Origin of the sequence: Arthrobacter sp. UYEF36, from assembly GCF_040547025.1 — a bacterium.
GTDB lineage: Bacteria > Actinomycetota > Actinomycetes > Actinomycetales > Micrococcaceae > Arthrobacter.
The window spans coordinates 570599-626493 of the sequence record NZ_JBEPOX010000001.1; the positions used below are offsets into that span (position 1 = coordinate 570599).

Annotated in this window: 55 protein-coding genes, 1 tRNA gene, 1 other RNA gene, 3 pseudogenes and 1 riboswitch (2 of these 61 running past the window's edge); of the genes and pseudogenes, 33 read left to right on the forward strand and 27 right to left on the reverse strand. The window is 67.1% G+C overall.

From position 1 onward, the window contains the following. From ABIB29_RS02690 to ABIB29_RS02755, 14 genes and pseudogenes are all read left to right on the forward strand, one after another. Positions 1–168 (forward strand): annotated as a pseudogene (locus ABIB29_RS02690) (CpaF family protein); its annotated part reaches 87 nt to the left of the window's first position; the annotation flags it as partial. Beyond that, complete coding sequence (locus ABIB29_RS02695; RefSeq protein WP_354169801.1) at positions 168–1022, forward strand: type II secretion system F family protein; 855 nt, start codon at positions 168–170, stop codon at positions 1020–1022. The pseudogene ABIB29_RS02690 and the gene ABIB29_RS02695, both read left to right, overlap by 1 nt. Next, on the forward strand, positions 1019–1960 hold the full coding sequence (locus tag ABIB29_RS02700; protein ID WP_354169803.1) for a type II secretion system F family protein: 942 nt from the start codon (positions 1019–1021) through the stop codon (positions 1958–1960). Before ABIB29_RS02695 ends, ABIB29_RS02700 begins: the two co-directional genes overlap by 4 nt. 67 nt (positions 1961–2027) lie before the next feature. Beyond that, positions 2028–2279, forward strand: coding sequence for a hypothetical protein (locus ABIB29_RS02705; protein WP_502915536.1), 252 nt, complete (start codon positions 2028–2030; stop codon positions 2277–2279). Between the two features lie 3 nt (positions 2280–2282). Next, entirely contained in the window at positions 2283–2681 is a 399-nt protein-coding gene (locus ABIB29_RS02710) for a TadE family protein (RefSeq protein WP_354169805.1), read from the forward strand. Continuing rightward, positions 2662–3207, forward strand: a complete 546-nt coding sequence (locus ABIB29_RS02715; RefSeq protein ID WP_354169807.1) for a hypothetical protein — start codon at positions 2662–2664, stop codon at positions 3205–3207. The genes ABIB29_RS02710 and ABIB29_RS02715 overlap by 20 nt, the downstream gene beginning before the upstream one ends. After that, positions 3204–3710 carry a pilus assembly protein TadG-related protein gene (locus ABIB29_RS02720; protein ID WP_354169809.1) on the forward strand — a complete coding sequence of 169 codons (507 nt, stop codon included), beginning with the start codon at positions 3204–3206 and terminating at the stop codon, positions 3708–3710. The genes ABIB29_RS02715 and ABIB29_RS02720 overlap by 4 nt, the downstream gene beginning before the upstream one ends. An 88-nt stretch (positions 3711–3798) precedes the next feature. Then, positions 3799–4914, forward strand: a complete 1116-nt coding sequence (prfB, locus tag ABIB29_RS02725; RefSeq protein WP_282381705.1) for a peptide chain release factor 2 — start codon at positions 3799–3801, stop codon at positions 4912–4914. Positions 4915–5173: 259 nt separating this feature from the next. Continuing rightward, complete coding sequence (gene ftsE / locus ABIB29_RS02730) at positions 5174–5968, forward strand: cell division ATP-binding protein FtsE (RefSeq protein WP_354169811.1); 795 nt, start codon at positions 5174–5176, stop codon at positions 5966–5968. Continuing rightward, positions 5965–6879 carry a permease-like cell division protein FtsX gene (ftsX, locus tag ABIB29_RS02735; RefSeq protein WP_354169813.1) on the forward strand — a complete coding sequence of 305 codons (915 nt, stop codon included), beginning with the start codon at positions 5965–5967 and terminating at the stop codon, positions 6877–6879. Before ftsE ends, ftsX begins: the two co-directional genes overlap by 4 nt. Positions 6880–6913: 34 nt before the next feature. Continuing rightward, positions 6914–8326 carry a peptidoglycan DD-metalloendopeptidase family protein gene (locus ABIB29_RS02740; protein WP_354170289.1) on the forward strand — a complete coding sequence of 471 codons (1413 nt, stop codon included), beginning with the start codon at positions 6914–6916 and terminating at the stop codon, positions 8324–8326. A gap of 108 nt (positions 8327–8434) precedes the next feature. Beyond that, a complete protein-coding gene (gene smpB, locus ABIB29_RS02745; protein WP_226759107.1) occupies positions 8435–8905 on the forward strand; it encodes an SsrA-binding protein SmpB in 471 nt (156 codons plus the stop codon). Between the two features lie 130 nt (positions 8906–9035). Then, positions 9036–9404, forward strand: a transfer-messenger RNA (tmRNA) gene (ssrA, locus tag ABIB29_RS02750). A 170-nt stretch (positions 9405–9574) separates the two neighbouring features. Beyond that, positions 9575–10363 carry a CatB-related O-acetyltransferase gene (locus tag ABIB29_RS02755; protein WP_354169815.1) on the forward strand — a complete coding sequence of 263 codons (789 nt, stop codon included), beginning with the start codon at positions 9575–9577 and terminating at the stop codon, positions 10361–10363. Positions 10364–10483: 120 nt separating this feature from the next. Here the strand turns inward: ABIB29_RS02755 and ABIB29_RS02760 are convergent, their stop codons facing one another. From ABIB29_RS02760 to ABIB29_RS02810, 11 genes are all read right to left on the reverse strand, one after another. Further along, positions 10484–10618, reverse strand: coding sequence for a hypothetical protein (locus ABIB29_RS02760; RefSeq protein WP_354169816.1), 135 nt, complete (start codon positions 10616–10618; stop codon positions 10484–10486). 48 nt (positions 10619–10666) lie between these two features. Beyond that, positions 10667–11038 carry a hypothetical protein gene (locus tag ABIB29_RS02765; protein ID WP_354169818.1) on the reverse strand — a complete coding sequence of 124 codons (372 nt, stop codon included), beginning with the start codon at positions 11036–11038 and terminating at the stop codon, positions 10667–10669. A gap of 77 nt (positions 11039–11115) precedes the next feature. Continuing rightward, positions 11116–11490: a fluoride efflux transporter FluC gene (locus ABIB29_RS02770; RefSeq protein ID WP_354169819.1), complete on the reverse strand. Its 375-nt coding sequence runs from the start codon at positions 11488–11490 to the stop codon at positions 11116–11118. Continuing rightward, complete coding sequence (locus tag ABIB29_RS02775) at positions 11487–11945, reverse strand: fluoride efflux transporter FluC (protein ID WP_354169821.1); 459 nt, start codon at positions 11943–11945, stop codon at positions 11487–11489. The genes ABIB29_RS02770 and ABIB29_RS02775 overlap by 4 nt, the downstream gene beginning before the upstream one ends. Positions 11946–11974: 29 nt before the next feature. Then, positions 11975–12688, reverse strand: a complete 714-nt coding sequence (locus ABIB29_RS02780) for a metal-dependent transcriptional regulator (protein ID WP_354169822.1) — start codon at positions 12686–12688, stop codon at positions 11975–11977. Between the two features lie 36 nt (positions 12689–12724). Further along, on the reverse strand, positions 12725–13483 hold the full coding sequence (locus ABIB29_RS02785; protein ID WP_354169824.1) for a class I SAM-dependent methyltransferase: 759 nt from the start codon (positions 13481–13483) through the stop codon (positions 12725–12727). Between the two features lie 105 nt (positions 13484–13588). Further along, positions 13589–15061: an aminotransferase class V-fold PLP-dependent enzyme gene (locus ABIB29_RS02790; RefSeq protein ID WP_354169826.1), complete on the reverse strand. Its 1473-nt coding sequence runs from the start codon at positions 15059–15061 to the stop codon at positions 13589–13591. 34 nt (positions 15062–15095) lie between these two features. Beyond that, positions 15096–15209, reverse strand: a riboswitch (SAM riboswitch). Between the two features lie 107 nt (positions 15210–15316). Next, positions 15317–16129: a histidinol-phosphatase gene (hisN, locus tag ABIB29_RS02795; protein ID WP_354169827.1), complete on the reverse strand. Its 813-nt coding sequence runs from the start codon at positions 16127–16129 to the stop codon at positions 15317–15319. Positions 16130–16225: 96 nt separating this feature from the next. Further along, positions 16226–17341 (reverse strand): ribosome small subunit-dependent GTPase A, encoded by a 1116-nt coding sequence (rsgA, locus tag ABIB29_RS02800; RefSeq protein WP_354169829.1) that lies wholly within the window; start codon positions 17339–17341, stop codon positions 16226–16228. Further along, complete coding sequence (gene aroA / locus ABIB29_RS02805; RefSeq protein ID WP_354169831.1) at positions 17325–18743, reverse strand: 3-phosphoshikimate 1-carboxyvinyltransferase; 1419 nt, start codon at positions 18741–18743, stop codon at positions 17325–17327. The genes rsgA and aroA overlap by 17 nt, the downstream gene beginning before the upstream one ends. A 7-nt stretch (positions 18744–18750) precedes the next feature. After that, positions 18751–19332 (reverse strand): DoxX family protein, encoded by a 582-nt coding sequence (locus ABIB29_RS02810; RefSeq protein WP_354169832.1) that lies wholly within the window; start codon positions 19330–19332, stop codon positions 18751–18753. A gap of 219 nt (positions 19333–19551) precedes the next feature. Here ABIB29_RS02810 and ABIB29_RS02815 point away from each other — a divergent pair, with 219 nt between their 5' ends. Continuing rightward, a complete protein-coding gene (locus ABIB29_RS02815) occupies positions 19552–20496 on the forward strand; it encodes a sigma-70 family RNA polymerase sigma factor (RefSeq protein WP_502915542.1) in 945 nt (314 codons plus the stop codon). Further along, the gene (gene rsrA / locus ABIB29_RS02820) at positions 20493–20750 is read left to right on the forward strand and encodes a mycothiol system anti-sigma-R factor (protein ID WP_354169834.1); all 258 of its coding nucleotides are present in this window, start codon (positions 20493–20495) and stop codon (positions 20748–20750) included. The genes ABIB29_RS02815 and rsrA overlap by 4 nt, the downstream gene beginning before the upstream one ends. 100 nt (positions 20751–20850) lie before the next feature. Here rsrA and ABIB29_RS19960 read toward each other — a convergent pair whose 3' ends face one another. The 5 genes from ABIB29_RS19960 to ABIB29_RS02840 form a co-directional block, all read right to left on the reverse strand. After that, the gene (locus ABIB29_RS19960; RefSeq protein ID WP_369299106.1) at positions 20851–20925 is read right to left on the reverse strand and encodes a 50S ribosomal protein bL37; all 75 of its coding nucleotides are present in this window, start codon (positions 20923–20925) and stop codon (positions 20851–20853) included. A gap of 117 nt (positions 20926–21042) precedes the next feature. Next, positions 21043–21663 (reverse strand): PadR family transcriptional regulator, encoded by a 621-nt coding sequence (locus tag ABIB29_RS02825; RefSeq protein ID WP_354169836.1) that lies wholly within the window; start codon positions 21661–21663, stop codon positions 21043–21045. Next, positions 21663–22490, reverse strand: coding sequence for a DUF4097 family beta strand repeat-containing protein (locus ABIB29_RS02830; protein ID WP_354169838.1), 828 nt, complete (start codon positions 22488–22490; stop codon positions 21663–21665). Before ABIB29_RS02830 ends, ABIB29_RS02825 begins: the two co-directional genes overlap by 1 nt. A 130-nt stretch (positions 22491–22620) precedes the next feature. After that, positions 22621–23220 (reverse strand): GDSL-type esterase/lipase family protein, encoded by a 600-nt coding sequence (locus ABIB29_RS02835; protein WP_354169840.1) that lies wholly within the window; start codon positions 23218–23220, stop codon positions 22621–22623. 130 nt (positions 23221–23350) lie between these two features. After that, a complete protein-coding gene (locus ABIB29_RS02840) occupies positions 23351–27151 on the reverse strand; it encodes a multifunctional oxoglutarate decarboxylase/oxoglutarate dehydrogenase thiamine pyrophosphate-binding subunit/dihydrolipoyllysine-residue succinyltransferase subunit (RefSeq protein WP_354169842.1) in 3801 nt (1266 codons plus the stop codon). Between the two features lie 339 nt (positions 27152–27490). Here ABIB29_RS02840 and ABIB29_RS02845 point away from each other — a divergent pair, with 339 nt between their 5' ends. The 8 genes from ABIB29_RS02845 to ABIB29_RS02880 all read left to right on the forward strand — a co-directional run bounded on the left by ABIB29_RS02845 (position 27491) and on the right by ABIB29_RS02880 (position 36994). Then, positions 27491–28981, forward strand: coding sequence for a GuaB1 family IMP dehydrogenase-related protein (locus ABIB29_RS02845; protein ID WP_354169844.1), 1491 nt, complete (start codon positions 27491–27493; stop codon positions 28979–28981). A 387-nt stretch (positions 28982–29368) separates the two neighbouring features. After that, a complete protein-coding gene (locus ABIB29_RS02850) occupies positions 29369–30706 on the forward strand; it encodes a hemolysin family protein (RefSeq protein WP_354169846.1) in 1338 nt (445 codons plus the stop codon). Then, entirely contained in the window at positions 30703–31767 is a 1065-nt protein-coding gene (locus ABIB29_RS02855; RefSeq protein WP_354169848.1) for a hemolysin family protein, read from the forward strand. The genes ABIB29_RS02850 and ABIB29_RS02855 overlap by 4 nt, the downstream gene beginning before the upstream one ends. A gap of 92 nt (positions 31768–31859) precedes the next feature. Beyond that, on the forward strand, positions 31860–32819 hold the full coding sequence (locus ABIB29_RS02860) for a metal ABC transporter solute-binding protein, Zn/Mn family (protein WP_354169850.1): 960 nt from the start codon (positions 31860–31862) through the stop codon (positions 32817–32819). Between the two features lie 132 nt (positions 32820–32951). Continuing rightward, positions 32952–33767: a metal ABC transporter ATP-binding protein gene (locus tag ABIB29_RS02865; RefSeq protein ID WP_354169852.1), complete on the forward strand. Its 816-nt coding sequence runs from the start codon at positions 32952–32954 to the stop codon at positions 33765–33767. After that, positions 33768–34658 (forward strand): metal ABC transporter permease, encoded by an 891-nt coding sequence (locus ABIB29_RS02870; protein WP_354169854.1) that lies wholly within the window; start codon positions 33768–33770, stop codon positions 34656–34658. 81 nt (positions 34659–34739) lie between these two features. Further along, positions 34740–35369, forward strand: a complete 630-nt coding sequence (locus tag ABIB29_RS02875) for a TetR/AcrR family transcriptional regulator (RefSeq protein WP_354169856.1) — start codon at positions 34740–34742, stop codon at positions 35367–35369. Continuing rightward, complete coding sequence (locus ABIB29_RS02880) at positions 35366–36994, forward strand: MDR family MFS transporter (RefSeq protein WP_354169858.1); 1629 nt, start codon at positions 35366–35368, stop codon at positions 36992–36994. The genes ABIB29_RS02875 and ABIB29_RS02880 overlap by 4 nt, the downstream gene beginning before the upstream one ends. On the opposite strand, the gene ABIB29_RS02885 is transcribed toward ABIB29_RS02880, so the two are convergent. Beyond that, entirely contained in the window at positions 36991–37449 is a 459-nt protein-coding gene (locus ABIB29_RS02885; protein WP_354169860.1) for a Fur family transcriptional regulator, read from the reverse strand. The two genes, ABIB29_RS02880 and ABIB29_RS02885, sit on opposite strands and share 4 nt — an antisense overlap. A gap of 104 nt (positions 37450–37553) precedes the next feature. Here ABIB29_RS02885 and ABIB29_RS02890 point away from each other — a divergent pair, with 104 nt between their 5' ends. Continuing rightward, positions 37554–38210 carry an MBL fold metallo-hydrolase gene (locus ABIB29_RS02890; RefSeq protein ID WP_354169862.1) on the forward strand — a complete coding sequence of 219 codons (657 nt, stop codon included), beginning with the start codon at positions 37554–37556 and terminating at the stop codon, positions 38208–38210. Between the two features lie 13 nt (positions 38211–38223). On the opposite strand, the gene ABIB29_RS02895 is transcribed toward ABIB29_RS02890, so the two are convergent. Beyond that, on the reverse strand, positions 38224–39312 hold the full coding sequence (locus tag ABIB29_RS02895; protein ID WP_354169864.1) for a PLP-dependent cysteine synthase family protein: 1089 nt from the start codon (positions 39310–39312) through the stop codon (positions 38224–38226). Positions 39313–39360: 48 nt separating this feature from the next. Between ABIB29_RS02895 and ABIB29_RS02900 the strand changes: the two genes are divergently transcribed. Then, entirely contained in the window at positions 39361–40233 is an 873-nt protein-coding gene (locus tag ABIB29_RS02900) for a sulfurtransferase (RefSeq protein WP_354169865.1), read from the forward strand. Between the two features lie 87 nt (positions 40234–40320). Here ABIB29_RS02900 and ABIB29_RS02905 read toward each other — a convergent pair whose 3' ends face one another. Together ABIB29_RS02905 and ABIB29_RS02910 are read right to left on the reverse strand one after the other, a co-directional pair. Beyond that, entirely contained in the window at positions 40321–41811 is a 1491-nt protein-coding gene (locus tag ABIB29_RS02905; RefSeq protein ID WP_354170293.1) for an HNH endonuclease, read from the reverse strand. A gap of 217 nt (positions 41812–42028) precedes the next feature. Further along, the gene (locus ABIB29_RS02910; protein WP_354169867.1) at positions 42029–42727 is read right to left on the reverse strand and encodes a helix-turn-helix transcriptional regulator; all 699 of its coding nucleotides are present in this window, start codon (positions 42725–42727) and stop codon (positions 42029–42031) included. A 73-nt stretch (positions 42728–42800) separates the two neighbouring features. On the opposite strand from ABIB29_RS02910, the gene ABIB29_RS02915 reads away from it, so the two are divergent. From ABIB29_RS02915 to ABIB29_RS02935, 5 genes and pseudogenes are all read left to right on the forward strand, one after another. Continuing rightward, complete coding sequence (locus ABIB29_RS02915) at positions 42801–43532, forward strand: alpha/beta fold hydrolase (protein WP_354169869.1); 732 nt, start codon at positions 42801–42803, stop codon at positions 43530–43532. A 67-nt stretch (positions 43533–43599) separates the two neighbouring features. Continuing rightward, a pseudogene (locus ABIB29_RS02920) lies at positions 43600–43746 on the forward strand (helix-turn-helix domain-containing protein); the annotation flags it as partial. 85 nt (positions 43747–43831) lie between these two features. Continuing rightward, positions 43832–44746 (forward strand): annotated as a pseudogene (locus ABIB29_RS02925) (IS481 family transposase); the annotation flags it as partial. Positions 44747–44775: 29 nt separating this feature from the next. Then, entirely contained in the window at positions 44776–45933 is a 1158-nt protein-coding gene (locus tag ABIB29_RS02930) for an NAD(P)-dependent alcohol dehydrogenase (RefSeq protein ID WP_354169871.1), read from the forward strand. After that, the gene (locus tag ABIB29_RS02935) at positions 45930–46358 is read left to right on the forward strand and encodes an HIT family protein (RefSeq protein ID WP_354169873.1); all 429 of its coding nucleotides are present in this window, start codon (positions 45930–45932) and stop codon (positions 46356–46358) included. The genes ABIB29_RS02930 and ABIB29_RS02935 overlap by 4 nt, the downstream gene beginning before the upstream one ends. A 50-nt stretch (positions 46359–46408) precedes the next feature. Here ABIB29_RS02935 and hrpA read toward each other — a convergent pair whose 3' ends face one another. After that, a complete protein-coding gene (gene hrpA, locus ABIB29_RS02940; protein ID WP_354169875.1) occupies positions 46409–50437 on the reverse strand; it encodes an ATP-dependent RNA helicase HrpA in 4029 nt (1342 codons plus the stop codon). Positions 50438–50557: 120 nt separating this feature from the next. Continuing rightward, positions 50558–50725, reverse strand: coding sequence for a hypothetical protein (locus ABIB29_RS02945; protein ID WP_354169877.1), 168 nt, complete (start codon positions 50723–50725; stop codon positions 50558–50560). A gap of 93 nt (positions 50726–50818) precedes the next feature. On the opposite strand from ABIB29_RS02945, the gene ABIB29_RS02950 reads away from it, so the two are divergent. Further along, a complete protein-coding gene (locus tag ABIB29_RS02950) occupies positions 50819–51787 on the forward strand; it encodes a GlxA family transcriptional regulator (protein ID WP_354169879.1) in 969 nt (322 codons plus the stop codon). On the opposite strand, the gene ABIB29_RS02955 is transcribed toward ABIB29_RS02950, so the two are convergent. Further along, positions 51784–52086 (reverse strand): protealysin inhibitor emfourin, encoded by a 303-nt coding sequence (locus ABIB29_RS02955; protein WP_354169881.1) that lies wholly within the window; start codon positions 52084–52086, stop codon positions 51784–51786. The genes ABIB29_RS02950 and ABIB29_RS02955 overlap by 4 nt on opposite strands. A 59-nt stretch (positions 52087–52145) precedes the next feature. After that, positions 52146–53204: a M4 family metallopeptidase gene (locus ABIB29_RS02960; protein ID WP_354169882.1), complete on the reverse strand. Its 1059-nt coding sequence runs from the start codon at positions 53202–53204 to the stop codon at positions 52146–52148. Positions 53205–53417: 213 nt separating this feature from the next. On the opposite strand from ABIB29_RS02960, the gene ABIB29_RS02965 reads away from it, so the two are divergent. Next, positions 53418–53870 (forward strand): SRPBCC family protein, encoded by a 453-nt coding sequence (locus ABIB29_RS02965; protein ID WP_354169884.1) that lies wholly within the window; start codon positions 53418–53420, stop codon positions 53868–53870. A gap of 29 nt (positions 53871–53899) precedes the next feature. Here the strand turns inward: ABIB29_RS02965 and yidC are convergent, their stop codons facing one another. The 3 genes from yidC to ABIB29_RS02980 form a co-directional block, all read right to left on the reverse strand. Next, positions 53900–54697, reverse strand: a complete 798-nt coding sequence (yidC, locus tag ABIB29_RS02970) for a membrane protein insertase YidC (protein ID WP_354170295.1) — start codon at positions 54695–54697, stop codon at positions 53900–53902. Positions 54698–54803: 106 nt separating this feature from the next. Next, positions 54804–54876 (reverse strand) — tRNA-Arg (locus ABIB29_RS02975). A 92-nt stretch (positions 54877–54968) separates the two neighbouring features. Next, positions 54969–55895 carry the 3' portion of an FAD-dependent oxidoreductase gene (locus ABIB29_RS02980; protein WP_354169886.1) on the reverse strand. The gene runs 609 nt beyond the window's last position, so 927 of the gene's 1536 nt are visible here — the last part of the coding sequence; its start codon lies off the right edge, out of view; its stop codon occupies positions 54969–54971.

The following is a 55895-nucleotide window of genomic DNA, read 5'->3' on the forward strand; positions in this document are numbered from 1 at the left end:
ACGGAGATTTTGTCGTTGGGCCGGCGGGTGGAGAACGGCATTATCGAGTCGTCCATGGTGTTCGCCCTCACCGACTGCCAGCTGCAGCCGAGGGCCAACTCGATGCCGTCAGCAGAGAAGTTTGCCCGCGCCGGATACGATGTCGCGGCGCTGCTGGAGCTGCGCTGATGGCGGCGCTGCTGGGCATGCTTGCCGGCGCCGGGCTCCTGCTGGTCTGGTGGTCTGCCTGGGAAGAGCCGCACGCCGCCAGACGCAAGCCAGGCCCCAGCCGTCTGGAGGATCTGCTGCGCTCCGCAGGAATCGAGAGGGTCAGCGGCCCCGGCCTGCTGGCGAGCTGCCTCGGTGTCGGAGCATTCACGACGATCGTCTTCTTTGCGGTGACCAGGTCGTGGCCGATCGCGGGTTGCTTTGGCCTGTTTGGGGGCTGGCTGCCGATGGCCGTCGTGAAGTGGCGCGCGCGGAAGCGCACCGCTGTCCTGCGCCAGTTGTGGCCCGACGTCGTCGACCACCTCCGCTCGGCGATCCGCGCCGGCCTGTCGCTGCCGGAAGCCCTCATCCAGCTGGGCGACAAAGGTCCTGAGGAACTCCGACAGGTGTTCCGGGATTTTGGCTCCGACTACCGCGCCGGAGGACAGTTCGATCCCTCCCTGACCAGGCTGAAGGACCGGCTGGCGGATCCCGTGGCCGACCGGATCGTGGAGGCGCTCCGCTTGACCAGGGAAGTGGGCGGCTCGGATCTCGGCCGGCTGCTGGGCACCCTGGCGGAGTTCCTGCGCGAAAGTGCCCGGACCAGGAGCGAGCTGGAGGCCCGTCAGTCCTGGACCGTCAACGCCGCGCGGCTGGCAGTGGCCGCCCCCTGGATCGTCCTGATGCTGCTGGCAAGCCGGCCCGAAGCGGTGGCGGCCTACAACACTCCGCTCGGCGCCGCCGTGCTGATGGGGGGACTGGCGGTGTCCCTGGTTTCCTACGCCGTCATGCTGCGCATCGGGGCATTGCCGGCAGATGAGCGGGTCCTCCGATGACAGGGCTGATGGCGGCTGCGGCTGCCTGCGGAGTCGTCCTGGGCTGCGGTGCCTGGTTGTTGCTGATCAGGCTGCCGTTTATGCGGCCGACCACTTTCGTTGAACGCATCGGGCCGCAGTTGAAGTCCCACAACCTGGAATCCCGGCTCCTGCGGGCGGTGCCGAGAAACTTCACTCCGTTCGGTCCTTTGGAGCGAATCCTGCGCCCGGTCATCGGCGATGCAGTCTCGTGGCTGGGGAGGCTGAACCCCGGCTCCTCGGCCCTGGAACGCCGCCTGACGAGGGCCGGAAGCGTCAAGTCCGCAGCGGATTTCCGGGCAGAGCAGCTCCTCTGGGGAGCGGGCGGTTTTGTCACGGCGGTCAGCGCTGTCGTGCTCTTCGGTGCGGCCGGACGTTCCAGCCCCCTCCTCGCCGTCGTGCTGGTGCTTGGCAGCGCCGCCGGTGGATTCCTGTTGCGCGACTACCTGCTGGGCGCACAGGTCAGGAAGCGCGAAGCCCGCATGATGGCGGAGTTCCCCAGCATCGCCGAGCTTATGGCGCTCGCCGTCAGCGCGGGGGAGAGCGCCACCGGCGCACTGGACAGAGTGTGCCGCAGCGCCCGGGGTGAGCTGTCCAAGGACTTCACCCGCGTCCTGGCGGAGACCCGGGCCGGGAAACCCCTTGTGGAAGCCCTGCAGGAATTCTCGTCACGGACGGAGCTGGGCCCGTTGCTCCGGTTCGTGGACGGGCTGATCGTGGCGGTCGAACGCGGGACTCCCCTCGCTGATGTGCTGAGGGCCCAGGCCCAGGACGTCCGGGACACGGCAAAGCGGGAGCTGATGGAGTCCGCCGGAAAGAAGGAAATCGGAATGATGGTTCCCGTCGTTTTCGGCGTCCTGCCGCTGACGGTCGTGTTCGCCGTTTTCCCGGGCCTGGCCGCCATCAGCATGGGCTTCTAACAGCAACAAAAGGAACAGCAGGGAAGCCGCAGCGAAACCAACGAAGCACCAACCAAAAGGGGAGAACGTGAAACAGATCCTAAACCGCATGGCGCTGTTGATGTTGTGCACCATCAGCCTGGTACCCGGTCACGCCAGGACGCAGGCGGCCACTATCCGGGAGCCAGGGCTGCCCGGTGATCACCGCGAGCGGGGCGACGTGCCCGGCTGGGTGATGATCACCTTGATGTCGGCCGTCCTCGTCGCCGCCCTCCTCGCGCTGGCCGGCCCGGCCCTGGAGGGACTGTTCAACCAGGCCATGGACAAGGTCGGGCAGTAGCACGTGCGTCGGCCCGGCGCCGGCTGGGGCAAAACTGACGAGCGGGGTTCGGCGGTGGTGGACTTCGTCCTTGTCGGCGGGCTGTTGACTCTGTTCTTCCTCGCCATCGTCCAGCTCACCCTCGTCCTGCACGTCCGGAACACGCTGATCGACGCCGCGGCCTCGGGCGCCAGATACGGCACCCTCGCGGACCGCAGCGCCGTTGATGCCAAGGAGCGGACTGCCCACCTCATTGGCGTCGCGCTCAACCCTGCGTTCGCCCAGGACGTGAGCACGAGCGAAGCCACCTACCAGGGCATCCGGACCCTGGAAGTCACGGTCCGCGCGCCGTTGCCCGTGATCGGGCTGATCGGTCCCCGCGCAGTCCTGGAGGTGAAGGGGCATGCGGCCATCCAGCCCTGACGCGCCGGCCGGCCCTGAAGCTCCGGCCAGCGCTGGCGCTCTATCAAGCCTTGTCGCCCCGGACCGTGGGCCCGGGGGAGGCGCCGAGGCGGCAGACGCCCGCGTCCCCGACGGCCCAGAGCGGGGAAGCGCCGTCGTCGAGTTCACGTTCCTGTCGCTGCTGCTGATGGTCCCGCTGGTCTACTTCATCATCACGATGGGCCAGCTCCAGGGCGGCTCATTCGCGGTCGTCGGCGCCGCGGACCAGGCCGCGAAGGTCTTCGTGGCCCAGGCGGATGCCGCCGGCGGCCGGGCCGCCGCTGAGCAGGCCGTCCTGCTGGCGCTCGCCGATCACGGCCACTCCGCGGCGAATGCCCGGGTCGAAACCAGTTGTGCCCCCGTGGACTGCCTGGCAGCGGGATCGGCCGTGACCGTTACCGTCCATCTGACGGTGCCGCTGCCGTTCGTCCCGTTCAGCGAGGTGCTGGACCTGAGCGCCGGGCAGCTGAGTGCCTCCGCCACACAACTGGTGGGCCGCTTCCGATGAGCCGTCCCCGGAAGCATCGTGCCGGGCTCCCGCAGCAGGCACCGGCAACGGAACCGCCAGGCCGGGGCCAGGGCGGCGACGACGGGCAACTAATGGTGCTCATCATCGGCTTTGTACTGCTCGCCCTGCTGCTCGCGACCGTGGTCATCGGCGCCTCCAGCGTCTACATCGAGCACAAGAAGCTCTTGTCGCTGGCCGACGGCGCCTCCGTCGCCGCCGCGGACAGCTTTACCCTTGGACAGCTGGAAACCGGCGGCGGCAGCCCGACCGCCATCCTGACCGGAGCACATGTGCGGAGCGCCGCCGTCGAGTTCCTGGACCGCAGCAGTGCCACCACCCGCTTCAGCGGCCTCGCCATCGGACCGGGAACGGGCAGCCCGGACGGTTCCACCGCCGTCGTGGTGCTCAGCGCCGCCGTCCACCCGCCGGTGGTCAACTTCCTGGTCCCCGACGGCATCAGGATCGAAGCGAGTTCGACGGCGCGTTCCCGGCTCACGCGGTAGCGTCCCGGGCGGGCTCCCTGGCGGCACCACGGACGTGTCCGCAACCAAGTCCGGGCGGCTCGCACGGATAGCGTAGGCTTAAAAAACCATGGCAAACATTGATTTTCCCGCAGAAATCCGCGCCCTGCGCGCCACCTACGCCTCCATCGAGAACGTTTCGAATGTCGAGGCGCTGAAGGAAGACATCGCCGAACTGAGCGAACGGGCCGGCGAACCGAATCTGTGGGACGACCCCGCGGCCGCCCAGGTCATCACCTCGAGGCTCTCGCACCGCCAGTCCGAACTGGCCCGCCTCGACTCGCTCACCTCGCGGATCGACGATCTTGAGGTCCTCGTGGAGCTGGGCCAGGACGAGGACGACGCCGACTCCATGGGCGAGGCCGCCGTCGAGCTGGAATCGATCCGCAAGGCCCTGAAGGAACTCGAGGTCGTGACCCTGCTGTCCGGCGAATTCGACGAGCGCGAAGCCGTCGTCACCATCCGGGCCGGCGCCGGCGGCGTGGACGCCGCTGACTTCGCCGAAATGCTGCTCCGGATGTACCTGCGCTGGGCCGAACGCCACGGCTACCCGACCACCATCATGGACACGTCCTACGCCGAAGAGGCCGGGCTTAAGTCCGCCACCTTCGAGGTCAAGGCCCCCTACGCCTACGGCACGCTCAGCGTCGAGGCCGGCACGCACCGCCTGGTCCGGATCAGCCCCTTCGACAACCAGGGCCGCCGCCAGACCTCGTTCGCCGCCGTCGAAGTCATCCCGCTGATCGAACAGACGGACTCCATTGACATCCCGGACAACGAGATCCGCGTCGACGTCTTCCGTTCCTCCGGCCCGGGCGGCCAGTCCGTTAACACAACGGACTCCGCCGTGCGCCTGACCCACATCCCCACCGGCACCGTCGTGTCCATGCAGAACGAGAAGTCCCAGCTGCAGAACCGCGCGGCCGCCCTGCGCGTGCTGCAGTCCCGGCTGCTGCTGCTCAAGAAGGAACAGGAGGACGCGGAGAAGAAGGCGTTCGCCGGCGACGTCAAGGCCTCCTGGGGCGACCAGATGCGCTCCTACGTCCTGAACCCGTACCAGATGGTCAAGGACCTCCGTACCGAGCACGAGGTGGGCAATACCTCGGCCGTGTTCGACGGCGAGATCGACGACTTCATCGACGCCGGCATCCGCTGGCGGACCGACAACCGCAACGCGGACAAGTAACCCGCGGACAAGAAGCTTCCGGGCTCGCACCCGCCGACGGCACAGCTGCCCCGGCGGTCTTGGAGCGCCCCCTACTGCCTCCTGCGTCACACCGGCCCCTCCCGTCTATTCCTGCGACACGCCTGCACACTCAGGCCGATCCGCCGCTGCCCGTGCGTATAGTCGAGAAGCCGGAGCTCTACTTCCCCCACTAGAAAGCCCGCGCGCCGGCAGCAGAACAGGGCCGTACCCGTCCACGTCCTGCAGGGTACTTAGGGCCATGATCCGTTTCGAAAATGTCACCAAGGTCTACGACCAGAAGGCGCGACCCGCGCTGGATTCGATCAACCTTGAGATCGACCGCGGCGAATTCGCCTTCCTTGTCGGGGCCTCCGGGTCCGGCAAGTCCACCTTCCTGCGCCTTGTCCTCAAAGAGGACCGCGCCTCCTCCGGTGCCGTTTACGTCGCCGGCCAAAACGTAGCGAATATCTCCAGCTGGCGCGTGCCCCGGCTCCGCCGCGGGATCGGCGTCGTGTTCCAGGATTTCCGCCTGCTGCCGCAGAAGACCGTGTTCGCCAACGTCGCCTTCGCCATGCAGGTCATCGGCAAGAGCCGCAGCGTCATCCGCGATACCGTTCCCGAGGTCCTGAAAACCGTCGGCCTCGAAGGCAAGGAAAACCGCCTTCCGCACGAACTCTCCGGCGGTGAGCAGCAGCGCGTGGCGATCGCCCGCGCCGTCGTCAACCGGCCCGGCATCCTGCTGGCCGATGAGCCCACCGGCAACCTGGACCCCACCACCTCCATGGGCATCATGGGGGTGCTGGACAAGATCAACCAGAACGGCACCACCGTCGTTATGGCCACGCACGATGACGACATCGTCAACGAGATGCGCAAACGCGTTGTTGAACTGCGCAACGGCGTCATCATCCGGGACGAGGCCAAAGCCCTCTACACCTCCATGATTCCGGTCGTGGGACAGTCCCGCCGCCTGCGCGATGCCAGCGGCCGGGAACCCCAGCCCGCTGCCGCCACCGGCTCCGACGCCCGCACCGCCGGGGAGGTCCAGCTGTGAGGCTCCAATTCGTCCTCGCCGAAATCGGCAGCGGCCTGCGCCGCAACCTCTCCATGGTGGTCTCGGTCATCCTGGTGACGTTCGTGTCCCTGACCTTTGTCGGCGCCGCCGGCATGCTGCAACTGCAGATCAACCAGATGAAGGGCTACTGGTACGACAAAGTCCAGGTCGCCATCTTCCTCTGCAGTGACGGTTCGACGGCGGCCGGCTGCGCCACCGGCCCCGCCACCCCGGAACAGCAGGACAACCTGGGCAAGCTGCTGGAATCGCCCGCGGTGGCCCAGTACGTCAACGACTTCCAGTTCGAGTCCAAGGACGACGCTTACAAGCACTTCAAGGAACAGTTCTCCAATTCCCCGATTGTCGACTCGGTGACGCCGGATCAGCTTCCGGCCTCCTTCCGGATCAACATGAAGGACCCGGAGAAGTACCAGATCATCAGCGAGACGTTCTCCTCGCAGGCCGGCGTCGAAACCGTGATCGACCAGCGCCAGCTCCTGGAACGGCTCTTCTCGGTCATGAACGCCGCGTCGCTCGTGGCCGTCAGCGTCGCCGGCGTCATGATCGTCTGTGCCATCCTGCTGATCGCCACCACGATCCGGCTTTCGGCCTTCAGCCGGCGGCGGGAGACCGGGATCATGCGCCTGGTCGGGGCGTCGAAGATGGTGATTCAGCTGCCGTTCATCCTGGAAGGCGTGATTGCCGCCGTGATCGGCGCGGCGCTGGCCTCGGCAACGCTGTGGGCCGTGGCGCACTTCTTCCTGGGCGGGTACCTGTCCCAGCAGTATCCGGATACCGCCTTTATCTCCGCAGCGCAGACGCTGATTCTGGCGCCGGCCCTGATTGGCCTCGGAGTCCTGCTGGCAGGAGTATCATCACTCCTGACCCTCCGGCGATACTTGAGGGTTTAGCGTGCACAACGAAAAGGGAAAGCCCATGACACGGATGCACCGACCCGCACCGCAGCCGGTTTCGACCAGGCTCCCGGTGGCCGGCCGCCGCAGCCGCATCGTCGGCGCCGCACTGGCGCTGGTCCTGGCAGCCAGCCTGGGTGCCCCGACCCCGGTGGCGTTTGCCGACACCCTCGAGGACCAGCAGGCCGCTCTCCGCGAGGAAGCGGCCCGGGTCCAGCATTCCCTCGAATTCGTGGATTCCCGGATCGCGCAGGCCGCCGCGGACCTCGTCCTGTACCAGGGCCAGCTCCCTGGCGCGCAGCAGGCGCTGCTGGAGGCCCAAGGCCGCGTGGCCAGTGCCGTCAAGGAGGCCGAGGCCCTCGCCGCCCGCGTGGACCTGGCGCAGCAGAACAAGGCAAAGATCACCCAGCAGCTCGAGACGGACAAGCAGAAAATCGCCGACACCAAAAAGCTGATCGGGCAGATCGCCACCCAGGCCTACAAGTCCGGCGGCGTGCCCTCCAACCTTTCGCTGTTCTTCGGCTCGAACAACGGCGGCAGCCTCACGGACACCATCGACCTGGCCGACCAGGCGATGCGCAGCCAGAACTCCGCGATGGACAAGCTCACCCAGCAGAGCGCCACCAACGTCAACTCCCAGGCCAGGCTCGAAGCGGTGGAAGCCGAAATTACGGACCTCAAGGCCAAAGCCGACGCCGCCCTGGCCCGGGAACAGGCCGCGCGTGATGAGGCCGAGGCCAAAAAAGCCCAGGTGGACCAGCTCATTTCCGACACCTCCCGGCTCGACGCCGAACTCCAGGCTGCCAAGCCCGCCATCCAGACCCAGATCGCCCAAGTCAAGGCACAGCAGGACGCTGTCGCGGCGGACATCGTCGAGCGCGACCGCAAGCTGCGCGAGGCCTGGGAAGCCGAACAGCGCCGGATCGCCGAGGCGGCCGCGGCAGCCGCCGCGGCGGCCGCCCGGGCCGCTGGACAGGTCAAGCCCCCGGCGCCGTACGTCCCCGCCCCGCCCGGAAACCCGTCGGCGTTCGGGCTTCGGCACCCCTTCAACGGCGTGCGGATCAGTTCCGGCTTCGGCTGGCGCGTTACTCCGCCAGGCACCACCGACTTCTACGGCCAGGGCGGCTACATGCACACCGGAATCGACTTCGCCGCGGCCTGCGGCACGCCGGTCTACGCAGCGGCGGCTGGCAACGTTTTCTCAGCCGGCTGGGCCAACGACGGCGGCGGCAACAATGTGAAGATCTCGCACGGCGTCGTCCAGGGAAACTCGCTGACCACCGTCTACTACCACAACGTCAGTGTGACGGTTTCCCCCGGACAACAGGTCAGCCAGGGACAGCTGATCGCCTATTCGGGAACCACCGGTAACTCCACTGGCTGCCATTCGCACTTCGAGACCTGGCTCAACGGCCGGGCCGTGGACCCGATGAACCTGCTCTGATCCGCCCGGAGCGGAAGGCCCGCGGCTGGGCTGCGGCTCTGCCGTAAACTGGAACAAGCCCGCGCCGCCCCGGCAGCGGGCCCACCCATCGATCCAAGGAGTTCTACCGTGCCGAAAGAAAGTGGCCGTAAGGTAGTGGCCACCAACCGTAAGGCCCGGCACGACTATACGATCCTCGACACCTACGAGGCCGGGATCGCGCTTATGGGCACCGAGGTGAAGTCCCTCCGTGAGGGCCACGCGTCCATGGTTGACGGCTTCTGCACCTTCTACAACGACGAGCTGTGGATGGAGGGCATCCACATCCCCGAGTACCACCAGGGGAGCTGGACCAACCACGCCGCGCGCCGCCGTCGGAAGCTGCTGCTGCACCGCGACGAACTCACCAAGATCTCGCACAAGATCCGCGAATCAGGCTTCACGATCGTCCCGCTCCAGCTGTACTTCCTGGACGGCCGGGCGAAAGTGGAGATCGGCGTCGCCCGCGGCAAGAAGGAATACGACAAGCGCCAGACCCTGCGCGAGCAACAGGACAAGCGCGAGGCCCTGCGTGTCATGCGCGAGCGGAACCGGCGCTAGGGAACAACGTCCGAAACCCGCGGGAATGATTCCGCGGGGACGTGCGTTATGCTAATAGTCCGGGAAGGAACGGCGCGGAAACCGCAACAGCGGTTCGGCACCAGACCTGATCGGTTTGATAAAAAAATACGGGGATGATCGGTTTCGACGATGTTAGTCGCGACAGGTGAAGCGGGCCGAGGATGCAGAATTATCTCGTAAACGCTGTCTGCAAACCAATAAGTGCCGAATCAAAACGCACTGACTTCGCTCTCGCTGCCTAAGCAGTAAGACAGTCCGTCAGCCCGAGGTTGCTATTGCCCCGGATCCTGGCGTCATTTAAATAGCCACTGCTGTTTACCCCCGTCATCGGGGTGAACGGGACTCTTTGATGACTGGGCCCGGATCAGCCAGCTGTTTGCAGCATGGCTGGGGCCGAGAAAATCCGACGCAAACTGCGCCCGGAGAAGCCCTGACAACACGACATCGGACGGGGGTTCAATTCCCCCCATCTCCACCCAAGAAAACCCCTAGATCCGTGTGATCTAGGGGTTTTCTTTTGCCTGTTGCCGCGGACCCCGATTTGGTTTAAACACGAAACGGGCGGGCTGGGGGAGTTGGTGCATTCGTTGACCACGTGCAGCGAGACTTGATGGGACCATCCCGTCAGGCTCAACGTACGATCTAGGGATGCAGACTCGATTTACGGTCACGCCCGAACTCACAGCGGAACTCTTCGATAAGACGATTCTTCTCCGGCGCGACAGCCCGGCGCCGAAGGGCGGAACATACGGCTGGCTCACTGAGGGCGCCGAGATTACGTTGTTTAGCGAAGTCGTCATCGAGCAGAATGTCGGGCTCTACGGAGGCGCGTACATGCCCATGATCGGCGGACGGCGCGCATCCGGGTTGGCTTCCGTCGGTGCGTTCACCTACTCGTACTCCGGGCTGCCTGACGGTGCGAGCGTCGGACGATACTGCTCCATCTCCGGCGGCCTCCGGTTCATCGATTCAAGCCACCCGCTCGAGCTACTGACCACTTCCGCTCTCACATTCCGCCCCGGAAACCACCTCTTCCGCGAGTTCGTCACCGAAGCGATCACGGAGCATGCGGCCGGATACTCGACCACACCGGACAAGCCATACCCCCGCATCGGAAATGACGTCTGGATTGGCTCTAACGTCACCCTGGCGATGGGAATCAAAATCGGGACGGGCGCAGTTGTCGCGACGAACAGCACCGTCACCAGGGACGTTCCCCCCTACGCGATCGTAGGCGGCAACCCCGCTCAGGTCATCAAATACCGTTTCGACGAAGCCACCATTGAACGACTGCTGTGCAGCCGTTGGTGGAGTTACGATCCGCGTCAGGTATTCCACTCGCTTGGAACAGACTTCACGGAACTGCTGGAAGGCATCGATGCGGGGGACCTCAGCCCCTACCAGTTCGCTGAGGTCACCTTGCCCGCGTTGTCCTAGCTGCTCGGAGTCACGCCGGGAACGAACCCTGGGGCTAGGAAGCAGCGTTCCACACAAGAGGCCGGAAGCGTCAGCTTCCGGCCTCTTGTTTTGCCTGCACGGCCCGGCTGGCGGCCGTGCTCAGCGCTTTTTGATGTGGGCAACAGGGTCCGCGTGCGTTTCCGCGACGTTCTTGGACTTCTTCTCAGCCCGTTTTTCCTTGATGGTTTTCACCGGCTTCTTTGCCGTGCTCCGGTGCGGGGTCTTGTCAGGCATGTGGGCGCTCCCTAACAGCAGGGGGCCGGGATGCCCCCTGGTATTAAGTTACGCCTCGGGCACCGCAACGTCTACGATGCCGACGAAGCGGCTGCCCACACCCTCATACTCGCTGCGGACCAGCCCGGCAGCCGCACCGGGGATCTCGGACGGAGCGTGGTGGGCGCAGCACACGTAGGTGAAGTCCGGCCACCACTTCTTCGGCCGGGCCGCCTCGGAGAACCCGCACACCGCGCAGGTCAGCTGGACCCAGATGGGGCGCTTGCCGGTGCGGTTGGCCTTGGACTGCACGAGCCAGGCCGGCGGATTGTCCAGGAGGTCGCCGAGCTCGGCGTCGGTCAGCCGGGGCGGGATGCCGTGACGGTGGGCCATTTCCAGCGGAATGTCGAGGATCTGGGCTGCTTCACGTCGGGTAACCATCCTTCAACGATACGGGATGGGACGGTCCCCGAATCGCCGTCAGGACGCCGGAGTAAGGCTCGTCACAGCCCCGTGAGTCACAGCCCTGTGAGGGCCAGGCCGAGGGCTGCCGCCGCAAGTCCGGCGACCAGATTCGCGGCAACGTTGAGGGCGGCGGCGCGGTAGCGCGTCTCGCTGACCAGCCGCACCGTGGCGGTGGTCCAGGAACTGAAGGTGGTGAGACCTCCGGCGAGCCCCGCGGAGAGGCCGGACTGCCACTCGGCCCCGAGCCCCAGCTGGCCCGTGATCCCCAGGGCGGCGCCGATGATGAAGGAGCCGGCCACGTTGACGGTGAGGGTCGCCCAGGGCCAGTGCGGATGGCGCCCCGGGTGGTGCGCAAACCAGGAGTCGACGCCGAAGCGCAACAGGGCGCCGGCGACGCCGAAGACTCCCACCAGCATGGCGGTGATCATGAGGCTCCGCCGCTCAGGTCGGCCAGCGCCTTGCCCGTTTTCCAGCCGCCGGCCGCGGCGCCGAGGCCCAGGACCAGTGACAGGCCCAGGTAGGCCAGCCAGCTGGCATGGAAGCCGCCACGGAACTGCTGGTCGATGGCGAACACCACGGCCGAAAAGGTGGTGAAGGAACCCAGCAGTCCGGGGCCGAGCCCGGCGCGCAGCCAGAAGGCGGTCTTCGGCCGGGCGATCCAGACCGTGGTGAGGGCCGCGAGGACAAAGCTGCCGACGACGTTGATCACCAGAGTGGTCCAGGGGATGGAGCCCGCTGTCTCGGGGAACACGAGCCCGGCACCGTAGCGCAGTTCCGTGCCGATCAGCCCGCCGACGGCGACGGCCGCCCACGCACGCCAGCCCGGCACCCCGGGACGTGCCGAAGCAACCGCCGCTGCGGGAAACTTCGCTGCGCGCTTCATGCCGCGGCTCCGGTCAGCGCATCTCTCATTCAGGGCCGCTTGAGGCTGCAGCCGGGATGGCCGGACTCGCTGTGGACCCAGAGGGCGGAGGCGACTTCCTCGGCGAGGTCGAACTCGTGCCGGGCCGCACCGGATCCGATCCGCACCACCAGGGCGCCGCCGAACGGCTTGCGGCCCACGACCTCCACCTCCGCGTCCAGATCAATCGCCTCGGCGGAAAGGTAGCGCAGCAATTCAGGGTTCTCGTCGCTGATGCGGGTGATCCGGCCCTTGTGCCCGTCATCGAGATCGCTCATCCGGTGGGCAGCGGGCATCAGGACGGAACCGTCCGCGGCCGGGATCGGATCGCCGTGCGGGTCCCGCACCGGGTTCCCGAGCTTTGCTGCCATCCGGTCGATAAAAGTGTCCGAGACGGCGTGCTCCAGGAGCTCGGCCTCGTCGTGGACCTCGTCCCAGCGATAGCCGAGCTCACGGACCAGGAAGGTTTCGATGAGCCGGTGCCGCCGGACCATGGACAACGCCAGCCGGACGCCGTCGGCCGTCAGCGTGATGGCACTGTAGGGCTGGTGGTCCACGAGGCCCTGGTCCTTGAGCTTGCGCACCATTTCGGAGACCGAGGAGTTGGCGACGCCGAGCCGTTGGGCCAGCTGGGTGGAGGTGATGGGCTTGTCCTGCCACTCCGTAAAGGAGTAGATGACCTTGACGTAGTCCTCGATCGAGGAGGAGGGCAGACTGGTCTTCACAGTTTCCAGCCTACCGTCAGGCGGCGCCGGAGACGGTCAGGCCCGGACGGCCCGCCAGCTCTGCGTCAGGTAGGGGAGCGGAAGGACTTCGCCGGGGTGGTGGCCAAGGTGCCCGTGCAGGTACCAGTCGAGGTTGCCCAGGACCTTGGCCCGGGTCGTTTCGCTGGCGGCCAGGTAGTAGCTGCGGGACTTCGTCAGCTCCATGATGTCGGCGGTCCGCACCGGATCTTCCCAGCGGGTGAGGTGGCTCTCCAGTCCCGTGAATTCCGGGCCAAGGGGCGGTGTGAAGTGCGGTTTGTGCACATCGCCGGCGTGCATGATGCGCGAGAGGCGGTGCACCCAGGGAACGGACGTGTCCAGCTGGTTCCAGATCAGCCCCAGCACCCCGTGGGGGCGGAGGATCCGTGCGATCTCCGTGCTGGCCAGGAGCGGATCGCACCAGTGCCAGGCCTGGGCGACGGTGACGAGGTCGAACGCCCCCGCGGGCAGCCCGGTGTGCTCGGCGGTACCCTCGACGGCGGTGACGCCCGGAAGCGTCCGGCGCAGCTGTTCCAGCATGTCGGCGGACGGGTCCACCGCGACCGTGTGCAGGCCGCGCACGGCCAGCAGCGCGGTGAACTTCCCGGTTCCGGCGCCGAGGTCCGCGGCGTCCCTGGCGCCCCGGGGGACCAGCCAGTCAGCCGAGTCGTCGGGGTACCCGGGACGGACGCGTTCATATTGTTCCCCGCCGTCCTGGAAACTCTGCCCCAGCTCCTGGCGCCGTTCCTGATGCAGTTTGGGTCCGCCGCGTGCCACGTGCGATCTCCTTCGGCAGGTCCGGATGGTACCTTTCGAATTTACCGCACGCGGCAGGGTCGGTGATTCCCGGCCGGGACAGCGGACTCCCCGGCGGGGGAGCTGTCAGTCCTGCGTGCAGGGGGCAGCGCCGGCGGTGCCGGGCGTGTTGGGGGCCCAGTGCGGGTAGCTGCGGGTGTCGTTGGACGGCACCCAGCGTCCGGCGTCCACGACATAGTCCCAGCCGAGGCCGGTCCGGCGCAGTTCCTGGAGGGCGGCGAGAAGGCGCTGGGCGTCCTCCAGCCGGGACCCCACACCGAAACTGGCCCGCAGCGAGCCCGAAGGGAGCCCGAGCCGCCGGAGCAGTGGGTGCGCGCAGAAGCGGCCGTCGCGCAGCCCGATGCCGTGTTCGGCCGACAGGTACGCAGCAACCAGTCCCGCGTCGTAGCCTTCCACCGAGAAGTTGACGACGCCGATCGTGCCGGTGCCGGTACCGGCGGCGTTGCCCGGCCCGGCGCCCGCCGGAGAGCCGAAGGAGGCACTGTCCGAGAAGATTTGGTGGACCGTCACACCGTCAATCCGGCTAAGGCCCTCGACGAGGAAGGACCGGATGGCGTTTTCGTGCGCGTGCCACTGGTCCACGTCCAGATCGGCGATCACCTGGGTGGCCCGGGCCAGGGCCGCGGCGCCGAGGACGTTGGGGGAGCCGCCTTCATGCCGGGCCGGGCCGGTGGTCCAGCTGACGCTGTCAATCCTGGCGTCCTGCACGGCTCCGCCGCCGGCCAGATGCGGGGTGCCGGCGTCGAGCCAGTCGGGCCGGCCGATCAGAACCCCGGCGCCGAACGGTGCGTAGAGCTTGTGCCCGGAGAAGGCGAGGTAGTCGACGTCGTCCGCGGCGATGTCGATCCGCCGGTGGGGTGCCAGCTGGGCGGCGTCCACGACGATCCTGGCGCCGTAGTCGTGGGCCAGGGCGGCCAGGGCCCGGATCGGCAGGATCTCGCCGGTGACGTTGGAGGCGCCGGTCACGGCGAGCAGGCTGACGCCGCCGTGGGCGAGTTCCGCGCGGAGCAGTTCCAGCGTGGCGGCGAGGGTGGGGGCAGCGATGACGCTGCGGTGCGGGACGCGCTGCCACGGCAGCAGGTTGGCGTGGTGCTCGATGTCGAGGTACAGCACCTCGCCGGTGTGCACACCGTCGACGGCGGGCAGGCAGCCGGCCAGCAGGTTCAGGGAATCGGTGGTGTTCCGGGTGAAGATCACCGCATCGTCCGGCCGGCCGCCCACGAATTCCCGGACAATGGTGCGGGCGTTCTCGTAGACCGAGGTGCTGATCTGCGAGGCGTAGCCGGCGCCGCGGTGGACGCTGGCGTAGTAAGGCAGGATCTCGTTGAGGTAGGCCGAGACCACGGACAGGGCAGGGGCCGAGGCGCCGTAGTCCAGGTTGGCGTAGCGGACGTGGCCGCCTTGGATGAGCGGTGCCTGGATCTCGGCGCCGGTCACGGCGGCCAGCGGCCGTCGGGCAACGGCGAACCGCGCATCGGGACGGGCCGGGCTGGCGCCGGTCTGAAAGTCAGGGGTGGCAGGAATGGTGGCAGTCGTCATGGGACCTCGCTCGAAAAGGACCCCACACACCGGGGATCCGCGCTTGCCGGGTCCGTTCCGGACCGGCCAGGTCGTCACCCGGGGCACCCCACCGCGAATGGAGGGTTGCCGGCCAGCAAACCGGGGTTTAGCGCTGGCACTCGTGACCTGCTCCGAGCCTAGGACATGCCTGCCGCCGCAGAAAAGGCGGGGCATGAATGTGAAGTGCTTTGTTACGCGATGCCGCCGGAAACTGCAGAACGCCGCCGGAAAAGTCTAGAGCAGGTCGTCCAGGCCCGGGTTGAGGCGCTTGAGAACCTCCGAGTGCAGGATGGAGTTGGTGGCGAGGGCGTTGCCGCCGAACGGGCCGTCTTCGCCTTCGAGGGAGGTGAAGCGTCCCCCGGCCTCCGTGACGATCGGGACCAGCGCGGCCATGTCGTAGAGGTTCAGTTCGGGCTCGCTGGCGATGTCGACGGCACCTTCGGCCACGAGGCAGTAGGACCAGAAGTCGCCGTACGCGCGGGTGCGCCAGACCTTCTCGGTGAGGTCAAGGAACTCGTCGAGGTTGCCGCGCTGCTTCCAGCCGCCCAGGCTGGAATAGGACAGGGAGGCGTCCGAGAGCTTGGAGACGTTGGAGACTTTCAGCCGGGTGGCGGCAGCCAGCGAACGGCCCATATAGGCGCCGGCGCCCTTGGCGGCCCACCAGCGCTTGCCCAGCGCCGGGGCGCTGACGACGCCGACGACCGGCTCGCCCTCGTCGACGAGGGCAATCAGCGTGGCCCAGACCGGCACGCCGCGGACGAAGTTCTTGGTCCCGTCAATCGGGTCGATGATCCACCGGCGGGAGCCATGGCCGGAACTGCCAAACTCCTCGCCGAGGACGGCGTCGCGCGGACGGGAGCGGGAGAGTTGGCCGCGGATGGCCTCCTCGACCGATTTGTCGGCGTCGGTTACCGGCGTCAGGTCCGGCTTCGTCTCAATCCGAAGGTCGAGTGCCTTGAAGCGGCTCATGGTCTGGGAATCTACGGAATCTGCCAGTACATGGGCAAGGCGCAGGTCATCGTTGTAGCTCGAAGCGGGTTGACTCATGGTTCCAAACTACCGCCAAAGCGGGCTGCGGGGCGGGAGGCCACGGGCCTGCGCCGCCGGATGCGGCCGGGCACGGGGCGGCTGACGGCCGGGGAGCTAGGAGACGGTGCCCAGTTCCTTGACGTCCTGGGCTTCCATCCGCGGGTCGGTGCCCAGCAGGCGGCGGAGCGAGGCGAGCCGGGCGGGGCCGGACTCGCCGGCATGGCCGGCGGCCACCCAGGCGTCCACCCCGCAGTTGACGGCGCTGGAATCGTGCTTGCAGCCCCGCTCGCAGTCGTCGGTGCCGGGCTCGAGATCCGGGAAGGAGCGCAGGATCCGGTCGGGGTCCACGTGGGCCAGGCCAAAGGAGCGGATGCCGGGGGTGTCGATGATCCAGCTGCCCGGCGGCGCATCGTTGACTTTGAGGGCCAGCGCGGAGGAGGAGGTGTGGCGGCCCCGCCCGGTCACGGCGTTGACGCCGCCGGTGGCGCGCTCCGCGCCGGTCAGTGCGTTGACCATGGTGGACTTGCCCACCCCGGAGTGGCCCAGCATGACGGTGACCTTCCCGTCGAGGTGGGCGCGCAGCTGGGAGACGGCGTCCTTGTCCAGCCGGGCGGAAAGCCCGTCGTCCGAGCGGGCATCGATGCCGGAGGCGGCGGAGTCCGCCGTCTTGGAGATGATCACCGGGAAGGCAAGGTGCTGGTAGTTGGAGAGGAGTTCCGCGGGATCCTTGACGTCGGCCTTGGTGACGAGCAGCAACGGCTCGATTCCGGCGTCGTACGCGGCCACGAGGGCCCGGTCGATGAACCCGGTCCGGGGCTCCGGATTGGCGGCCGCCACCACAATCACCAGCGTGTCGGCATTGGCGACGACGGCGCGCTCGATCGGGTCCGTGTCGTCGGCGCTGCGCCGCAGCAGGGTCCTGCGGTCCTGGATCTTGACCAGCCGGGCCAGGGTGTCGGATTCGCCACTGACGTCCCCGACGAGGGAGACGAAGTCGCCAGCGACGACGGGGTTGCGGCGCAGTTCCCGGGCCCGGGCTGCGATGATCTTTCGTTCTTCGGGGGTGCCTTCGGCGACGACGGCCGTGTACCGTCCGCGGTCAACGGTGATGATCCGCCCCGTGACGGCGTCGTCGTAGGCGGGCCGGTCCTTGGTGCGGGGCCGGGTGCCCTTTTTGTTGGGGCGGATCCGGACGTCGGATTCGTCCCAGGAGTCAGTGCTGCGTGCCACCGGAGGCGTCCTTCTTTGCGGGGGCTGCGCTTCCGGCGGTGCCCTGGGCGAGCATGGACTCCCACAACTGCGGGAAGTCCGGCATCGTCTTGGCGGTGGTCGCAATGTCCTCGACTTCGATGCCGGGAACGGCCAGGCCCAGGATGGCGCCTGCGGTGGCCATACGGTGGTCGGCGTAGCTGTGGACGACACCGCCGTGCAGCGGTGCGGGCCGGATGATGAGGCCGTCGGAGGTCTCCTCGGCGTCGCCGCCCAGGCGGTTGATCTCTGCGACGAGAGCGGCCAGCCGGTCTGTTTCGTGCCCGCGGAGATGCGCGATGCCGCTCAGCCGGGAGGGTCCGCTGGCCAGGGCGCACAGTGCTGCGACTGTGGGGGCGAGTTCGCTGGTCTCGTCGAAGTCCGCTCCCTTGATCTCCGGGCCGCCGGTGACGGCCAGGGTGCCGTCCGTGAGCGTCACCGTGGCCCCCATCGTCGTGAGGATACTGCGCCACAGATCGCCGACCTGGGTGGTCTCGGCCGGCCAGTTGGGGATGCGGACTGTGCCGCGGGTGGCGAGGGCCGCCGCCAGGAATGGGCCCGCGTTGGAGAGGTCCTGTTCGATCCTGAGGTCAAAGGCGCGGATGGGCCCGGGGGAGACAATCCAGTGGTTCGGGCGGGAATCGTCCACGGCGACCCCGGCTCCGCGGAGTACGGCAACTGTCATGTTGATGTGGTCCAGGCTGGGGACGGGCTTCCCGGCGTGGTCCTGGTTCTGATGCTCAAGGTGCAGTCCCTCGGTGAAGCGGGCACCGGTCAGGAGCAGCGCGGACACAAACTGCGAGGAAGCGCTGGCATCGATGACGAGGTGGCCGCCCCGCACGTCGCCGGTACCGGCGACGGCGAACGGCAGCGAGGAGGCGGGACCGCCGTCGGGCGCGGTGACGGCGACGCCCAGCCCGGTGAGCGCCTCGATGATCGGCCCCATCGGGCGGTTGCGCGCGTGCGGATCGCCGTCGAACAGTGTCACTCCCCGGCGCAGAGCCGCGACGGGCGGGACGAACCTCATGACCGTCCCGGCCAGTCCGCAGTCGATGCCGGTCGGGGACCCGGCGGCGTCCTGGCTGATGGGCGTGATGGCCAGGTCGGGACCAAAGTCGCCGTCCCCCGGAACCTCCGTGATGGTGGCCCCGAGTTGCCGCAGTGCCTCGATCATGAGCGCGGAGTCCCGGGAATGCAGCGGGGCCCGCAACCGCGAGGGTCCATCGGCGAGGGCGGCCAGCACAAGGTAGCGGTTGGTCAGGGATTTGGATCCCGGAACGGTAACCGTTGCGTCGAGCGGCTGTTCGGCGAACGGCGCCCGCCAGAGCGGTGCGCCCGCGGCGGGGACGGAGGGGGCAGCTGCGGTGGGGGTGGTGCCTGTCATTGCTGCTTTAGGCTCCGACGGTGTGGTCTACAGCTTTGCGCACGGCTTTGTCGGCCTTCTTCAGCTGCTTGTTGGTGGTCTTCTTGACGTCGGTGGCGAGGTGGCCGGTGGACTTCTTGACGTCGGCGGCGAAGTGGCCGGCATTCTTCTTGGCGTCCGCGGCGAGGTGCTCGGCCCGCCAGGCCAGGCTGGGCCGGCCGTTCGTGTCGACGGCAGCCAGCAGCACGCCTCCGGTCAGCGAGACGTTCTTGAGCAGCTGCTTGCGGCGGGCGTCGCGGCCCTCCTTGGAGGTGATGTCGGCGCTGCGCCATTCAACGTAGCCGTTGAGTGCGGAGATGACGGCAAGGACCGTGGCGGCGAGGCGCGCTGACTTGCCCAGCGCGAAGAGCACGCCTGCTCCGACCTGGGTTCCGCCGATAACGCGGGCCAGCACCTTTTCGTTGGTCTGGAACGGCAGGGATTCAGCCGCACGGCGCAGCAGGGGTGAGAGCTGCGTGGCCGTATCATCCGCGTTCTTGAGCTTGTCCATGCCTGCAAGGACGAAACTGGAGGCGAGCATGGGCCGGGCGAGAAAGCGGACAAAGGACATGAATTTCCTCCTGGATGAACGAACCGCGGAATCGATGCGGGGGAACCGGTTCTAGTCTTGCACTTTTGCGGAATATTTGCCCGCCGGGCGGGGTTGTGAATGAAAGATCCCGGCCGCCGTTGTGCGGCTGGACGATGACCTGAAGATGAGCGGGAAGGCGGAGATTTGATTCTGGTGAAGGACGCCCATGTGGCGGCAGACCCGGCGGAATTGTGGACGATGGCCCTGCAGGAACGAACCAGCCCGGCAGTTTCGGCGGCTCCGGGCGCCCGCCGCAACGTGACAGTAGACTGGGACGCAATGAGCACCATGGATCCGGCCGTTGCGGCCATGCACGAGGTCGCCGGAAACGGCGCCACGCCCGCGAAGTCACCTGCTGCCGGCCCCGCCGGCGCAATCCCCGAACCTGCCCCGGAAACTGGAACGGCGCCCGCGTCCGGCTCCGCCGCAGGGACTGAGGCACCAGGGGCAGACGGCGCGGCGACAGCTGCCGTGCAGGATGCTGCCGCCCGGGAGACGATCGTGGACGGGCAGGCCCTGGACGTGGCGACGGAAACCACGGAGGAGCGCCGGGTACGTTTTGAACGCGACGCGATGCAATACGTTGACCAGCTGTACTCCGCGGCCATGCGAATGGCCAGGAATCCCGCTGATGCCGAGGACCTGGTCCAGGAGGCGTATACGAAGGCGTTTTCCGCGTTCCACCAGTACAAGCCGGGCACCAACCTCAAAGCCTGGCTGTACCGCATCCTGACGAACACCTACATCAACCTTTACCGCAAACGGCAACGCGAGCCGCTGCAGTCGAACTCGGACACCATCGAGGACTGGCAGCTCGCCCGGGCCGAGTCGCACACCTCGTCCGGACTCCGATCGGCGGAGGCCGAGGCGCTGGACCACCTGCCGGACTCCGACGTGAAGCGCGCCCTGCAGGCCATTCCCGAGGAATTCCGGCTGGCGGTCTACTTCGCCGACGTCGAGGGATTCGCGTACAAGGAAATTTCAGACATCATGAACACCCCGATCGGGACCGTGATGTCCCGCCTGCACCGGGGCCGGAAGATGCTGCGGGACATGCTCGCCGACTACGCCGCCGAGCGGGGATTCAGGGCCGCCGATGCCACAGCGGCGGCCGGAAGCAACAAACAGGAGAACAGGAAATGAGCGACTGCCAGGGACTGGGCGATTGCGACGACGCCCGGATGCAACGTATCTACGAGTATCTGGATGGTGCCCTCACGCACGATGACATCGCCGAGATCAAGGACCACCTGGACGGGTGCCCGGAATGCTTTGAGCAGTACGACCTCGAATGTGTCATCCGCGTCATGGTGAAGCGCTCCTGCACCGAGGCTGCCCCGGAGAATCTCAAGAACTCGATCCTGGACCGGATTCACTCCAGCTCGGTCGAGGCCTGACCCGGGGACACCGCGGCGTCACGCCAGACAAAAACGAATGACCCCGGATACCGTGAGGTTTCCGGGGTCATTCGTTTAAAGCTGTCATTCCAAGCTTTGCTTAGGTGTTGGGGCGCTTGCCGTGGTTCGCGCCGCCACGCTTACGGTCACGACGTTTACGTGCACGCTTGCTCATAGCTGGCCTCCTTAATTTCTGGTACTCAAAAGAGCTGCCCTCAAGTCTCCCACATCAGGGCACCCGCCGCGAACCGGCGGGGCGGGCATCGTCCCAGGGGGACAAACCCACCGCGAATCAGTCCAGGGAGTTGCGAATGGAGATCCGTGCCTGGTCCAGCACCGTCTTGACCGTCTCCAGCGTCACGGAAGTAATCGGATGCCGGCCGCCGTGCCGGCGCAGTTCCACGCGGATGTCATCGCGGAACGCCTGCACCAGCATCTCCGCTTCACGCAGCCGGCTGTCGCCCTCCTGCGAGTAGCGCTGGCCCGCGAGTGAGGCGACAGTGGATCCGGCCGCGCGCGCCGAGGAACGCGCGGCCTCGGCCGTGGCGGCCAGATCGGCCCGCAGACCCCGCATGTTGGCCTTGATGTCGTGCCGCAGGTTGTCCGCGAGCCGCCGGACCGATGCGGAGATGTCGTTTTCGACGTCGGCGAGTTCATCCCGCCGGCTGTTCAGCTCCACGAGCCCGGCCGGGGTGATGCTGTAGTAGGTCCGGCGTCCCTCGGTGTGGGTGGCCACCAGCCCCTCCTCCTCGAGCTTGCCCAGGCGCGGATAGATGGTTCCGGCGCTGGGGGAGTAGGTGCCGCCGAAGCGTGCGCTGAGGGCCTTGATGAGTTCGTAGCCGTGCTTCGGGCCGGACTCCAGCAGCGCGAGCAGATACAGGCGCAGCGCCCCGTGGGCAAAGACCGGAGGCATCAGGGGCCCGTGGTGGTATCAGTGCCGGGCTGGCTGTGGAAAATCGACGTCCTGCCCGAGACGGAGTTGGTGCGGACCAGCATGAGCTGCGCGTCGGGCCCGGCTATGGTCTGCACGGTGCCGCTGGGCTGGTTGTATCTCAGGTCGTCAATCACAACGGCGCCGCTGGCGGACTTGGCAATGATGTCCACGCCGACGTCGTGCGGGAGGCGGATGGTGACATCACCCGAGACCGCGTTGGCGCCGAAGTCCTGGGTAAAGCCGTGCAGGTCGAAGCTCAGGTCCCCGCTGACGGTGTTGGCGCGGATGTGGCTGAAATCGCCGGAGGCTGTGATCTCGCCGGAGACGCTCTTGGCCGTCAGAACGCCGTGGTGGTTGCGTGCGATCACTTCGCCGCTGACGGTGTTGACGGACAGGTCCCCGGAGGTGCCGTCGGCCAGGACGGAACCGGAGACCGTGTTCAGCCGGGTGCGCCCGCTGATCCCGGAGACCATGCCGTCGCCGCTGACCGTGCCGGCCTCAACCTCGACGCCGGCGGGCAGGGCGATGCTGATGACCACCGAGTTGGCGCTGCTGTTATTGACGGTTCCCATGAGGTTCTTGAACCAGCCCTGCGGCCCGTGCAGCTGGTGCCGGACCTCGAGGCGGCCGTCGACGAGGCTGATCGCCAGCGGGTCGCCGTGAACATCGGACACTTCGATCCGGGTGACGGCCTCATCGTGGGCGACGATGTCGAAGCGGCCCCGGACGATGCCAAGTTTGATCGAGCTGACGCCGTCAACGTCGATGGTCTGCGGACCGGTGACGGTCCAGTTGTTCTCTGTCATGGTTCCTCCGGGCAGGGGACACTGCATGCTGATCATTGCGATATATCGTGACTATGGAGTCACGATATATCGCCGGAATCATACAGTCAAGATATATCGCGAAAAGCCCGGGCGCCCGTGGCCTGGCAGGCTATTCCGGGGCGTCGATTTTCAGCCACTGGAACCAGCCGCGGTGCAGAACAAGCCAGGCCATCAGCCCGTAGCCGGCTTGGCCGGGGGTGCCGCCGTTGGCAGCGAGGTCCTGACGCCACTGCTCGTGGTTCAGCAGGGGAGAGAAGGTGTCGACGTAGAGGTGTTTGCGCCGCGTTGTGACGTCGGCGAAAGCGGTGTTGAGCTCGCCGAGCCTGCGGTTCTGGGTCGGGTCCAGGGTCGGCGGCGGGCCGACGACGAAGACCTCGATCTTGTTCTGTGACGCGGAGTCGAGGATGTTGGCGAGGTTGAGCCGGCTGCGGGCCGTGGAGAGCCCAAACTCGACATCGCGTCCGGAGAGCCCGATCACCAGACGGTTCTCGTGGTGGTCGTTGAAGCGCCGGCCGGCTTCCTGGAGCCAGCGTGCGGCCAGGCCTTCCGTGCCTTCCTGCGGGCAGGGGAGGGAATAGCACTCCAGGGAGAGCCCGTCCTGCGGCGTGCGGGCCAGCACCCGCCCCAGCCAGCCCAGTGCGCGGGGATCACCCAGCCCGGCCAGCATTTCATCGCCCACGGCTGCGATCCGCAGCTTTCGATCTTCCACGACTACCTCTTCACTTCAGAGCGTCCATTATCCCGTCCCCACCATCCACGATGGCGCGGAACAAGGCCGATTAAACAACGGTGCCCGGCCGGAGTTGCGTGTGTACATCTCCGGCCGGGCAGCGCTGACCTTACTTACGTGCGAATGCCTGCTTGAGCAGCGCGTCCTGCTCCGCCGCGTGGCGTTTCATCGATCCTGCCGCAGTGGAAGCCGAAGCGGGGCGGGAAACGAGGCGGACCCTGCGGTCCAGGGCGTCCGGAAGGTTGAGGCCGATGAACGGCCACGGCCCCTGGTTGGCGGGCTCGTCCTGTGCCCAGACAACCTCGGCGTTCGGGTACTTGGCAAGCTCGGTGGCGATCTCGGCGGCGGGCAGCGGGTACAGCTGCTCGACCCGGACGATCGCCGTCGTCTTGTCTCCGGTCTTCTGCCGGGTGGACAGCAGGTCGTAGTACAGCCGGCCGGACACCAGCAGGACACGCTCGACGGCGTCGCCCTGCAGCTGCTCGTGCTCGGGGATGACCGTCTGGAAGGTGCCGGTGGTGAAGTCCTCCACCGATGACGCAGCGGCCTTGAGACGGAGCAACTGCTTCGGCGTGAAGATGATCAGCGGCTTGCGCGGCCGGCTGTACGCCTGGCGGCGCAGCAGGTGGAAGTGCGACGCCGAGGTCGTGGGGTTGGCCACGATCATGTTCTGTTCGGCGCACATCTGCAGGAAGCGCTCGATCCGGGCGGACGAGTGGTCCGGTCCCTGGCCTTCGTAGCCGTGCGGCAGCATCAGCACCAGCGATGAGCGCTGGCCCCACTTCTGCTCGGCCGAGGAGATGAACTCATCGATGATGGTCTGCGCGCCGTTGACGAAGTCACCGAACTGCGCCTCCCAGAGCACCAGGGCATCCGGGCGTTCCACCGAGTAGCCGTATTCGAAGCCCATGGCCGCGTATTCGGACAGCAGGGAGTCGTAGATCCACAGCTTCGCCTGGTCCTCGGAGAGGTGGGCCAGGGGCAGCCACTCGTCGCCGTTGGCGCGGTCGTGGAAGACGGCGTGGCGCTGCACGAACGTGCCGCGGCGCGAGTCCTGGCCGGCGAGCCGGACGGGGACGCCTTCCATGATGAGCGAACCGAAAGCGGCCAGCTCGCCGAAGCCCCAGTCGATGCCCCCTTCGCGGGACATCACTTCACGCTTCTCCAGCAGCTGCTTGAGCTTGGCGTGGACCGTGAAGCCGTCGGGGATGTCGACGTGCGCCTTGCCGATGCGCGCCAGGGTCTCGGCGGAGATCGCCGTCGAGGCCGGGGCGCTGATGCCGGAATCGGTCTGCTGGGCCATCGGACGCTCCAGATCGGACACCGCGGCGGAATCCGCCTTGATGATCGGAATCGGGGAGGTCTGCGCGGCGTGGGTCTCGGCGAAGACCCGCTCCAGGCGTTCCTGGTAGTCGCGCAGCAGCTGTTCGGCTTCTTCTTCGGTGATGTCACCGCGGCCGATCAGGGATTCGGTGTACAGCTTGCGGACCGAACGCTTGGCCTCGATCAGGTTGTACATCAGCGGCTGGGTCATGGAGGGGTCGTCGCCCTCATTGTGGCCTCGGCGGCGGTAGCAGACCATGTCGATGACAACGTCCTTGTGGAACCGCTGGCGGAACTCATAGGCGAGCTGTCCGATGCGGACCACAGCTTCCGGGTCATCACCGTTGACGTGGAACACCGGCGCCTGGATCATCTTGGCGACGTCCGTGGAGTAAGTGGACGAACGGGACGACGACGGGGCGGTGGTGAAGCCGACCTGGTTGTTGACCACGACGTGGATGGTGCCGCCGGTGCGGTAGCCGCGCAGCTGGGAGAGGTTCAGCGTTTCCGCCACCACGCCCTGGCCGGCGAAAGCGGCGTCGCCGTGCACCATGATCGGCAGCACGGGGAAGGCTTCGCCCTGGTCGAGGCGGTCCTGCTTGGCGCGGACGATGCCCTCGAGGACGGAGTCCACAGCTTCGAGGTGGGACGGGTTGGCAGCGAGGTAGACCTTGGTCTCCTTGCCGTTGTCCGAGGTGAAGGTGCCCTCGGTGCCAAGGTGGTACTTCACGTCGCCGGAGCCCTGCACGGAGCGCGGGTCCTGGGTGCCTTCGAATTCGCGGAAGACCTGGGCGTAGGTCTTGCCGGCAATGTTCGTGAGCACGTTGAGCCGGCCGCGGTGGGCCATGCCGATCGCCACTTCGTCGAGTTCGTCGTCGGCCGCATCGGAGATGATGGCGTCCAGCAGCGGGATCAGGGACTCGCCGCCCTCAAGCGAGAAGCGTTTCTGGCCGACGAACTTCGTCTGCAGGAAGGTCTCGAAGGCCTCGGCCGCGTTGAGCTTGGAGACGATGCGGAGCTGCTCGTCACGGCTCGGCTTGGAGTACGGGTGCTCGATCTGGTCCTGGAACCACTTGCGTTCTTCCGGGTCCTGGATGTGCATGTATTCAATGCCAGTGGTGCGGCAGTAGGCATCGCGGAGCACGCCGAGGATGTCGCGGAAGGCGAGCATCGGCTTTCCGCCGAAGCCGCCCGTGGGCCACTCGCGGTCCAGGTCCCACAGCGTAAGGCCGTAGGTGAGGACGTCGAGGTCCGGGTGCTTGCGCTGGACGTACTCGAGCGGATCGGTGTCCGCCATGAGGTGGCCGCGGACCCGGTAGGCGTGGATGAGCTGCTGGATCCGGGCGACCTTGTTGATCTCGTCGGCCGGGTCCACCTGCAGGTCCGGGCTCCAGCGCACGGGCTCGTACGGGATGCGCAGGGACTCGAAGATCTCATCGTAGAAGTTCTGCGCGCCCAGCAGGAGCTGGTGCACGAGCTTCAGGAACTCTCCGCTGCCGGCACCCTGAATGACGCGGTGGTCGTAGGTGGAGGTCAGGGTGAGGACCTTGCTGATGGCGTTGTGCGCGATGATCTTGGCGCTGGCCCCCTGGAATTCTGCCGGGTAGTCCAGTGCGCCGACGCCGATGATGGCGGCCTGGCCCTTGGACAGGCGCGGCACCGAGTGCACGGTTCCGATACCGCCGGGGTTGGTCAGCGAGACCGTGGTTCCGGAGTGGTCGTCGGCGGTCAGCTTGCCGGCGCGGGCACGCTTGATCAGGTCCTCGTAGGTGTGCCAGAACTCGGAGAAGTTGAGGGTCTCCGCCTTCTTGATGTTGGGCACCATCAGCAGGCGGGAGCCGTCGGGCTTCGGCATGTCGATGGCGATGCCGAAGTTCACGTGCGCCGGCTGGACCGCGACAGGCTTGCCGTCGACCTCGTCGTAGTAGACGTTCATCGACGGGAACTGGGCCAGGGCGCGGATGACGGCGTAGCCGATCAGGTGTGTGAAGGACACCTTGCCGCCGCGGGCACGGGCCAGGTTGGAGTTGATGACTACGCGGTTGTCGATCAGCAGCTTCGCCGGGATCGCCCGCACGCTGGTGGCGGTCGGGACCTCCAGGCTCGTGATCATGTTGGTGGCGATGGCCTTGGCCGGGCCGCGGAGGACGGACACAACATCTTCCTCGGGGGCGGTCGGGGCCTTGATGTTCTTGGGGAGCTGGGCCGGGATCGGTGCCGTGCCGGGGCCGGCTTCCGAGGTCTTGGAGCCGTCGCGGGCCACGGTGGCCGGGGCCTTCTTCGCCGCGGCGGGGGCAGCGGCAGGCGCGGCGGGGGCAGCGGCAGGGGCGGGCGCGGCCGGCTGCGTTGCCGTCGCGGCAGCCGGGGCTACTACGGGAAGTTCGCGGGTGGCGGGGTGCGCAACTGTCGCTGCGCCTGAGGCTCCGTTGGTGGAAGAACTGTCGCCGGCATCGAAGGATTCGAACAGGGGCCACCATTTGGCATCCACCGTGTTCTTGTCCTGCTGATACCGCTCGTACAGTTCGTCAACGAGCCACTCGTTTCCGCCAAATTCCTCTGGTAGACGGTGGCTAGGCTGCTCTGGCACTTGAATTACGCCTCTTCCATGAGTTTGATTCCCACTGGTTTCACGGTGCCGTAGCACGCCAATTGAACCAGTCTCCGCGTCCAGTGAACCCAGACCCATGCCAGTCTAGTGACGATTCTTGCCAAACCGCCAATAAGGGTGACTCAAATCATCAAGTCGTCTCAACGCGCCGTCACGGCACCCCATTTGGCAGTCCGGAGGCCGGCCGGAGCGGCCGCCCGGACAGGTGCCGGACAGGTGCCGGCCAGACGCCGGGCGGTGGCCGGCACCTGCGGGAAGCCTCGCTAGAATCACACTGAGAACCCGTTGAGCACCGGAATGCCTATTTAAGGAGCAACCGTGCGTTTCCTGACCGATCCCACCACCGACCTGACCTATTCGGACCTCTTCCTTGTTCCGTCCCGTTCCGATGTCACCTCCCGGCTGGATGTGGACCTGGCGGCGGACGACGGGACAGGCTCCGCCATTCCCCTCGTCGCGGCCAACATGACGGCGGTGACCGGCAAGCGGATGGCCGAGACCATGGCCCGGCGCGGCGGGCTGGCGGTCCTGCCGCAGGACGTGCCGCTGGACGTGATCCGGGACGTCACCGCCTGGATCAAGGCCCGCCACAGCGTCCTGGAAACCCCGGTCACGCTGTCTCCGGCCGACACGGTCATTGATGCCCTGCACCTGATGGGCAAGCGTCCGCACGGGGCGATCATGGTCGTGGATGACTCGGGTGCCGTGACCGGCGTCGTCCGGGCCTCGGACTGTGAGGGCCAGGACCGGTTTGCCTCGCTCGCCTCGGTGATGCGGCACCAGCCGCTGGTACTGGATGCGGCACTGCTGGAAGACTCGCCCGACGGCGGCGGATCGGGCGGCGGATCGGGCGCCGGATCGGGGGCCGGCCTGCGCCGGGCCTTCGACGCGATGGACGCCGCCGGCACCGACTTTGTCCCCGTGCAGCGGGACGGCGTCCTGGCCGGCGTCCTTACGCGGAAGGGTGCCCTGCGCTCCACGCTGTACCGGCCCTCGCTGGACCCTGCCGGCCGGCTTAAGGTGGCCGCCGCCGTCGGAATCAACGGCGATGTCGCCGGGCGTGCCTCGGAACTCCTCGCCGCCGGGGTCAACGTGCTGGTCCTCGACACCGCACACGGCCACCAGCAGAAGATGTTTGACGCCCTGGCCGCGGTGAAGGCCCTCAACCCCGGCGTTCCCGTGGTGGCAGGGAACGTGGTCACAGCGGAGGCGACGCGCGAACTCATCCAGGCCGGCGCGGACATCGTCAAGGTCGGCGTTGGTCCCGGGGCCATGTGCACCACGCGCATGATGACGGCCGTGGGCAGGCCGCAGTTCTCCGCTGTCCTTGAGTGCTCGGCTGCCGCTCGGGCTGCCGGCGGGCGCGTCTGGGCCGACGGCGGAGTCCGCTACCCCCGCGACGTCGCACTGGCCCTGGCCGCCGGCGCCAGCCAGGTGATGATCGGATCCTGGTTCGCCGGCACGCACGAGAGCCCCGGGGATCTGCAGCAGGACGCCGCCGGGCGGCAGTTCAAGGAGAGCTTCGGCATGGCGTCGGCACGCGCCGTGCAGAACCGCAACCAGCGCGAGGGCGCCTTCGAAAAGGACCGCAAGGCCCTCTTCGAGGAAGGCATCTCCACCTCCCGGATGTTCATCGATCCGGCGCGGCCCGGCGTCGAGGACCTGCTGGACATGATCACTGCAGGGCTCCGCAGCTCGATGAGCTATGCCGGCGCTGCGGACCTCGCGCAGTTCCGGGAACGCGCTGTCGCGGGAATCCAGTCCGCGGCCGGGTATGAGGAAGGCCGTCCGGTCCCGCATAGCTGGTGAGCTGCACCGCTGGCGGAAGCGGCCGCCGTCGGGCATCACCTGCGGTGTCACGACGGCGGCCGGCGCCTGGCGCTCCTGTAGACTAAAACTCTTATGGACAGTAAATCTAGGTGCCGGCCTGGGGGCTGTCAGCGGGGAACGGAAACCCTTCCCGCGCAGTCCACCCGACGAGCCGGCAAACCCCGAACACGCGCCCATCATTCTCCGGCGGCACACCAGCCAAGTGCCTTTCAGAAAACAGGGTCCTGCCAGGAAGCAGGGTCGGCCTCGGCTGACCATCCTCCGCCGGGCAGCCAGTCCCGGCACCCGGACACCCGATACCCGGACACCCGATACCCCGGCAACCAGGCACCACGCCGCCCCGCCGGCCCGGAAGCGGGCCGCTAAATGGAGTGGCTTCTTCTCGGAGCAGGCCTGCTGCTCATCCTCGGTACCGGCTTCTTCGTAGCCGTTGAGTTTTCCCTCGTGGCCCTTGACCAGGCCACGGTCCAGCGGACGGTGGATGACGGTGATACTGCCGCCGCGCCCCTGCTCAAATGCCTCAAGTCCCTGTCCACGCAGCTCTCCAGCTGCCAGCTGGGCATCACCATCACCACCCTGCTCACCGGCTACGTCATGGAGCCATCGGTGGGCAAACTGCTGGAAGGCCCACTGGGCACCCTTGGCCTGCCGGAAGCCGCAGTTTCCTCCGTCTCGCTGGTCCTGGCGATGGCCTTCGCGACCCTCCTGTCCATGCTGATCGGCGAGCTGGTGCCGAAGAACATGGCCATTGCGCTGTCGTTCCAGGTCGGCAAGGCGCTGGCCCGTCCGCAGCTGATCTTCACGGCAATCTTCAAACCCGCCATTGTGGTGCTCAACGGCTTCTCCAACAAGGTGCTTAATATCTTCGGACTGGAGGCCAAGGAAGAGATATCGGGCGCGCGGACTCCGGCCGAGCTGGCCTCCCTTGTGCGCCGTTCGGCGGCGATGGGTACCCTCGACGCCGGGACCGCCAACTTCATCGCCCGGACCCTCAAGTTCTCGGGCCGCACGGCGGCGGACGTCATGACGCCCCGCATCCGGGTCGAGACCATCGATGGCGACCAGCCGGTCTCCGACATTGTGGAAGCCGCACGCCGCACCGGTTATTCACGTTTCCCGGTGATCGGGGAATCCTCGGACGACATCCGCGGCGTGGTGCACATCAAGAAGGCCATCGCCGTTCCCTCGGACCGGCGCGCCAAGCTGGAGGCCGGTGCCATCATGACGGACGTGCTCCGGGTTCCGGAAACCATTCACCTGGACGCCCTGCTGGCCGAATTACGCGAAGGCAACCTGCAGCTGGCCGTGGTCCTGGATGAGTACGGCGGCACCGCCGGCATCGCCACCCTGGAGGACCTCGTGGAGGAAATCGTCGGGGAAGTGGCCGATGAACACGACAAGGTCCGCCCGGGACTGCTGCAGAGCGCTTCGGGGGACTGGTACTTCCCGGGCCTGCTTCGCCCCGATGAGCTCTCCGAACAGATCCCGGGCCTGACCGTGCCCGACGAGTCTGCCTACGAAACGGTGGGAGGCTACGTCATGAGCAAGTTGGGCCGGATCGCAGCGGTGGGGGACACCGTCGACGTCGCAGGCGGCACCTTGGCCGTCACCCGCATGGACGGACGCAGGATTGACCGGATTTGCTTCAAACCCGTCCGGGTGCACCACGGGGAGCACTCCAACGGCCAGGTCGGTGCGGCATGAGCGACTGGGCCGGCATTCTCTGGCTTGTGGTGCTGCTGCTCGGCAACGCCTTCTTTGTTGGTGCGGAATTCGCGGTCATGTCCGCCCGCCGGAGCCAGATCGAGCCGCTCGCCGAGGCAGGATCCAAGCGCGCGCAAACCACTTTGCGCGCCATGGAAAACGTCTCGCTGATGCTCGCCTGCGCGCAGCTCGGGATCACCGTCTGCTCGCTGCTGATCCTGCAGGTGGCCGAACCGGCGATCCACCACTTGATGGCTGTGCCGCTGGAGGCGGTCGGCATCCCGGTGGAGATCGCCGACATTGTGGCCTTCGCCGTCGCCCTGCTGCTGGTCACCTTCCTGCACGTCACCATCGGCGAGATGGTCCCGAAGAACATTTCGGTTTCCGTGGCGGACAAGGCAGCGCTGCTGCTGGCCCCGCCGCTGATGTTCATCGCCCGGCTGGTGAAGCCGGTGATCGTGGCGCTCAACTGGTCAGCTAACCACATCCTCAAACTGATGCGGATCGAGCCGAAGGACGAGGTCACCTCCTCCTTCACGCTCGAGGAAGTCCAGTCGATCGTGCAGGAATCCACCCGCCACGGGCTCGTGGACGACGACGCCGGACTCATCACCGGTGCGTTGGAGTTCTCGGAACACACCGCGTCGGACGTGATGGTTCCGCTCGACAAGCTCGTCATGATGAAGTCGAACACCACCCCGGTGGAGTTCGAGAAGGCCGTGAGCCGCACCGGCTTCTCCCGCTTCCCGATGCTTGACGACGCCGGGATGCTTTCCGGCTACCTGCACATCAAGGACGTGCTCTCCATCCCCGACGCGGCGTACCACCAGCCGATTGCGGAGAGCCACATCCGGTCGCTGGCGAACCTGGCGATGGACGACGAAATCGAGAAAGCCATGTCCGTCATGCAGCGGACCGGATCGCACCTGGCCCGTGTGATCGGCCCGGACGGCCTCACCCAGGGCGTCCTGTTCCTGGAAGACGTCATCGAGCAGCTCGTCGGCGAGATCCGGGATGCCACCCAGGCCACCGGCTACCGGAGACTCGGCCAGGACCGGTAGCTGCCGGTGTATCCCTAAATAGGAATCATTCCTATTTAGGGATACACTCGAGCTATTGCTCCTGATTCTCAATAACAGATCCGAGGTTTCCCGTGCACCGTCCCGCTGCCCGTGCCATCGTCGCCGCCCTTGCTGGCGCCACCCTGCTGCTGACGGCGTGCGCCCCGACGTCGGGAAGTTCGCCGGACGGCGCCGGCGACGGAATCGTCGAGGTCGTTGCCTCCACCAGCGTCTACGGGGACATTGTCAGCACCATCGGCGCAGACAAGGTGCGCGTCAATTCCATCATGACGCGCACCAGCCAGGACCCGCACTCCTACGAGGCCACCACGCAGGACAAGCTGGCGGTATCAAAAGCCGAGTTGGTGGTCGAAAACGGCGGCGGTTACGACAGTTTCCTCGATAAGCTCGTGGACGACACGGGACTGGACCACGGCAAAGTGCTCAATGCCGTGGAGCTTTCCGGGCTGGCCCCGGAAGAGACTGCAGGCGCGTCCACCGACGCCGACGGCCACGGCCATGAACCTGCCGGCTTTAACGAGCACGTCTGGTACAGCCTGCCGGCCATGGCCCGGCTGGCTGACGCCGTCGCGGCCAAGCTCGGCGAGCTCGAGCCGTCCTCCGCTGAGACCTTCCGCAGCAACGCCGCGGCCTTCAAGGATTCTCTCGGCAGCCTCGAAGCCGAGCTGGCTGGAATCAAGGCCTCCGCCGGTGCGGCGCCTGTCGCCGTGACGGAACCGGTGCCGCTCTATCTGCTCGATGCCGCAGGCCTGGAAAACCAGACCCCGGACGATTACACCGCCGCGATCGAAGAAGACACCGACGTCCCGCCCGCCGCGCTCAAGGCCACCACCGACCTGATGGGGTCGGGCAGCATCAGGCTGCTGGCCTACAACCAGCAGACCGAAGGCCCGCAAACGCTCGCCGTCAAGGATGCGGCAGCAGCTGCCGGGGTCCCGGTGGTGAACTTCAGCGAGACCCTGCCCGAGGGCAAGTCCTACCTGCAATGGATGACAGACAATGTCGAGAACATCGGCAAGGCGCTGGCCTAAGATTAGCGGGACAGCGTGACCTGACTGCGTAGTAAGACCGACCAGCCAGGCAGCCCTGCCAGACCGTCCAGCCAGACGCTCCTGGCGCAGAGTGCGAGCCAGAGGCTTGTGCAGAATTCGAGGAAAGCCAAGTTGACACCCGTAGTGAGCCTCCGTGGAGCCTCCCTCGCGTTCGGTAAACGCACGCTGTGGGAGGGCCTGGATCTGGACATTAACCCGGGTGAATTCTTCGCAGTACTCGGCCCCAATGGCAGTGGGAAAACGACGTTCCTCAAGGTGTTGCTTGGACTGCAGGAGCTGAGCTCCGGCTCGGCCTTGCTCGCGGGCCGGCCCGTGGAGCGGGGCAATCGGGGGATCGGCTATGTTCCGCAGCAGAAGTCCTTCGACCCTGACACGCCGCTGCGCGCCCGCGACCTCGTGGGGCTCGGCGTCGACGGCCACCGCTGGGGGCTCCGGCTCGGCGGGGCGAAAGTAAACCGCAGAATCGATGAGCTGCTTGAGTTGGTGGGAGCCGCCGATTACGCAAAGGTCCCCGTCGGCCAGCTGTCCGGCGGCGAGCAGCAGCGGTTGCGGGTGGCCCAGGCTCTGGCCGCCGACCCCCAGGTGCTGCTCTGCGACGAGCCCCTGCTGTCCCTGGATCTGCAGCACCAGCAGGCGGTCAGTGCCCTGATCAACAAACAATGCCACGACCAAAACAGTGCCGTAGTGTTCGTAACGCATGAGATCAACCCGATCATGGACTATGTGGACCGGGTGTTGTACCTGGCCGGCGGACGGTTCCGGGTGGGCCCGCCGGAGGAGGTCATGACCACGGAAGTCCTGTCCGATCTTTACGGCAGTCACGTCGAAGTGATCAACGCCAACGGACGGCTGATCGTCGTCGGACTGCCGGATGCCACGACGCATCACCACGAGGACGCCCATGCGGTGGCGGGGGAGGTGGGCTAGATGGATCTGGACAGCCTCCTCAATTCAATCTTCAACTTCGAAAACTACGGCGAGTTGCTTGCGCTGGTGCAGAATTCCCTCTGGGCGGGTGCGGTGCTGGGCCTGCTCGGCGGTTTGATCGGAACCTTCGTGATGAAGCGGGACCTGGCCTTCGCCGTCCATGGGATCTCCGAGCTCTCCTTTGCCGGCGCGGCCTTTGCCCTGCTCATCGGGGTGGACATCGTCCTGGGCTCCCTGGTGGGATCCGTCGTGGCGGCGCTGCTGCTGGGCCTGCTGGGCGTCCGCGCCCGCGACAAGAACTCGATCATCGGCGTCATCATGCCGTTCGGGCTGGGCCTGGGCATCCTGTTCCTGTCCCTGTATGAGGGGCGCGCCGCCAATAAGTTCGGCCTGCTCACCGGCCAGATCGTGTCCGTCGGAACCGTCCAGCTCCAGGTCCTGGCCAGCGCCGCCGTCGTGGTGATGATTGCCCTGGTGGCGATCTGGCGCCCGCTGACCTTCGCCAGCGTGGATCCCGACGTCGCCTCGGCCCGCGGTGTGCCCGTGCGGGCTCTTTCTATCGGGTTTATGCTGCTGCTCGGCGTCAGTGTGGCGCTCTCCATCCAGATCGTCGGCGCCCTGCTGGTGCTGGCGCTGCTGATCACCCCCGCGGCGGCGGCCATGCGGGTGACGTCTTCACCCCGGCTGGTGGTGATCCTCAGTGTGGCGTTCGCCATGACGGCCACCGTCGGCGGCATCCTGCTGGCCCTCGGCGGCCGGATCCCCATCAGCCCGTACGTGACCACCCTGTCCTTCCTGATCTACGTCGTCTGCCGGGTGACCGGCGGGGTCCGGGCTAAGCGCGGCCTGAACGGCCGGGTGCTGCGCGGCGCAGGGCTGCCGGCCACCTGACTGGCCCCGCACCCGACGGCTTAGTTGCATCAATGCAAGTATGCATTTGTGCAATGATTGCAGTCGTGCAATATTTAACCCATGACTACCGCTTCTTCGCTGCCCCTGCGTGAGCGCAAAAAAGCCGAAACCTGGACGGCCCTCCATGAGGCGGCCGCATCCCTTGCCCTGCAGCACGGCGTCGACCAGACCACGGTGGAGGCCATCGCCTCCCGTGCCGGCGTCTCCGCGCGGACCTTCTTCAACTATTTCCAGGTGAAGGAAGACGCGATTCTGGGGTTGCGTGAACCCGTCCTGGACGAGGAACAGCTGTCCCGGATCTCCACCACCGCCGACGATTTGGTCGGGCAGGTTTCGCGACTGCTGGTGACCGTCGCCGGGACAGCGATCGGAGGGACCGACCGCGCCCGGCGCCGCCAGCTGATTGCGCGCTATCCCCAACTGGGTCGCCGCCATATGGATTACATGGTCAAGGCCGAGAGCCTCGTCTGCCAGGGCATCTCCGGCGTACTGGCCCAGGATCCCGTCTGGGCGGCCGGCGCCGAAGGCTTCAGCCTGGAGGAAGCCGCGCGCATGCTGGTCATGATCGCCGGAGTCCCCATCCGCTTTGATCTCACCTCCCCTGATTTTGACCCCGTCGAGGGTATCTCCCCGGAGACCCTGGGGCCGTCGCTGGCCCTGCTCCACCATTTACTAAGGAAGATTTCATGACCAAGCACGCAGTCCCCGCGGCGGAACCGGCCGAAGGCAAGCAGCACATGGTGCTGCTCTTCGTGGGCCTGATGCTCTCGATGCTCCTGGCGGCCCTGAACCAGACCGTGCTCAGCACGGCCCTGCCCACCATCGTGGGCGAACTCCACGGCGTCAGCGACATGCTCTGGGTCATCACCGCCTTCATTCTCGCCTCCACCATCACCATGCCCATCTACGGCAAACTCGGTGACCTGATGGGACGCAAGGCCCTGCTGATGGCCGCCATCATCCTGTTCATGATCGGGTCCGTCATAGGCGGCCTGGCAAACGACATGGGTGTGCTGATCACCGCGAGGGTGGTCCAGGGACTTGGCGGCGGCGGTTTGATGATCCTCTCGCAGGCGGTCATCGCCGACGTCGTACCGGCGCGCGAACGCGGCAAATACATGGGGATGATGGGCGGGGTCTTCGCCATTGCTTCCGTTGCCGGTCCACTGCTGGGCGGCTGGTTTACCGAAGGGCCCGGCTGGCGCTGGGTGTTCTGGATCAACATCCCCCTGGGCCTGCTCGCGCTGGCCGGCGCGGTGTTCTTCCTCAAGCTTCCGAAGCACAGCGGCAAGCCGCGCCTGGACCTCGGCGGGATGGTGCTGCTCGCGATCGCAACGACCTGCCTGGTGCTGTTCGCCACCTGGGGCGGAAGCAAGTACGAGTGGAGCGACCCCGTGATCCTGGCGCTGATCGCCGGAACCGTTCTGAGTGCTGTCGCCTTCGTCCTGGTGGAGCGCCGCACGGCCGAGCCGATCATCCCGCTGCACCTGTTCAAGGACCGCAACTTTAATCTTGCGACGGTCGCCGGCCTGCTGATCGGCGTGGCGATGTTCGGCGCCATCGGCTACCTGCCGACCTACCTCCAGATGGCATTCAGCGTCAACGCCACCGAATCCGGGCTGCTGATGATCCCGATGATGGGCGCCCTGCTGGTTGCCTCAGTGGTCTCCGGGCAGATGGTCAGCCGCACCGGCCGCTACAAGTGGATGCCGATCGCCGGCGGCGTGCTGGTCGCTGTCGCCCTTGTGCTGCTCTCCACCCTCACGCCGGGAGCGCCGCTCTGGGAAATCTGCGCCTATCTGGCCGTGATGGGCCTGGGTCTGGGGCTGAGCATGCAGATCATGGTGCTCATCGTGCAGAACTCCTTCCCGCTGCGCGAAGTGGGTACCGCAACGGCGTCGAACAACTTTTTCCGGCAGATCGGCGCCACCCTCGGCTCCGCAGTGGTGGGAAGCCTCTTCGCGAGCCGGCTGGCCGAACTGCTCGCCGAGCGCCTCCCGGCCACTGCAACCGGGGGCGGCACACCGGGAGGATCGAACTCGCTGACTCCGGCGGTGGTCAGCCAGCTGCCTGCGCCGATCAAGGAGGCGATCATTTCCTCCTACAACGACGCGCTGACACCCATCTTCATCTGGATGGTCCCGCTGGCCGTGGTTGCCGCCGTGCTGATGTGCTTCGTCAAGCAAAAGCCGCTGGCCACCGCCATTGAGCACGACGTTCTGTCCGAATCCATTTCGGAGGGGAACATCCTGATCACCACCGACGACGCCGACGACGACGGGGCCCTTGTTCCGTCCAGCAGGGCCAGGAACTAGCCGGCAGCCCGGGCCGTGCAGTCCGGGCACAGCCCGAAGATCTCCACCGTGTGTTCCACCGAGGTGAAGCCGTGCTCGGTTGCCGTCCGTGCTGCCCAGGCCTCGACCGCGGGGGCCTCGACCTCGACGGCCTTGCCGCAACTGCGGCACAGCAGATGGTGGTGATGGCCGGTGACGGCGCAACGCCGGTACACGGCCTCGCCGTCGGCATTCCGAAGGACGTCCACCAGACCCTCGTCCGCGAGGGACTGCAGAATCCGGTAGGAGGTGGCGAGGGACACCGAGGTGCCGCGGTCCTGCAGAATGCGGTGCAGTTCCTGGGTGCTGACGAAGTCCGTCAGCTCGTCGAGGACGGCGCTGACCGCGAGGCGCTGCTTGGTGACACGCTGCTCCTTGGCCGCGGCAGGAGCCGGCACCGTGGCCCGGCTGCCGTCGGCTATGGCGCCTTGGGACATCGTGGAACTCGCTTCACTGTGGTCTCGATACGGGTTGGTGGCAAGGTCCCAGATTACCAGCCGGGCGCGTGGACACCGCCGGTGCGGAACCCTAGGCTGGCCCGATGAAGCTGACGAAGTTCACGCATGCCTGTGTCCGGCTCGAGAAGGACGGCAAGGTGCTGGTGTTCGATCCGGGGAACTTCTCCGAGACGGACCAGGCCCTCGCCGGCGCCGACGCCGTGCTGATCACCCACGAACATGCCGACCACATCGACGTCGACGCCGTGGCGGCCGCCCTGTTGGCCGGCACGTCCCTGCAGCTGCATGCGCCGGCCGGTGTCGCGGCGCAACTGCGCGACAAGGCGCCCGGCGCCGGGCCGCGGATTCATGCCGTAGCCCCCGGCGAGGCCTTCGAGGCGGCAGGGTTCTCCGTCCGGTGTTTTGGCGGGCAGCACGCGCTGATTCATCCGCAGATTCCGGTGGTGGCCAATATCGGCTATCTCGTGGACTCCAACGTCTACCACCCCGGCGATTCGTTCATTGTGCCCGACGGGGTGGAGGTCCGGACGCTGCTGGTGCCGATCCACGCACCCTGGAACAAGGTGGGCGAGGTGGTCGACTTCGTGATTGGAGTCCGCGCCCCGAAGGCCTTCCCGATCCACGACGCCCTGCTCAATGACAACGGGCGCGGAATCGTGGAAGGGCATGTGACCCGGTTCGGCGCGAAGTACGGCACCGAATACCGGCACCTCTCCAGTGGGGACAGCGTCGAGGTCTAGGAAACTGGGGCGCCTAGTTCGGCCAGGTCCCGGTGGCGAAGAATTGCCGGATGGTCGCTTCGTGCGGTTCGGGGTCCAGGCCCTGGGACTGAAGCCACTCCGGGTTGTAGTAGTTCCCGGCGTAGCGGTCTCCGCCGTCGCACATCAGCGACACGACACTGCCGCGGCAGCCCTGGGCGATCATCTCCGCGATGAGCTGCCAGACGCCCCACAGGTTGGTGCCGGTGGATGGTCCGGCGTGCAGGCCGGTGTGCTTGAGCAGATGGCGCATCGCTGCCACCGAGGCCGCGTCCGGAACCTGGACCATGTGGTCGATGACCGCAGGGACAAAGCTCGGCTCCAGCCGTGCCCGGCCGATGCCCTCGATCCGCGAGGGCAAACCAGTGGCCCCCGACGCCGCGCCGTCGTCGCGGCACTCCACCCAGCCGGGGTAAAACGCGGAGTTCTCCGGGTCCACGACGGCGAGTTCCGTGTCGTGGCGGTGATACCGGAGGTAACGGCCGATGGTTGCGCTGGTGCCGCCGGTGCCTGCGCCCACCACGATCCAGCGGGGGATCGGGTGCTCTTCCAGGGCAAGTTGGTCGAAGATGGACTCCGCGATGTTGTTGTTGCCCCGCCAGTCCGTGGCCCGCTCGGCGTAGGTGAACTGGTCCATGTAGTGGCCGTTGGTGCGCTGCGCGAGTTCCGCGGCGGCCTCGTAGACTTCCGATGCGTGGTCCACGAGCAGGCAGGAGCCGCCGAACTGTTCGATCAGTGCGATTTTCTCGCGGCTGGTGGTCCGGGCCATCACTGCAATGAATGGCAGCCCCAGCAACTGGGCGAAATAGGCTTCCGACACGGCCGTGCTCCCGCTGGAGGCTTCGACGATGGTGGTGCCTTCCGAGATCCAGCCGTTGACCAGCCCGAAGAGGAACAGCGAGCGGGCCAGGCGGTGCTTCAGGCTGCCGGTCCGGTGCGTTGATTCGTCCTTGAGGTACAGCTGGACGCCCCAGTACTCGGGAAGGGGGACGGAATACAGGTGGGTGTCTGCGGACCTGTTGTTCTCTGCGTTGATTCTGCGGATGGCCTCGTCGGCCCACACTCTGTCCTGCTGTCTGATCACCGCACCAGCCTACCCGCGGCGGCGGATTCCCATGGATAGAGTTGGCGGATGCAGACCCTCATGGATGTAGCCACCTTGAAGGACCGGCTGGACGACGCCGGCAACACTGAACGGCGGACCGTGGTGCTGGATGTGCGCTGGGCGCTCGGCGACCCGCACGGCCGGGAACACTACCTCGCCGGACACCTCCCCGGAGCCGTCTTCGTGGACCTCGCCAACGAACTGGCCGGCCCGGCGGATCCGGCCCGCGGCCGCCATCCACTCCCGACCCAGGAGCAGTTCCAGGCATCCGCCCGCTCCTGGGGCGTCTGCAGCCTCGACGTTGTGGTGGCCTATGACGACAGCGGCAACCTGGCCGCTGCCCGGCTCTGGTGGATGCTGCGGAACGCCGGTCTTGCCGAGATTTACCTGCTCGACGGCGGCCTGGCCGCCTGGCGTGGGGCGGGCTTTGACCTCGAAAGCGGCGAACGGCGAGCGGCGCCCGGGGACGTCGTGCTGACCGGCGCTGCCATGCCCGTGATCGGGTCCGATGAGGCTGCCTCCTGGGGCCGGGAAGGACTTCTGCTGGACGCCCGGGCGGGGGAGCGGTACCGGGGCGAATTCGAGCCGGTGGACCCGCGCGCCGGCCACATCCCGGGAGCCGTGAGCGCCCCCACCACCGGCAACCTCGGTGCGGACGGCAGGTTCCTGTCCCCGGCGGCCTTGCGGGAACGCTTCACCAGTCTCGGAATGCGCACCGGCGTCCCCGCCGCCGTCTACTGCGGCTCCGGCGTCACGGCCGCGCACGAAATTGCGGCCCTCGAAATCGCCGGGTTCCCTGCCGCGCTCTACCCCGGGTCATTCTCGGAATGGTCCAACAATGCCTCGAACCCGGTTGTGACCGGCGATTCCCCCTACGCCGACGGCTCGGCCGCGGACTAGGCGGACGCGAACTAGGCGGACGCGGACTAGGCGGACGTCGAGGGCGGCACGATCGGGGCAGGGCGCCGGCGCTCCTTCGGTATTCGTTCAGGCCGCACGCTGGCTTTGCTGCCGGGCGCGGTGGAGGTCCTTGGCTCTGCGGCGGCGCTGGCGGCGGTGGCCCGGGCTCTTTGCCATGGCAATGTCCAGGTCCAGGACCTGCTCCGCCTCACGGACAGGTGATCCCGGCAGGGGCGGTGCGGTGGAGTGGTAGCTGTGGCCGGTGGGGGTGGTGATGTCGAGGGTGTGTCGGGGGCCGGGGCGTGGCCGGGCGGTCCAGCCGGGGGTTTCTTTGGTGTGGTTGCAGGCTTCGCAGAGCCCTGCACCGTTGCCCTGGGTCGTCGGTCCGCCGCGGTGCCAGGGGATGATGTGGTCGTAGTGGCGGATCGGGGCGTCGCAGTAGGGCGTGCGGCAGGTGTCGTCGCGGGCGGTGAGGAGGCGGCGGAGCCCTGGCGGGAAGAGCCGGGCACGGGAATCCAGCGCGGTGAGCTCCCCGGTGCCGGGGGCGGTGTAGAGCCGGCGCAGCCAGACGTTCAGTGCTTTGCCACCGGCGGGAGGCGCCCCCGGGACCGTGCCGCCGTCGGTGCCGCCGTCCGCAGCGTGGCCGGCGGCAGTGTCGGCAGCAGGGCTGCCGGTCCGGGCAGCTGCTCCGGCCATGCCCGCTCCTTGTGTGCCGGTTCCCGTCGGGTCCTCGTCGTGGCGGGTGAGCAGTTCCCGCGCCCAGCCGGCGGGGACGATGCCGTAACCGGGGAGGCGGGCAGGTTCGCTGGCGCCCTGGAAGAGGGTGCGGTCGGTCATCACGAGCTGGATCTCGATGCCGCTGATCCCGCCGGCTTTTCCGGTGGTGCGTTCGACCAGGGCATCGGCCATGAGCTGCCCGCGGGTCCGGGGGTCCCCGGACCCGCGGAGGGTGTCGGCGTGCCGGGTCAGGGCCGCGTGCACGGCCACACCGGCCGCGACGGGCAACAAAGCCGTCAAATAGCACATGGTGTCCGGGGCCGGGCGGAGGCTGACGTGCCGTTCGGTGGCGGCGTGGCTTGCGCGCTGGGTGACGGAGCGCGGGTCACGGCGGTAGGCGGCGGCCCGGGCCGCGGCGAGGAGTTGCCGGTCCCCGGCACCGTCGAAGGTCCCGGTGTCGGGCGCGAGTTCCTCGTCGACGGCTGCCCGGTCGGCCGCGGGCAGGCACGCGGTTTCGCGCACGAGGAGGGTGGCGCGCCATTCGTTGAGCTGCCCGCCCTCCAGGGCGGCGAGGGTACGGGGCATTTCGGTGACGAGGGCTTTGGCCAGGCCCAGGAGCCGGCCGCCGCGGGCCGGGGATTCCCGCCGGGCCAGGGCGATCTGCGCGCCGACACCGGAGCCCAGCTCCGCCGCCGGCACCCCGGAGGAGGATTGTTGACGGCGCTGGTCCAGGTCGAACGCGACCGCAAACCTCGCCTGCAGGGCGGCTGCGGCCGACTTCAGGTCCTCGAGATGCCGGAGACCGTCAATCTTCCCCTGGCTGTCCGCGGGCGGCCGGGCGTCAGCCAGGCTGCGGATCATCTCCCTGACCGCCACCCCAAACGCTGCCTCCGAAGCCACATCGGGCCCCTGCTCGCCGTCCATGGAAACAGGCTATCGGGCACCTGCGACATTAAAACCCCGGTTGATTCGCTGCCGGCATTCGCACGAGTTGCCTCTCCGGTTGCCCCGCCAGGGCGCCGGCCACAGCAACGCGGGGTCACCTAGCGGTATTGACCGGAGAGGTTGATTGAGTGGCTCACTCGCCACGACCGGGTACCGGTCTGGCGTTCGCTGGGGGTTCTCCGATCTCGTGGATGGTGTGGCCGCTGCAGGCCGCCTTAGTTACGGTGGCCTGCTCGATGCGCGACACGGTAAACCATCGCATTGCGTCGCGCATTCGGCACCATCCAATTAAGTACCACTGGCCGTTCGTGGAGGCGAACAGCACGGGCTCGACGTCACGGGTGGTCGTGGTCCCGTCTCTCGATGTGTAGCGAATACGGATTACTTGCTGTTCGGCCATCGCCTCCTCCAGAGCCGACTTAACCGCGCGCGAGGACGAGGGAAGCGCGTTGACCCACACACGGCGGGCCAGCTCGTCAGCTCTTGCTCGGGTTCTGGGATCGAGGACGTCCAGGATCTTCTGGATACCGGCTGCTGCCAGATCAGCGTAGGGGGCATCAGACGCAACGGACACAGCCGCCATGAGCGCCACAGCCTGCGCCGGAGACAGGCTGACGGGTGGCAGGGACACGCCGATAGCCAATCCGTAGCCACCGCCCGGACCTGGGCGCGACCATAGGGGCGCACCGCTGTTCTCCAGCGCATCGAGGTCTCTCTTGATTGTGCGCACGGACACCTCGAACTCTCTCGCCAACCGTTCGGCGGAGACCCCCCGCGCGCCACCGCGGCGCAACATCTCTGATAGAGCATGGAGCCGTTCTGCTCGCTTCACTGCTCAGACCCAGGCAAATTCATGACATAAATAGTGACATACCGTTGTCCGTAGGGCCTGCGAGAGTTGTGACATGACAACCACTTTGAGCAGTCCGACCATCATTCTCATCGCCGGCCACTGGCTGGGCGCTTGGGCCTGGGATGAAGTTCTTGAACACCTGAAAACCGACCACCCTCGTGCCATCGCGATGACACTGCCCGGTCTCGATGCGCACGATCCTGAGCGTGCGACTAAAACCCTCGACGCCCAGGCTGAAGCAATCCTGGGCGTCATTACTCAAAACGGTAATCGGCCTGCAATTCTCGTCGCCCACAGTGGGGCTAACGCTCCCGTCAGCATCGTCATGGACCGATACCCTGAGCTTGTCCACCGGGTAGTGTGGGTCGACTCCGGCCCTGTAACGACGGGAAGTGTCTTCGCCCCAGACCTCCCGGAGGAGTTGGAGGAGCTTCCGCTGCCGCCCTTCGACGTCCTTGCACAGCAGGCGAGCCTCGAAGGCCTGAGCGCAGAGGTCCTCGAGCAGTTTCGGGCCCGAGCCGTCCCTGAGCCCGGCCCCGTGCTTCGTCAGCCCATCGAGCTCACCAACGACGCCCGCCGCAAGGTCCGGACGACCTTGGTCTGTTGCTCAATCCCTAGTGCGCAGGTGCTAGAGCTGGCCCAAACCGGTCATCCCATGTTCACCGAAGTCGCGAACCTTGAACACCTCGATGTCATTGACCTCCCGACGGGCCATTGGCCTATGTGGAGCAGTCCCCGCGACCTCGCCAAGGCCATTCAGTCAGAGGCTTCTCGAAACAACTGAACTGCACGCACAACCTGAAAGGGGTCAGCCGAATCCGGCTGGCCCCTTTCCGTCTCTGCGGGAATTCATGACCCACCCAAACGCTGCTCTCACGCCGCGCCACCGGCTAAAGGTCGCCCGCCTCGTCGTCGATGACGGTTGGCCGATCAGCGAAGTTGCCGCCCGATTCCAGGTCTCGTGGCCCACGGTCAAGAGATGGGTCGAGCGGTACCGAGTAGGCCAGTCGATGCAGGACCGATCCTCGCGGCCACACCACTCGCCGAACAAAACCAGCGCGAAGACCAGCCGTCGTTGCATCACCCTTCGTTTGCGTCACCGAGGGGCCCGTTCAGTTGGCTTTCCGTTTGGGGATTGCCCCGTCGACGGTTCACCGCATCCTCACCTCGGTTCACCTGAACCGCCTGTCGCATGTCGACCGTGCTACCGGTGAACCGATCCGTCGATACGAGCACGACCATACCGGGTCAATGATCCATGTAGATGTGAAAAAGCTTGGCAACATCCCCGACGGCGGAGGGTGGCGCTACGTCGGCCGCCGGCAAGGCGAGAAGAACCGCGCCAGGACACCCGGCAAGCCGCGCAACAAACACAGTGACCCACTTCTGGGCTACGCCTACGTCCACACCGTCATCGACGACCATTCCCGCGTCGCCTACGCCGAAATCCGTGATGACGAAACCGCCCAAACTGCCACAGCGGTGCTCGTTCGCGCTGTCGAGTGGTTCAACCAGCGGGGCATCACCGTCGAGCGCGTTCTGTCTGACAACGGTGGCGCCTACCGCTCACAGTTGTGGCGGGACACCTGCGCCGAACTTGAAGTCAAGCACAAGCGCACCCGCCCGTATCGCCCACAGCCGAACGGCAAGATCGAGCGCTTCCACCGCACCCTGGCCGACGGCTGGGCCTACGCCCGCTGCTATACCTCCGAGGCTGAGCGTCGTGGGGAGCTACATGGCTGGCTGCACTACTTCAACCATCACCGACCCCACACCGCATGCGGCAGCCAGCCGCCCTTCTCACGATTGAGCAACGCGGGGTCATTCTGCGCCCATAATGCGCCGCCGGATGGGCCGGGAGTGACCCCGCGTTGCCCACCGTTCCGATGGAGAGCTGCGTACAGATCATCCACCAGTACCTGGCAGCCGGCTTGGATGCGACCACCGCCACGATCAGAGTCGAGCCCGCCTGGGGCCCTGGCGATCCTGATTGGATAAGTCCCGTCACCCGGGGGTAGCGTCGAGTCATGACTCCTGGACGCCCCGTACCACCGCCCCTCGCCAAGCCGCTTCCCGATCTGACCGCGCCGTCCGAGACCACTGGCGGCCCGCGCCTTGCCGCGGCCTACGGCGCGACAGCCAGCGACAGCGGACTGGTTCCCCTGACGGTAGCCCGCCGCGCGCCCAAAGAAGACGACGTCGAGATCGCCATCGAATTCTGCGGACTCTGCCATTCGGACGTCCACGCCACCCGGGGCGAATGGGGAAACCAGAAGTACCCGCTGGTCCCCGGCCACGAAATCGTGGGCCGGGTCAGCCGCGTCGGTTCCGCTGTGGACGACTTCACCCCGGGGGAGCTGGTCGGCGTCGGCTGCCTGGTTGATTCCTGCCGTGAGTGCGACAGCTGCCTCGACGGCCTGGAGCAGTACTGCGAAAACGGCATGACGGGGACCTACGGTTCGAAGGACCGCCGCAACGGGGACGCCATCACACAGGGCGGCTACGCCACGTCCGTCGTCGTGGACCGCCGCTATGTGCTTCACGTCCCGGAAAGCCTTGACCCGGCCGCGGCGGCGCCGCTGCTGTGCGCCGGCGTCACCACGTTCTCGCCGCTGCGCCACTTCGACGTCGAGGAGGGGGACGTCGTCGGCGTCGTGGGCCTGGGCGGACTGGGCCACATGGCCGTCAAGCTGGCCAAGGCGATGGGCGCCGAAGTGAAGGTCTTCACCACGTCGGAGTCCAAAATCGCCGCCGCCCGGGAACTCGGCGCGGACGAGGTCATCCTGTCCCGCGACGAGGCCGCGATGGACGCCGCGAACCGGAGCATTGACGTCATCATCGACACGGTCGCCGCGCCCCACGACCTCAACCCGTACTTCCGCACGTTGCGCGTGGACGGGGCCCTCTTCCAGCTCGGGCTCCCGTCGGAGGACATGCCGCCGGTGAACCCCGGCGCGCTGATCCGGCGCCGGATAGCCTATGCCGGCTCGCTGATCGGCGGGATTGCCGAGACCCAGGAGATGCTGGACTTCTGCGCCGAGCACGGCGTCACCTCGGACGTCGAGGTGGTCCGCGCCGACCAGCTCAATGAAGCCTACGACCGTATGGTGGCCGGCGATGTGAAGTACCGTTTTGTCCTGGACACCAACACCCTCGGAACACCTTCGGAAAGGGCAGACGCATGAGCACTCTCTTCACCAGGATCATCAACGGCGAGATCCCGGGCCGTTTCGTCTGGCGCGAGGACGACGTCGTGGCGTTCCTGACGGCGGGCCCGCTCGCCGACGGGCACACCCTCGTGGTGCCGGCCGAGGAAGTGGACCGCTGGACGGATGCGTCCCCGGAGCTGCTGGCCCGCGTGATGCAGGTGGCCCAGAAGATCGGCGCCGTTCAGGTCGAGGTGTTTGACGCGGCACGCGCGGGCCTCATTGTGGCCGGTTACGAGATCAACCATTTGCACGTCCACGTGTGGCCGTCCAACACCATGGCGGACTTTGATTTCGGCTCGGTGGACCAGAACCCCGATCCCGCACGGCTGGACGCCAACGCCGAGACGCTCCGCGAAGGTCTCCGGAAAGCCGGACACGCGGCCCACGTCCCGGAGGCCTAAGGGCCGCTCCGACCAACCGCAGGCGCTGGCCTGGCTGTCCCCACCGGGCGTCAGGCCGGCGCCAGCGCTTTATTAAGCACAGCACGGATCCGCTTTTCGGAGACGGAATAGGCGGTCCCCAGTTCGACGGCGAAGAGGCTCACCCGGAGCTCCTCGATCATCCAGCGGACCTGGGTTAACTCGGCGCCGGCCCGCCGGCCGGGGAGCAGCGCCGAGACGGCGTCGTCGTAGTCGTCCTCCAGGGCCTGGACCGCGGCCATGTGCTGGGCGTCCCGCTGGACGTTGGTGGGGAGTTTCTCGAGGCGCTTCTCGATCGCGGCAAGGTAGCGCGGCAGTTGGCTGAGCTGGCTGTAGCCCGTGCGTGCCACAAAACCGGGGAACACGAGTTGCCCCAGCTGGCTCTTGATGTCGTTGAGGGCGCTGATCAGGGCCAGGCTTGTGGTTCCCTTGAGCGCCTTCTCGATCCGCCGGGTGCTGGCCAGGATGCGCTCCACGGTGGCGGTGACGGTGAAGACCGTGTCGATCAGTTCGGCGCGGACCTTTTCGTACAGTGCAGTGAAGGACGCCTCGTCCCAGGGCAGTTCGGCCGGGGTGAGCTTGTCGATGGCGGCGAGGGCGCAGTCGGCAATCAGTGCCGTGACGGAACCGTGCGGGTTCTGGCTGAACGTGAGCTTTTCGGTGTTGTTCAGGTGTTCCAGGACGTAGCGGTCCGGCGGCGGCACCTTCAACGCGAGCAGGCGGATGACGCCGCCGCGCATGGCCTGTTCCTGTTCGGAACGCGTCTGGAAGAGCCGCAGGGCCACGGTCTGACCCTCATCCACGAGCGCGGGGTAGCCGGTGACGGTATGCCCCTTCACCGCTCCCTGGACCTGGCGCTGCAGTGTTCCGAAGGACCAGGAGGTCAGCCCCGCCTGCTCGGCGAAACCGGTCGAGGCTGCCGACACCGCGGAAACCGTGGTCCCCGCTGCCGCGCCGTTGGCCTGGGCTGCCGCCTTGCCGTTCGCTTTCCCGTTGGACCGGCCGTTCGCTTGGGGCGCCGTCGTCGCGGGCGTGGCACCCAGCGACTCGGCGATCGCCCGGCGGGTGGCCGGCGCCAGCCGTTCCTGCAGCACTCCGAGGTCCTTGCCCTCGTCCAGCACCTTGCCCCGGGAATCCACGACGCGGAAACTGACCCGCAGATGCGGCGGAACGCCGTCCCAGTTCCACGAATTCGGTGGGATGACCTGGCCGCGGAGCCGGCGCAGGACGAGTTCCAGGGAGGCTTCCAGTTCGTCGGTGGCCGGATCGAAGTCCGCCTCAAGGGCCGCGACCGCCTGCCGGGCGACGTCCGGGGCCGGCACGAAGTTCTTGCGCACGTGCTTGGGCAGCGACTTGATCAGGGCCGTGACCAGCTCCACCCGCTGGCCGGGAATCAGCCAGCGGAACGCCGCGTCGTCGAGCTGGTTCAGGAACAGCACGGGAACCTCGGCGGTGACGCCGTCGGAGGGGTTGGGCGGCGAGCCGGGGGCCACCGGGTGGAACTCGTAGCTCAGCGGCAGCTCAAAGCCCTTGTGCATAAGGGTCTTCGGGTAGGCCGAGTCATCCAGGGCATCCGCGTCTTCGCTGATCAGCAGCGCCTGGTCGAAGTCGAGCAGCGCGGGGTCCTGCTGCCGTGCCTCCTTCCACCATTTGTCGAAGTGCCGCTCGGACACGACATCCCTGCCGATCCGGGCGTCGTAGAACTCGAAGAGTGTCTCGTCGTCCACCAGGATGTCCCGGCGCCGCATCCGCGCCTCGAGCTCCTCAACCTCGTGGAGGAGTGCCCGGTTGCGGTGGAAGAACTTGTGGTGGGTCTGCCAGTCGCCCTCGACCAGGGCATGCCGGATGAACAGCTCCCGGCAGAGCTCGGGATCCACCTTGCCGTAGTTGATCCGGCGGCTCGGAATGATGGGAACGCCGTACAGTGTGACCTTCTCGTGGGCCATCACCGAGCCCATCTTCTTGGACCAGTGCGGTTCGCTGTAGCTGCGCTTGACCAGGTCCGGCGCCACCTGCTCGACCCAGAGTGGATCGAATCTCGCGGCCACCCGGGCCCACAGCCGGCTCGTCTCCACGAGTTCGGCGGCCATAACAAACGTGGGGGACTTCTTGAACAGGGCCGAGCCCGGGAAGATCGCGAAGCGGCTGCCGCGGGCGCCGGCGTACTCGCGCTTGCGCTCGTCAAGGATGCCCACGTGGCTCAGCAGGCCCGAGAGCAGGCTGATGTGGATCCCTTCATGGTTGCCCACCGGATCCGCCAGGCGCTTGTTGTCGAGGCTGATGCCAAGCGGCCGGGCCAGCTGGCGCAGCTGCGCAAACAGGTCCTGCCACTCGCGGACGCGCAGGTAGTTGATGAACTCGGCGCGGCACAGCCGCCGGAAGGCTGTGGAGGAGAGCTCCTGCTGCTTCTCCTGGATGTAGTTCCAGAGGTTCAGGAAGCCGGTGAAGTCCGAGTTCTCGTCCCGGAAGCGCGCGTGCTTCTCCGCGGCGAGCTGCTGCTTGTCGGTTGGGCGCTCGCGCGGGTCCTGGATGGTGAGCGCGGCGGCGAGGATCATGACCTCGCGGACGCAGCCGCGCTTGCCGGACTCGACGATCATCCGGCCGAGCCTCGGGTCCACGGGAAGCTGGGCAAGCTGCTGCCCGACGGCGGTCAGCCCGCCGCCGTTTCTTCCTGCGTTCCTGCCGTTGGCCAGTCGGCGGCCGGGGCGTCCGTCGCCGTCGCCCGTCTCCTCCTGCGGACGCGCGGCGCTCAGGGCGCCCAGTTCCCGCAGCAGGGTGACGCCGTCGTTGATGGCGCGGGAGTCCGGCGGCTCCACAAACGGGAATTTTTCAACGTCCTTCGGGCCGCGGGCGACGCCCATCGCGGTCATCTGGAGGATGACGGCGGCGAGGTTGGTGCGCAGGATTTCGGGATCGGTGTACGGCGGCCGGGACTCGAAGTCATCCTCCGAGTACAGCCGGATGGCGATGCCGTCGGAGACGCGGCCGCAGCGGCCGGAGCGCTGGTTCGCGGACGCCTGCGAAACCCGCTCGATCGGCAAGCGCTGGACCTTGGTGCGGTGCGAGTACCGCGAGATGCGGGCGGTGCCGGTGTCAATGACGTACTTGATGCCGGGAACCGTCAGGGAGGTCTCGGCGACGTTGGTGGCGAGCACGATCCTGCGCTTGCTGCCGGGATGGAAGACCTTGTGCTGTTCCTGCAGGCTCAGCCGAGCGAAGAGCGGGAGTACCTCGGTGCCGGCCAGCTTTCGGTTGGACTGGATCCTGCCGTTGAGGGCCTCGGCGGCGTCGCGGATTTCGCGTTCGCCGGAGAAGAAGATCAGAATGTCGCCGGGCGCCTCCTGCGCAAGTTCGTCGACGGCGTCGCAGACGGCGTCCAGCGGATCGCGGTCCTCTTCCAGCTCGTCGTCGGAGGCCGCGACTGCATCGTCACCGGCGGCGCCGCCGGCCGGCTGTGACAGCGGCCGGTAGCGGATCTCGACCGGGTAGGTGCGTCCGGAGACTTCGATGATCGGAGACGGCTCCTCTTCGCTGCCGAAATGCTTGGCGAAGCGCTGCGGATCGATCGTGGCCGAGGTGATGATGATTTTCAGGTCCGGCCGCTGCGGCAGGATCCGCTTGAGATACCCGAGGATGAAGTCGATGTTGAGGCTGCGCTCATGCGCCTCGTCGATGATGATGGCGTTGTACTTACGCAGCAGCTTGTCGCGCTGGATCTCGGCCAGCAGGATGCCGTCCGTCATGAGCTTGACCTTGGTGTTGCGGCTGACCTCTCCGGTGAAGCGGACCTGGAAGCCGACTTCCTGGCCGATCTCGACGCCGAGTTCCTCCGCGATGCGTTCCGCGACCGTGCGGGCGGCCAGCCGGCGCGGCTGCGTGTGGCCGATCAGCCCGTTCTCGCCCAGGCCAAGCTCCAGGCACATCTTCGGAATCTGGGTCGTCTTACCGGAGCCGGTCTCGCCGGCGATGATGGTCACTTGGTTGGCCGCGATGGCGGCCATCAGGTCCTCGCGGCGCTCGGAGACCGGCAGCTCGGCGGGGTAGGAGATATGCAGTGTCATGGCTGCACACAGTCTACTGGGAACTGTCCGCACGGCGGTTGCGGGACAAAAGTAGTGCCCGGTCCCTGTCGGGGCCGGGCAGCGGGTGTTCCGGGTGAGCGTGATCGGGTCTGCCGGGGTTCAGAAGATCCGGAAGGTGTAGTTGGTGCTGGGCAGGTCCAGCGCGGACCAGTAGTCCTCCGAGCGGACCGGCGGGTTGTGGCCGAGCCCGTCCTTGCGGAGTGCTGCGACGGTGGCGGCGAGGCCGACGACGATGAGAACGATAAAGGCGATTCCGATGAGTTCCATACCTCCATGGTTCTCCGGTCGGGGAAGCAAAAGAAGTGGCAGAAATGCCCAAAAAGCTCTAATTTCTGCCACTGTTTCTGCCAGAATGGAGACATGATCAAAACAGTGGCGCTGATCGTGGTTCCCAACTTCGCGATCTTCGAGTTCGGGACCGCGTTTGAGGTCTTTGGCGTGGACCGGTCGGACCGGGGGACCGGCGTGCCGGCCTTCGATTTCCGGGTCTGCACCCCCGTGCCGGGCGACGTCCCGATGAAGTCCGGGCTGTCCCTGCACGTGGGGCTTGGACTGGAGGCCGCGGCGGACGCGGACCTGGTGATCATGGCTCCCTACGGCAGGGACGAGGACGTCCCCGAATCCGTCCTGCACGCCCTGCGGGCCGCCCACGCCCGCGGCGCCTGGGTCATGTCCATCTGTTCCGGGGCGTTTGCCCTGGCCCGGGCCGGGCTGCTGGACGGCCGCCGCTGCACCACGCACTGGCACTACTCCCAGGAGCTCGCCAACCGGTACCCTGCTGCATTGGTGGACGAGAACGTCCTCTACGTCGAGGACAGCCGGATCATCACGAGCGCGGGCACGGCCGCGGGCATCGACGCCTGCCTGCACCTGGTCCGGTTGGAGTTCGGTGCCAACGTGGCGGCGGCCATCGCCAGGGACATGGTGGTTCCGCCGCACCGCGACGGCGGCCAGGCCCAGTTCATCGACCGGCCCATCCCGGCCTGCGGCTCCGAACCCATGGAGGAACTGCTGCAGTGGATGGTGCGGCATCTGGGGGAGGACCATTCGGTCAACGAGCTCGCCGCGCGTGTCCACATGTCGCCCCGGACCTTCGCCCGGCGCTTCCGCTCCGAGACAGGTGCGACCCCGGCGGCCTGGTTCAACTCACAGCGGGTGCTGCGGGCCCAGGAACTGCTCGAGACCACGGACCTGAACATCGACGAAATCGCCCGCGAATCCGGCTTCGGCCATTCAGTGCTGTTGCGGCACCACTTCGCCAAGGTGCTGGACACCAGCCCGCAGTCCTACCGCCGCACCTTCCGCGGACACCTGGCCGCCGCAGTCTAACCGCGGCCGGGCGGCGGCGGAGGCTCGGCCGCCGCTTTGGCCGTCTCGACGAGATCCCGCCAGGGGCCGGTGACGGCCTGTTCGGGCAGCGTGACGCGGTGCTGTCCGGCCCGGATGTTGTAGAGGAACCGGTCCGGCGCACCGGCGGCGGCACCCCGGCCGGACGTGGGGACGGCGTCCCACGGGCAGGCCTCAATCAGGGGCTGCCAGAGGTCTGTATCCTCCGGGGGCGTGGGCTGCACGGTCCACGTCCGCTTCATGCCGGCCATGCCGCCGCTGCGCTGGACAGTGATTTTCATCGGTCTCGCATCGTCAGGAGACGGTAACGTCCATGGCTCTCGGATCGCCGTGAGCTGGGTTACCGTCTGGCTCCAGGGAACTTTACCTTCACAGTTTCCCACGCGGACCGCACGGCGTCATGCTCTGTGGAATCCGCCCCGAAAAGCTCCTTGGCGGAGGCGGCAGTGGCCTTGGCGAACGCCCCGAAGGTGGCGGTCGGGGACAGCGTGCCGCCCGTCAGGGTCTCGTACCAGATCCGGCCGGGCGCGTCCCACGCGTTGCCGCCGAGCGCGGTGGCAACCAGGTAGAACGCCCGGTTGGGGATCCCTGAGTTGATGTGCACCCCGCCGTTGTCAGCGCTCGTGTGAACGTAGCCGTCCATGGAGTCCGGCTGCGGATCCTTGCCGAGCACGTCGTCGTTATACGCCGTCCCCGGAGCCTTCAGGGAACGCAAGGCGGTCCCCTGGACCTGATCTGTGAAGAGGCCCTCGCCGATCAGCCAACTGGCCTCCGCCGTCGACTGCTCCCGGACATGCTGCTCAACGAGCGCCCCAAAGACATCGGACATCGATTCGTTCAGCGCCCCGGCCTGGTGGCGGTAGACCAGCCCCGCGGAGTGCTGGGTGACACCGTGGGCGAGTTCGTGGCCGATCACGCTCAACGACTTCGTGAACCGCTGGAACACCTGTCCGTCGCCGTCGCCGAACACCATTTGCCGGCCGTCCCAGAATGCGTTGTCGTACAGGCGGCCGTAGTGGACCGTGGCCTCGAGGTGGAGACCGTTGCCGTCGATCGAGTTCCGGCCAAAGGCTTCTGCGTAGAGGCGGTGGGTGTGCCCCAGCCCGTCATAGGCCTCGTCGGCCGCGGGATCGCCGGTGGGCGGTTCCCCCTCTTTGCGGACCACGCTGCCGGGGAGTTGCTCGGCGAATTCGGCGTCGTAGACCGTCCGTTCCGGCGGGGACGGCTGGAGTTCCCGCATTCCCGGATGGCTGCCGGGACCGGGCAGGGCCCGCGACGCGTGGAAGCCCGGGACGTGGTGGAGGGCTTCCTTCGCCGCGCGGGCGGCGTCGGAAAGCTCCGGTTCGCGCTGGGCTGCCAGGCGGCGGAGCATGTACGGAGGGATGATGGAACAGTGCATGGTGAGACCCCTTATTGCTTCGGCGGGATCCCGTGGTGGTGCGGCGGCCGGCACCCAGTCCAGCCACCCGGCCGCCGGAACCCCGCTGCCGATGCAGACAGCCTACGAGCGGGCACCGACAATTGGCAGGGGGCCGCGCCCGCTTCCTCCTTATCCGCCGAGGACCAGGGCTGCGTGCTGGCCCGGGGTTCAAGCGCAGACGTAGAATCGGCTATGGAAAAGTTGAGGTATTCGGTAACCGTCAACGCACCCGTGCAGGACGTGTGGACCACCATGCTGGACCAGGCCTTCTACCGGGAATGGACCAAAGCCTTCGGTGAGTCCTCCTACGAGGGGGACTGGAACCAGGGCAGCGAAATCCGGTTCCTCGGGCCCGACGGCGACGGCTCCATGGGGGGATTGATCGCCACGGTTGAGGAAAACAGGCCGCACGAGTTGATCTCCCTGCGTTACGTCGGGCTGATCGTCAACGGCGAGGTCGAGGCCACCAGCGAGGCGGCGAAGGCTTTTGTGGGCGCCCATGAAAAGTATGCCTTCAGCGGGTCCGGGGGGTCAACGACGGTGGACGTGGAGCTCGACAGCGACGAGCAGTTCGTGTCCATGTTCGACGACGCGTGGCCGCCGGCGCTGGCGAAGCTCAAGGAAATCGTCGAAGCCCGGAGCTGAGCCGCCGGGTCCGCCCGCCCGGCCGCTCGTCATGGCCCCGGGTCAAGGACGAATTGCTGCACCATGGTCCACAGATTCGTGGTGGTCCAGTAGATCAGCACGCCGATGGGGAAGATGATGCCGCCCGCGCCGAAGACGGCCGGCAGCGAGTAGAGCAGCACTCTCTGCTGCCGTGCTGCGGGCCCCGCCACAGTCCCCGCGGCCATGTTCCTGGCCATGATGTGCCGCTGGGTGATGAACTGTGAGGCCGTCATGGCCAGGATCATCACCATGGACAGGATCCACACGGCCACTACGTTGCCGCCCGGGGGCGTGCCGTGGAGCACGGACGCCGCCAGTGGGGCGCCAAAGATGCTCGACTCCCCGAACTGCGCCACTTGCTCGTGGCTCATCGCGCCGATCGCCTTCCCGCTGTCGGCCGCCGTCGGGATACCGGACAACACGGTGAAGAGGGCGAGGAAGAACGGCACCTGGATCAGCAGGGGGAGGCACGCCGAGAACGGGTTGGTGCCGTGCTTCTTGTACAGGGCCATCTGTTCCTGCGCCATGGCCTGCCCGGACAGGGCGTCGGTCCGGCCCCTGTACTTGTCCTGCAGCTTCTTCAGGTCCGGCTGGAGCTGCCGCATGCGGCGCTGGGCCTTGATCTGCCTCAGGGATACGGGAATCAGGGCGGCGCGGATGACCAGCACCAGGCCGATGATGGACAGCGTCCAGGTCCAGCCGCTGGAAGCAGGCATGCCGAGGGAGCTCAGTCCGTCATGGAGTCCGACCATGATGGCCGACACCAGCCACTGGAACGGAAACAGCAGCGCCGCGCCGAAGTTCATCCGCCGCCCCCGTTCGTAGGGCCGCAACGCGGCCATTGACCCTGCACCCTGTCAGCCAACACGAAAGAACCCCCAGAATCCAGTGGATCCTAGGGGTTCTTGTGTGTGCCCTCGATTGGAATCGAACCAACGACCTTCTGCTCCGGAGGCAGACGCTCTATCCCCTGAGCTACGAGGGCAGTCAGGGTTCCTGCCGTTACCGGCGGGACGTCCTAGAGCTTAGCAGGAAGGTGGGCTCCAAGGGAAAATCGGCGCGCCCAGTCCACGGAACTCAGTAGCCCGCGAAGGAGTCCACATGGATCCGGCGCGCCCCGGCCCGGCGGGCGGCAGCCCGGAGGGGGCGGACACTCGCCGGCGAGCCCGAGACATAGACAACCCGGCGCGCGATGTCGGGGACGAGGTCCTTCAGCGTGGTGCCGTCGATCCGGACGGCGCCCGCATTCTGCATAAACGCCGGTGGCGCGGAGCCGTCGGCAAGCCGGGCGATGACCCGCACCCCGGTGCGTTCGAGTTCCCCGGCGTAGGCGAGTTCGGCGGCATTCCTGGCCAGGTACAGCAGGACCACATCCCTTTTCCCGGCGGAGCGGCCGGACAGCTGGGACAGATAGGGGGTAATGCCGATGCCGGCCGCGATCAGCAGCACGGACGCCTCCGGACTCCGCGGCAGGACGAAGTCCCCGCCCACGGCGGTGGCCGTCAGCTCGTCGCCGGGCTCCAGCGCCAGGAGCGACCACTTGGCCGTGGACCGCGGTTCGGCCGTTCCCACCCCGATGGTGAGCTCCGTCGAATCCGGGGGACTGGTCAGGCTGAACACCCGCCGCCGGCCCTTGTGGTCGGCCTTCCCGTGCGGCAGGTTCAGCTCGATGTACTGTCCCGGGGTGAAGCGGAGCGGATGCTCGGGCTGGAAGCGGAATTCCGTCGTCGTCGGCGTCAACGGACGGGAGCCCCGGAAGCGGAGCAGGACCCGGCCGCGCTGGCCGGCGGTGAACGCGAACGCGTTGCCCACGAGCAGCGCCAGCTCGGGCGAGTTGGCCACGAAACCCAGGTTGTAGGGGATGGCGAACAGCAGTCCGACGCCGCCGGCCAGCGCCAGCTGCTGCCACCGGCGCGGCGGCAGGGTGAGCGGCTCGGTCAGCATAAAGCCGACAAAAAACAGGACCGGGCGCTGGGCGATGGACTGCCACAACGCGTCGCCCGC

Excerpts from the sequence above, each read along its gene's own strand:
- ABIB29_RS02850 (WP_354169846.1), top strand. The coding sequence starts at position 29,369 with ATGGAGTGGCTTCTTCTCGGAGCAGGCCTGCTGCTCATCCTCGGTACC.
- ABIB29_RS02950 (WP_354169879.1), top strand. The coding sequence starts at position 50,819 with ATGATCAAAACAGTGGCGCTGATCGTGGTTCCCAACTTCGCGATCTTC.
- ABIB29_RS02770 (WP_354169819.1), bottom strand. The coding sequence starts at position 11,490 with ATGATCACCGCCATGCTGGTGGGAGTCTTCGGCGTCGCCGGCGCCCTG.
- ABIB29_RS02790 (WP_354169826.1), bottom strand. The coding sequence starts at position 15,061 with ATGACGACTGCCACCATTCCTGCCACCCCTGACTTTCAGACCGGCGCC.
- rsrA (WP_354169834.1), top strand. The coding sequence starts at position 20,493 with ATGAGCGACTGCCAGGGACTGGGCGATTGCGACGACGCCCGGATGCAA.
- ABIB29_RS02765 (WP_354169818.1), bottom strand. The coding sequence starts at position 11,038 with ATGGTTACCCGACGTGAAGCAGCCCAGATCCTCGACATTCCGCTGGAA.
- ABIB29_RS02775 (WP_354169821.1), bottom strand. The coding sequence starts at position 11,945 with ATGAAGCGCGCAGCGAAGTTTCCCGCAGCGGCGGTTGCTTCGGCACGT.
- ABIB29_RS02855 (WP_354169848.1), top strand. The coding sequence starts at position 30,703 with ATGAGCGACTGGGCCGGCATTCTCTGGCTTGTGGTGCTGCTGCTCGGC.
- ftsE (WP_354169811.1), top strand. The coding sequence starts at position 5,174 with ATGATCCGTTTCGAAAATGTCACCAAGGTCTACGACCAGAAGGCGCGA.
- hrpA (WP_354169875.1), bottom strand. The coding sequence starts at position 50,437 with ATGACACTGCATATCTCCTACCCCGCCGAGCTGCCGGTCTCCGAGCGC.
- ABIB29_RS02810 (WP_354169832.1), bottom strand. The coding sequence starts at position 19,332 with ATGTCCTTTGTCCGCTTTCTCGCCCGGCCCATGCTCGCCTCCAGTTTC.
- ABIB29_RS02755 (WP_354169815.1), top strand. The coding sequence starts at position 9,575 with ATGCAGACTCGATTTACGGTCACGCCCGAACTCACAGCGGAACTCTTC.
- aroA (WP_354169831.1), bottom strand. The coding sequence starts at position 18,743 with ATGACAGGCACCACCCCCACCGCAGCTGCCCCCTCCGTCCCCGCCGCG.
- ABIB29_RS02720 (WP_354169809.1), top strand. The coding sequence starts at position 3,204 with ATGAGCCGTCCCCGGAAGCATCGTGCCGGGCTCCCGCAGCAGGCACCG.
- ABIB29_RS02900 (WP_354169865.1), top strand. The coding sequence starts at position 39,361 with ATGCAGACCCTCATGGATGTAGCCACCTTGAAGGACCGGCTGGACGAC.
- ABIB29_RS02695 (WP_354169801.1), top strand. The coding sequence starts at position 168 with ATGGCGGCGCTGCTGGGCATGCTTGCCGGCGCCGGGCTCCTGCTGGTC.
- ABIB29_RS02890 (WP_354169862.1), top strand. The coding sequence starts at position 37,554 with ATGAAGCTGACGAAGTTCACGCATGCCTGTGTCCGGCTCGAGAAGGAC.
- ABIB29_RS02825 (WP_354169836.1), bottom strand. The coding sequence starts at position 21,663 with ATGCCTCCGGTCTTTGCCCACGGGGCGCTGCGCCTGTATCTGCTCGCG.
- ABIB29_RS02830 (WP_354169838.1), bottom strand. The coding sequence starts at position 22,490 with ATGACAGAGAACAACTGGACCGTCACCGGTCCGCAGACCATCGACGTT.
- ABIB29_RS02965 (WP_354169884.1), top strand. The coding sequence starts at position 53,418 with ATGGAAAAGTTGAGGTATTCGGTAACCGTCAACGCACCCGTGCAGGAC.
- ABIB29_RS02930 (WP_354169871.1), top strand. The coding sequence starts at position 44,776 with ATGACTCCTGGACGCCCCGTACCACCGCCCCTCGCCAAGCCGCTTCCC.
- ABIB29_RS02955 (WP_354169881.1), bottom strand. The coding sequence starts at position 52,086 with ATGAAAATCACTGTCCAGCGCAGCGGCGGCATGGCCGGCATGAAGCGG.
- yidC (WP_354170295.1), bottom strand. The coding sequence starts at position 54,697 with ATGAACTTCGGCGCGGCGCTGCTGTTTCCGTTCCAGTGGCTGGTGTCG.
- ABIB29_RS02815 (WP_502915542.1), top strand. The coding sequence starts at position 19,552 with ATGGCCCTGCAGGAACGAACCAGCCCGGCAGTTTCGGCGGCTCCGGGC.
- ABIB29_RS02905 (WP_354170293.1), bottom strand. The coding sequence starts at position 41,811 with ATGATCCGCAGCCTGGCTGACGCCCGGCCGCCCGCGGACAGCCAGGGG.
- ABIB29_RS02760 (WP_354169816.1), bottom strand. The coding sequence starts at position 10,618 with ATGCCTGACAAGACCCCGCACCGGAGCACGGCAAAGAAGCCGGTGAAA.
- ABIB29_RS02915 (WP_354169869.1), top strand. The coding sequence starts at position 42,801 with ATGACAACCACTTTGAGCAGTCCGACCATCATTCTCATCGCCGGCCAC.
- ABIB29_RS02880 (WP_354169858.1), top strand. The coding sequence starts at position 35,366 with ATGACCAAGCACGCAGTCCCCGCGGCGGAACCGGCCGAAGGCAAGCAG.
- ABIB29_RS02700 (WP_354169803.1), top strand. The coding sequence starts at position 1,019 with ATGACAGGGCTGATGGCGGCTGCGGCTGCCTGCGGAGTCGTCCTGGGC.
- ABIB29_RS02875 (WP_354169856.1), top strand. The coding sequence starts at position 34,740 with ATGACTACCGCTTCTTCGCTGCCCCTGCGTGAGCGCAAAAAAGCCGAA.
- ABIB29_RS02885 (WP_354169860.1), bottom strand. The coding sequence starts at position 37,449 with ATGTCCCAAGGCGCCATAGCCGACGGCAGCCGGGCCACGGTGCCGGCT.
- ABIB29_RS02740 (WP_354170289.1), top strand. The coding sequence starts at position 6,914 with ATGCACCGACCCGCACCGCAGCCGGTTTCGACCAGGCTCCCGGTGGCC.
- ABIB29_RS02715 (WP_354169807.1), top strand. The coding sequence starts at position 2,662 with ATGCGGCCATCCAGCCCTGACGCGCCGGCCGGCCCTGAAGCTCCGGCC.
- ABIB29_RS02935 (WP_354169873.1), top strand. The coding sequence starts at position 45,930 with ATGAGCACTCTCTTCACCAGGATCATCAACGGCGAGATCCCGGGCCGT.
- prfB (WP_282381705.1), top strand. The coding sequence starts at position 3,799 with ATGGCAAACATTGATTTTCCCGCAGAAATCCGCGCCCTGCGCGCCACC.
- ABIB29_RS02960 (WP_354169882.1), bottom strand. The coding sequence starts at position 53,204 with ATGCACTGTTCCATCATCCCTCCGTACATGCTCCGCCGCCTGGCAGCC.
- hisN (WP_354169827.1), bottom strand. The coding sequence starts at position 16,129 with ATGAGTCAACCCGCTTCGAGCTACAACGATGACCTGCGCCTTGCCCAT.
- ABIB29_RS02945 (WP_354169877.1), bottom strand. The coding sequence starts at position 50,725 with ATGGAACTCATCGGAATCGCCTTTATCGTTCTCATCGTCGTCGGCCTC.
- ABIB29_RS02870 (WP_354169854.1), top strand. The coding sequence starts at position 33,768 with ATGGATCTGGACAGCCTCCTCAATTCAATCTTCAACTTCGAAAACTAC.